This window comes from Bartonella sp. CM31XJBT (assembly GCF_028618555.1).
Taxonomy (GTDB): domain Bacteria; phylum Pseudomonadota; class Alphaproteobacteria; order Rhizobiales; family Rhizobiaceae; genus Bartonella.
This window is the reverse complement of the sequence record NZ_JAQITD010000010.1, coordinates 1-57,671: the sequence shown is the minus strand read 5'-3', so window position 1 is coordinate 57,671 and position 57,671 is coordinate 1. Positions and strand designations below refer to the sequence as shown.

Here is a 57,671-nt window from a genome sequence, read left to right as displayed (position 1 = left end):
TGAAATCGGTTATAATGGTTTGATTGTGACACTTTGTGTGTTTGACATCATTATAAGCCTTATAGCCGGATATATTATCTTTTGCGATGAATATAACGCCACAGATACCACAACACTTGCAACTGGTAAGAAGACAGCGCCTACACCGCAAGCGGATGAGCTCTCCCGTGAACTTAAACTTTTATGCGTCTGCATAGGACTTATTGGCTTTCATATTTGCGCTTATAATACGCTGGCAACTATTCTTTTTCAGAGTGTGAAAAATTTTGGTTCTGAATATTATGGGCTTTGCAGTGCGGTTGCGGGCGTGGGCGCTTTTTTAGCTGCTTTTATCAAAATCCCTCGTTTTGAATTTATTCTCCCAGCCCTTATGTTGAGCATGGCTGATCTTATTTTTAGCACCACACAATCACCCTATTTGGCTGTGGTCTTTTGCTTTTTTATTGGCTTTTCAATGAATACCATGCGAATTAATGCCCGCAAACATACGATTGAAGCAACCAAAACAGAGGCTCAAGCAGAGCTGGTGGGAAGCTATAGCGGTATGCTTTATACTCTCTCCCAATCGGCAGGTTATGTCATTCTTGGTCTTCTTACAAGCTCTGCCCTTATGGGTCCTCAAGCAGCTGTTTATCTTCTGCCCCTTATAGGGCTAATAATCTTTATTTATGTTCTTTTCCTTTTATCACAGCGGAACAAAGTATGAGAAAACCTATTCTTATTGTCGACCCTTTCTCCACGGGTGCCCTCTATGGCCCTGCTTTGCAAAAATTAGGCTATGCTTGTTATGGTGTTGTCTCTCAAGCAGCTCCTTTTTCACACTTTATGCTTTCTTATCAGGGAAAGGGCATGGCAGAAGCGAAGCTTCATAGTGTAGATGAGATAAAGAAACGCTTTCCTATCGGCACGATAGAGGCTGTAATAGCGGGTGCCGAAAGAGGTATCTATTGTGCAGAGCAATTGGCGGCTTATTATGGTTGTCTTGGGAATAACCCCTTGACTACCGATTGGCGACGGAAAAAAGCAGCGATGCAAAAACGCCTTTGTGAAAATGGTTTATCTTACATCCGATCAAAAATTCTTACAAAAAACGATTGTACTCTCGATGGTTTTGAAAGCCACAGCGGCTATGTGGTAAAGCCAAATGATTCTGCAGGGAGTGATGGTGTTTTGTTTTTCTCTAATCTTGAGGAAGTAGTAACGTGGACCTCTGAAATCGACTGGAAGAAAAAAAATATTTTTGGCGCACCTAACGAGGCCTATTTGCTCCAAGAAAGATTGGAGGGAGAGGAATACATCGTCGACGCCGTTGTAAATGGAGAGGCTATAAAGATATGTGCTTTATCGCGGTATAAAAAAGGTATTCATAATGGAAGTGCTTTTGTTTATGAATCGCTTGATGTGCTTGATGCTCAAGATCCCTCTTATGCCCCTCTTATCTCTTATGCAAAACAATGCATTCGCGCACTGGGGATTGAATATGGACCTGCGCATATGGAAATCATGCAAACAGCTCGTGGTCCAGTGATGATCGAAGTAGGAGCCCGCCTCCACGGAGGAATTGCACCCACCTTGTTCGCGCATTGCTATGAAGATGGTTTACTTGAAAGCTCCGTTAACCTTATTGCAGGCGTGTTTTCGCAAACCCCAAGTCGCTTTAAGAAAAAAGGGCGTATTATCTTCCTTATCAACGAGATCGACGGTCATATTATAAAAGATGTTAACGTATGGCGGCAAAAGCTTCATTCTTGGGAAAATGTGGTTCATTTTACGCTCTTTTTTAAAGAAAACGAGCTCCTCCCCCTAACCATCGATTTAAATACCTGCCCAGCTATTATAGCAATTTGGGGACACAGTGATGATGAATTATCAGCTTTGGAGAGGATCATTCGTAGCAATTTCTTATAAAATATAGCAATTGGGAAGAAAAAATGGATTCAGAAGCGCAAATAATTGAAAATATAGACAAATATTAAAAATGGAAGCAAGTCATTTTTAAAGAATTCAATGCAACCATGAATAACACAATTAGGCCTTTTCTGCCTATTCGGTGTAAATGGATACTCAAAAAATATGCTTAGATTTGGGTTCTACAACAAGCTGACCTCAAAAAATATAATGGAAGACCTGATAACTTATTGCGATAATTATAAAAGTTTTGGAAAGAACACATCTTTTGTTGCATTCGAGGAGCCTGCCCCCATACAAAGTATCGAAGTTTATAGAGAAAAATTCTGGTCTACACTTAAAAGTTTGCGAGCTTTTGACAACCGAGAGTGACCTAAGCATATACAAAAAAATATGTACAATCATCTATGAGAGTTCTGCTTTCATGGCGAACCTATGTTTATAGCTTGCAATGTCCCGTCTCATATAAACAGAATTAAGTAAGTTCTATATTTATGTTAACTTTCCAGCTTAAGTGTTTTTTCTAAGTCTTCTCTCTACAGAACAAAATGTATTCTCGTTGTAGGAAAAAGGCCTGAACCTTTTGATATTATCACAAAATCTCCTTTTTTAAGAAAATATAGCAAACTCCAAAATAGAGAATGGACGCAATATTTTCTGCAAGACAACACTATTGAATCCCTACCTTGCTCATATCATCTAATGAAACACGATAATGACTAAGTTTTCTAAAATTAAATAAAAATATTTATGATATATTCAAAATGTTGCTGCCAAAACAAGGCTCGATAGAGATTCAAAGGGATTTTCCAAAAAATACATAGAATGCAGTGTGTATGTATAAAACTTCTCAGGATGATCATGTTAATAGCAATGTTTAGGGGGGCCTTTTTGGGAAAGATTGTACAGAAATTATGAGTATCTCTAGGAGAAAAAACGCTGATTTTTAGAACAGAGAGAAACATTGATTATAACAGTTTATTAGGCTAAACGCAGAATATTCTCCTAATAATGGATGGTTAAATTATAACGGGATAGGTTTTTGATAATCATAAAGAAAAAGGTAGAGAGCGTGTTTCTTTTAGTTAAGAAAGAGTGTTGCTCATTTTTTTTCTAAAAATAAACAAATTCAAAGATAATTTTTTGTTCTTGTAGTGGTGAGAAAATAATTGTCGAAGTCAGTGAAGGGGAGATTCCAATAGATTGTTACAAAGTTTAATAAAAGTTGGAATACTTAAAAATTCTTAGTTCCTATGATGATTTAAGAATACCAGATTAGGATACGGAGAATTCAAGAGCTCAAAACTTTGTGATAATATTGGTTTAGAATTACATCTTGTTCATTCAGACGAGATGAGCCAATTATTATATGTCACAGAGACATATGGGTGGAAAATTTTAAAAAAGCTTATCCAGAATCTGACTTAAAGGTTATTGGAACTTTAGTAGTAAGATTGGCTTGGTCTCATGTCTCTCAAAAATTAGCAACCAATCTTGTTGTGACTAGACTAAATTTGGAAGATCTGCTCACTGAGCGTTTTTATAATATTATGAAATGATAAAAATATTAATATTTCTTCTTGTCCCGGACACGAAGCCGGTGCTATTTGTATTTATTATCCGTTGCACCATTGTCCGAAATATCTTTTAAGTGGTTGTCACTTGAAATATGCCTTGGAAAATTATTTGGCAAGAGAGCATACCTATATGTATTGGAAAGTAATTTCCTATTATTTATCTCAATCTATGGGTACAACGTTGCCAAGTATAGAATTCATGCTGACAGATGACTTTCAAAAAATAAGTGCCTATAACGCATTTGAACTAAACTTTTATGAAAAACTGGAATTTAGTACCGAACCATATTCGACAATGGAGAAAATCATAAAATGGCTTGAGTCTCTGTTTAAAAGGAAAGAGGCTATTGCGTAATTCTGTTTTTCTTATGATTGTGATTGGTTGTTTGACGAGTTTTTGTGCTAGTGGTGTATTATCTATTGGCCTTTCTTTGTTACAATTCCAAGATACAACAGGAGAAGCGTCTGCTACTTTAAATGTCGTTAATTTAATCGCAATTGGAATTGCTGGCTTATGTTTGGGAAACGTGTTGGCGCACTATCAAGGCTTTATAATTGGGTTTTATAGTCAAATTACTTGCGCTTGTTTATTGTCTTTCTTATTATTTATGAACAATCCAGTACTTATTTTATTTGTATTTTTTTTACTTGCTCTCTTGATGGGGGCTGATAACCCAAATAACAATAGTGCCTTGAATCAGCTGGTTCCAGCTCCCAAACAAAAAGCTGGAATTTTTGCATTTTACACTAGTTGCTGTCAGTTTTTTGTTATTATATCCCCATTGCTTATATATTTTATAATTGCGCATTTGGGGCACAAAATAGCTATAGCCTTTATTGTATTTATCTATCTTTTGAATGCCTGCTTATGGTTTCGTATAAAGTCTATACAACAACTAAACAGAGCAAAAGAGCTATTAAAAAAGCCATCTCAAAAAGCTTATGGAGTTGGGTTCAGGTGCCTTTGGCGGATTTCTGCGTTGCGTTTTTTAACGATTAATCGTATTTTGAATAATTCTCTCTATACGGGGCCTATTGTTTTATTGCCACTTGTGCTTGCTTCTATAACATCAGATAATATAAAATTTACAGCTATTCAAAATTCTATTTTTGCTTTGTCAGCACTGGGTTTTGTGATCAATGGTCTTATCTCATCTTATTATTTACAGAAATTTCCATCTTTAATTCGTTTTTTTGTATGGGGGGCACCGGCATTTGCCGTGATCGCAATCTCTTTTGTTTTATATTTAAATTTTACTCAATATTCCCTTTATATTATGGGGTTTTTATTAGGTATTGGGCAATTTTATTTTAGGATATCGGGAATAACAATTGGACAAGCTATCACACCTAATGAAAATTTAGCCGAGGTGATTTTGGCAGGCGATGCCAGTGTACGCATCATAACAGCTTTATTCTCTATTGTGCTTTTATATGCAGGAAAATTTTTTTCATTTTCTATATTATACGTCCTATGTGTATTTATAGGCTTTTGCGCCCCTTTATTTATTTTGCACGGACTATCTATTTACATACAAAGCTTAAAGATAAAAGAAAGCGCCGCATGAATGATATTCAATTATTATATTACGTCAGCCTTTTTTTGATTATCGTATAGATAAAAATTTTGTACAAATATTCATGACATTAATTTTAAATAAGCACATTGCGTGAGAAAAGCTGAGGTGTTTGTTACCTCTCATGTGGATAGCCCGTTAAGCAACGAAATTGCAAATAGCACTATGATCACCATTAATTCTAAAAGCTCTACCAGAAGTTAGTGATAATGGCAAAAATCCTTTAATGATATTTGAAGAGATCGTTTATGCTAGATCAGGTTATCTCAAGATCGAGAGGAGAGGAGCTTAAAAAGTGTAAAATTCATGGAAATTCAACAGCAATTTCTAGGTGTACATAATGACAGGCATAGATTGGCGCGAACTGGTCAATTGCAACAGCAAAAAATCCTGCAAATGCTGAGCTTTTTAAACTATGTCATATCAAGCATATGAAAGTTCGTTTTAAATTAATGGCGGAGAGAGAGGGATTCGAACCCTCGATATGGTTTCCCATATACACGCGTTCCAGGCGTGCGCCTTCAACCACTCGGCCACCTCTCCAGAAGTTTGCACTATACCCAGAAAGAAATAACGTGCAAGTCTAAACTATACATTCAAAACCCAAAAAATAAATTCATTTATTAAAGTAAGAGCTTATATCTGTTGAATAACAAGCACATCCCTTCTTTTTAGGAAAAAACTTTTTTCGTGGATAGGTTTGTAGAATACAATAATGGGAATAAAAAGATTGTCACCAGTTATAAATTTTCATACTCATTTACGCACTTTCTGCTTCACAAAAAAATACTTCTCTTAAAATTGGCATACAGTCCATGGTTTTGCATAACCAAATAATTAAATATCTCTCACTTAACACCATTGATTACCCTAATAATAAATAGAATAATAACGATATGAACTTCTTATATATATAATATTAAAATTGTTTATTCAGATAATAAATTTCATTTCAATAAAAATCGTTTTCAACCTTCTTCTTGCCTCCAAGGATGAAAATACTTAATCACTGTAACTTTGATTACAAACAACTCTCTCTTGAAATGAGATCTACCTGCTAATCACTTTTATGTTTCAGATAATATATAAATATTGATTTATAATAATAAATTATCGTTTATACGTCATAAGCGGGGATGGTATGTGGAGGAAGAACATTTTAAGAGAGGATAAGTGCCTCTTATGTATTTTTTCAAATAGCACGAATTCTTGCAACATTGAGGGCTGTAAAATAGTGTGATGGTGTCAGTTTCCTCTTTCATAGGATTACAGAATAAGCCCTACTCTAAATCCTCTATTCAATTTCACACTTCTATATTTAGTTGATACTAAAGAAAATAAAATTCAGACAAAAAAAACCTTTGCATTTTTAATTTAATATGTATGAATATATCTTATTTTCTGAAATGAAAAAATAGTCATTTTGGTCAAATACAAAATCATAAAAATGCAAACCTGTTTTCATTTTTACCATATGCTTTTAAATTCAGCTTTACAGTTTTCAAAATATCTAAAGTAATCTCTATTATTTAAAAGAGATTACGTATTACTTCATACTTTTGATTATCGCATTCTTTAAGTGGGATATGGTCTCATAACAAAACAGAATACTCTAAAAATACTATTTTCTTTCTCATCCACACGTTTGTTAAAAAACATCTCTTAAAGCTTGTCACATCTACCTCATACGGTGTCTATGAATGGTATAAAATCTATTGGATAGCATCATCTTTCCTTAAATAAAAAGTAAAAGCCAAGTACCATCACGCTATTTATCACCTAATATTACAACATCCATTGCGATTTGAGAGAATGCATAAAAGGCATTTATTCTTTCTTAGAGTGTTTTTATCCATACATTACTCCTCTTTGTAATGTATAAAAGAATAATTTTTATTAATTTAATATAGAGAAATTTAAAACGAGAAAACCCTACAATATTTAAGGCTCTCATTATGTAACACGATAAATTACCATTACAAATTAATATGCTGCTTATAATTGTCCTAAAGGATAATGTTTTACAACACTAAAGATCTGATTAGTCTGAAAAATGAGCTCGTTTTTTCCCCTTAATGTTCTCTATCACCTTATATCCTTGCTTAGAGCACGTACAGCTCGTGCAGTTTCACATTGTAATGCTTTTTGTGCTAAAATTTTCATATCTTCAAAACTATGAGTCTGTAAACACGCCTTTACTGGAGAAATATCGCAAGATATCATAGAAAGCTCATTAATTCCCAATCCAGTCAAAATCATTGCACCAAAAGGATCTCCAGCCATACCACCACATACACTAACCCAACACTTATGTTGTGCAGCTCCCTGAATAGTCTGATAAATCATACGCAAAACTGCTGGATCAAGGCTATCAGCTTCAGACACAAGGTACGGATTTTGCCGATCAACAGCCATTGTATACTGTGTTAGGTCATTGGTTCCAATTGAAAAAAAATCAACATGGGCGCTCAATACATCTGCCATAATGGCCGCTGCTGGAACTTCGATCATAATACCAAGTTTTAATTTTGGTGCATCAATATCGTTGCGGATTTCCTCTGCAATCTTTTTTATAGCGACAATCTCTGAAACAGACATGACCATCGGAAACACAATCCATAGATCTCCGCCCTCTTTTGCTGCTCGATATAAAGCACGTAATTGAGGCACCAAAAGATCACGTCGACGTAACAAAAGCCGCGTTCCTCGAACACCTAAAAAAGGATTGTCCTCTTTAGATAAATGTAAATGCGTAACCTGTTTATCCCCACCAATATCAAGTGCACGAATAATTAATGGCTTATCTCCTACAGCTGTAATCATCGTCCGATATATATTAAATTGTAGCTCTTCATCCGGAATATGTGGATTCTCTAAAAACAAAAATTCCGTGCGCATGAGTCCAACACCTTCAGCCCCCAAATCAAGCGCAACAGGAACCTGATTTGCGTAGTTGACATTGGCCATGATACGAATTCTTTGACCATCTATCGTTTGCGCTGGTAATCTACACGCACTTATTTCACTGACACGTTTTTGCGCAACAGTATCAATATGCCTTTGAGCATCTTCAACGTCTTCAAGCGTAGGATCAAGGTAAATAAACCCGTTATCGCCATCAATAATAGCCTGAATATCAGACTGAATCGCTAAAATATCATCACCTGTAGCAACAACCATTGGAATACCAAGAGTACGCGCCAAAATAGCTGTATGAGATAATGGACCTCCCCATGCTGTTGCTAATCCTTTTACCCTTGTACAATCAAGTTGTGCTACATCAGAAGGAGAAAGGTCATTTGTAACCAGAATTACACCATGTGGAATATCATTTAAAAAGAACGATCTATAGGATGGATTGATTTCACCTAAAACACGTCGACCAACATCAACTAAATTAACAGCACGTGCTGCTAACAAAGGATTATCTACCTTAAAAAACATATCTGAAAATTGACGAACCGCTCTATCCCAAGACCAAGCGACACCATGACCTTCCGCTATAAAACGACAAGCTTGAGCTATTAAATTTTCATCTTCAAGCAAAACCATTTGCGCAGAAAAAATTGCAGCAGAATCTGCTCCCATACGCACTGTAATATCAGAAATTACAGATGCCATTTTATGTTTTGTTTTTGTAAGAGCATTTTCAAGACATGCTGCACCAGCTGCAAAATCAATTGGCTGGTCTATTATGGAAATATCATTTTGCCTTAAAACAAAAATCTTACCAAATGCTAATCCTGAACTCGCTCCAACACCAGAAATGCCTTTTTGCATAGAGCGTGGATACCAACCATGAAAAGCCTTTGTTTGAGATTCCATTGCTTTCATCAAGCATTTTTCACTAATACTCACTTTTTTTGCAATAGCAATGGCATCATTGAGAAGTTGTGCTCCTTCTGAAGCATCTGTAGAAAAAATCAGAACATCACCGTTTTTTGCTCCTAATTGCAATAAACCAACCAAATTTTTCATTTCAACGGTATATTGACCATGGCGAACTCTGATGGAACTTTGAGCCTTTTTCGCAAAATCAACCCAAAGAGAAGCTGGTCGTGCATGGAGACCACTTGGATAATCTAAAGTCCATTCCTGACACACAGAAAGGTCACCAATAAAAGTTTTTTCTATCTTCATATTTTGGTCAAACAAAGTTGTAACAATTTGTTGTTTGTCCATAGTGGTTGCAAGTACTTCAAGCTGTTTTTTATCAAATAAAAGAGACGTCAATTTTTTACAAATTTCTCTATAGCGATCTGGACACGCTGCAATGGCAATAACCAAATATGCTTTCTTGCCATCCTGCCACTCAACACCAGCAGGAACCTGTATAACAGCAACAGCATCCTTGATAATTAAATCACGATTTTCAGCCATACCATGAGGAATGGCTATACCATTTCCAAGCCAAGTATTGGTTGTTTCTTCACGTGCAAGCATGCTTGCCAGATAACACTTATCAACTGCACCAACCTGCACAAGCAATTCAGCAGCAGCATAAATTGCATCATTTTTATGATCAAAAGCAGCTGCAAGTTGTACAGATCTTATAGACAAGATTTCACCATCAGCAAAATCTACATTCATTGCTTCTGCTTTCTCATATCTCATCATGAATTCAAATTGCCTCACATTTGAACACCAATATCTCTGACACATTCCTTTTCAAAGCTGCATTTCCCAAAATACAAGCTATAAATACCACCACAGCTTTATTTATATTTTACGGAATATAGCTAAGTGAGGTGCTTAAATACCTCAATATAACCGATAAAACAATTGGATATTATTATCTAGCGAAGTGCTTAAAACCATTATAAGCAAATCTGCCTCTTACTCTTTTACTTTACAAAGACAAAACCCCATTTTCTACAGAACCAATCACCTGAAAAACTATGTTTTCGAAACGCTCTCATTATCCTAAGTTATTCAACATAACTTTTCATTATTTTTCCTACAAGAAAGCATCCTTCCCAATCATCCGTAACTTCAGCTAATATTTTGATTGATTCCTCAAAGTTTATTTAACCTATTATCCCTCTTTATAAATTCATTACATAATTACAAATTGCTCCATGCAACTTATCATCTTTAAAATTCCGTGCTGCCCATCTTATGATATCAAACCCTCGATATATAATATTTATATATTTTAAGCTACACCTTTACTTCAATCAATATCGCAAATACACAATACCCTCTGTCGCACATTTGCAAAGTACGAACATCCCCCCAAGCACCATCATCAATTACTAAAATAAAGAAAAACTCTACAAATAAGATAAATAAAGTAAAAAATGAAACGCAATGATTGCCTTAACCCTAGCTCTTATGCTTATTTACTTTCAACAATACACAATAATAGTGAAATCAGAAAAAATATTCTTGAAGGGCGCTGATTGCACGTTGGTTATTTTTATATCTTTAAACACCGTCCTCCTTAAAAATATAATTTCACTCTTGATTTACCGAAAATTCCTTAATGCACGTCACTTTCAAAGTAGTTTTGGCTGCCTTCTTATGGATTTTTTATCCCTATGTCTTTTTAAATGAATAGCCACACCTATCCACACTACCAACTAAAAACAGTATGACAACTCATCAATACCACAATGCCGATAAAAAGACCCATCTTTATCAAAATGATTACATAAAGAATGCTCTCATTAAATTTCTCATAATTTTCTGAAAACAAACTGCTTCTCTTATAAGAAATCACTAGACACTTCTTCATGCATAAAAAGAAAGTCTCTCTCACTATTATTATACAGAAATTTATCAACAAACTCTATCATAATATCAATATGTTCAGTACTAAATACTAACATAACATCGCACAAACTTTTTCCCTCATTGAGAAAAGCCATTTCCTCAATTCTACCTTTTTCGCATATCTTCTACATTTATTATAGTACCAACGCAAAAAGGGAAAGATAAGACTCTATCTTTCCCTTTTAATACTTATAAAACCACAACTATAATTCAATGAAATCCTGTTGATTGCTAGAGAGTGTTACAGATTACTCTGCTGCCTCCAGCATAGGAATGACTGAAACATAGGAACGATTACCCGCTTTGCGTTGAAAAGAAACCTTTCCATTTGATAATGCAAAAAGCGTATGATCTTTTCCAATACCAACATTGTTACCAGGATGCCAACGTGTACCACGCTGGCGAATAATAATATTTCCGGCAATAACGGTTTCACCACCAAATTTTTTAACGCCTAGACGTTTCGATTCTGAATCACGACCATTACGCGAGGAACCACCAGCTTTTTTATGTGCCATAGACGCTCTCCTTTAATCTTTCTTACTCTTTGATGCTACAGACGCTTTCTTCTGCGGCGCAGTCTTTTTTTCAACCGTTTTTTTAGCCGTCTTCTCAACAGAAGCAGCAGCTTTTGTTTCTTGTGGTGTAGTTGCTTCTTCTTTTATCGGTTTTGCAGCAACTTTTTTAGGTTTTGAACCACCCATTAAAATTTCTAAAACACGAAGCCTCGTAAATTCTTGACGATGGCCACGCGTGCGTTTAGAATTTTGACGACGGCGCTTCTTAAATGCGATAACCTTGCGCCCACGTGCCTGTTCTAAAATCTCAGCTGTCACCAATGCATCAGCAACGACAGGGGTACCAATAACCGCATTACCTTCTTGCCCAACCATTAATATGTCATTGAATTCAACAACATCACCCGCATTTCCACTAACTTTTTCAACTTTTACCACTTGATTAGCAACAATGCGGTATTGCTTACCACCAGTTTTAATGACTGCGAACATTTTTTATCCTTCCGTTCACTCCAGCTCTTATTTAATTTCTGCCTTGAAATAAGGGAAAATAGGCTGCTTTTTATCAGTCGTAATAAATCTCAAAGAAGGATAAAACCTTCTTCAACACAAATATGCGCAGATTTCCCCACGCTTATATTTTGTATATATGAAGGAATTTCTATTCTCTGTCAATAAAGTCCCATAAAAAAGAAAAAAAGGTTGTACCAAAAACAATTGAAGGTTATCTACCCCTTATACACTCAAATAGTGCCGATTTTTGTTTCACTTTATTATGGAGAGATGGCTGAGTGGTTGAAAGCACCGCACTCGAAATGCGGCATAGGGGCAACTCTATCGGGGGTTCAAATCCCTCTCTCTCCGCCATTAATTTATAAAACGATATTATTAAAATGTCTTCAATCGTAGCTTGCCGGTTGTAGCTTGTCAGCAGATTTTGTACCATTTTATTTTTTTCGAAGGATTTTAAGGGGGGCTCAAAGGGTCTTCAAAGACCTCTCAAAGGTCTTTATCGTTTTTGCGAATAAATTCTCCTTTTTACAATTTTTGCACTTTTTTGATTTTCTGTTACATAAATCTAGTTCAGATAATAAGAGAACGCATAGTAAAATTAAAGAATTATCTCATATTTCTCTCTCATTCTACTTTTGCTTAGTTAGTGCAAAACCTACTGTCAAATTATATTTATTTTGCACGTCTTGCTTGAATATGTGCTAGCAACCCTAATGTTGAACTATCGCGATTATCCGCTTTACTTTCTCCACGAAGAATTGGTAGTAACTCGTTTGCTAATTCTTTACCAAGTTCAACCCCCCATTGATCAAATGAATTAATATTCATTAAAATCCCTTCAACAAAAGTACGATGTTCATAAAGTGCAATAAGACGACCGAGTGCAAAAGGTGTTAATAAATCTTGAACCAACGTAATGCTGGGACGGTTTCCTTTAAAACTTCTATGAAGTGCTAAATGATCTGCCTCACCCTCACCAACTCCATTTTTTATCAAGATATGCCGAGCATCTTCAATACTACGCCCCTTCATCAATGCTTTTGATTGTGCTAAACCGTTTGCTAGCAACATCTCATACATAGAATGTAAATTTTTCTCATGCCCTTTTATAAATAAAATAAATTCTACAGGAATAATATCTGTTCCTTGATGCAGAAGCTGAAAAAAAGCATGTTGACTATTTGTTCCTGAATCCCCCCAAACAATTGGACCACTTGAAAAACTTAATGGTTTTCCATCCAGCGAGACTTGCTTACCATTTGATTCCATATCAAGCTGTTGTAAATAAGCTGGAAAATGTATTAAACGCTGTGCATAAGGAATGATCGAACGTGATGAATAACCACAAATAACACGATGCCAAAATCCTAAAAGAGCAAAACGAATAGGAATATTTTTATGCAAAGGCATAGTTTTAAAATGTTGGTCCATTTGCAAAGCACCGTTGAGAAATTTGCGAAAATTTCCACCACCTATTGCAAACATAACAACAAGTCCAATGGCTGACCAAATTGAATAACGTCCTCCAACCCAATTCCAAAATTTAAAAACGCTTGTGGAATCTATGCCAAATTCTGCCACTTTATCAAGCGCACTTGAAACAGCAACAAAATGCGTACAAACGGCTTTTTCTCCTAAATGTGAACAAATCCACTGACGTGCAACTTGAGCATTTACCATTGTTTCAGCCGTTGTAAAAGTTTTAGAAGCAATGACAAACAGCGTTGTTGCTGGATTCAAAATAGAGAGAGTATCAGAAATATGGGCACTGTCAGCATTCGAAACAAAATGACACTGTGGACCATCATGATAAGGTTTTAAAGCGTATGTGACCATTGCAGGACCAAGATCAGAACCACCAATACCAATATTGACAATATCACTTATTCTCTCGCCACTGCTTCCCTTATAGCTTCCATCACGCACCTTTTCAGAAAATCTTTCCATATCTTCAAGGACGTCTTGAATATCGCGAATAAGATTATGACCATCCAACATGAAAATTTCATCAGCAGGTAAACGTAATGCAATATGAAGAACTGAGCGTTTTTCAGTTGTATTAATCGCCTTACCAGAAAACATTGCATCACGCCGGCCTAACACATCTGCTGCGACCGCTAAATCATCTAGAAGTTGCAATGTTTTAAATGTCACACCACATTTTGAAAAATCGAAAAGAAGATCATCAAGTCTGAGGGAAAAATGGGAAAAACGCTGTTCATCTTCTACAAAATGCCGACGAATATCATAGACCCCATCCTTTGCGGCATGGTTTCTTAAAGCTTTTAATGTGGCTTCAAAAGCCATTTCATTTCGAATCGAAAAGCTATCTCCCATAAGCTTATCCTATACGGTTATTGATAATGAAATCTATGCCCAAACAATAACAAAGCAGAAAGCATCTCTTTTATTGCTCGCTATTTTCACTGCTCACATAAAAATGAAGGAATATACAAAATATAAAGGATAAGATCCGAAAATGATATTTTTACAAGAATAAATTTTCAAATCTTTTCTATCATATACATCATTTAACTTGATTGAGTTCTTTTGTTAAACGTAAATCTTCTTCTGCTTTTGGTCTTATAAAACGCCCTAAAAAAAGATAAACAACCGGTGTAACATAAAGCGTAAAAATAGTTGCTAAACCTAAGCCACCAACGATAACCCAACCTAAAGCTATACGAGCTTCTGCGCCAGCACCTTTGGCTAAAACCAAAGGAATACCTCCTAAAATGGCACAAATCATTGTCATACAAACTGGACGAAGGCGAATGTTTGCTGCTTCTTCTACGGCTTCACGCACGCTTCTTCCCTGATCACGTAATTGATCTGCAAATTCAACAATGAGAATACCATTTTTTGCCATAACACCAATTAACAAAATTAATCCAATTTGGCTGTAAATATTAAGACTCACACCACTTAATAGCATAGCAATTACAGCACAACCAATCCCTAATGGGACAGTGGCCATGATAATGAATCCTGAAATAAAGCTTTCAAACTGAGCAGCCAAAATCAATAAAATAATCAAAAAGGCAATGCCAAAAACAATCATAAAATTGGAAGATGTTTCATTAAGCGTTTCGGCTTCCCCTAAGGGAACCAAATAGGTTCCTTTTGATAACAAAGGAGAAGCAATTTTCTGTACAGTTTGGTAAGCTTCCCCTAAAGCGATATCTGGAGCAAGATTTGCGCTTAAAACAACAGCATTCATGCGTTTTTCCCGTTTTAATTGAGGAGCAATAGCTTTTTCATGTAAACGCGCAATAACAGATAAAGGAACATATCGATTGTCTTTGGTTTTTAAAAAAATATTTTCTAAATCGCTAGGACTCTTCATAGAATTTGTACGCGATATCAATTTAACATCGTAAGAATGATCATCCACGTTAATGGAACCAATCTTTTTACCATCCAACATTGTTTGTAATGTATCGCCCAAATTGGCGATATCAATCCCTAAATCGGAGGCTTTTTTTCGATTGATTTCAATAAAAAATTGCGGTTGTGTTGCATCAACAGTAAGGCGTGGGCGAATAAAACGCGGATCATCTTGTAAAGCACTCACCAGCTTATCAGCAATGGGTTGTAATGTTGCATAATCATTGCCAAGAATTGCAAATTGCAACCCTTGCCCAGTTCCTCTCACACCCAAAGAATTTCCCTGCGCAGCAAATACAAAAACTGCGGGAAACTGTTTAACCTTTGCATTAATATCTTTCACGATTTCTTGCTGACTACGTAAACGTTTATCCCAAGATGAAAGCAATAAAATCAAAAAAGCAGTATTGGGTGAACCGCCAGCACCCGCGATAGAGTAACTGTTAGCAATCTCCCCTGCATCACGTAATGGCTGTAGACTTGCTTCAATTTGCTCTATTTGCTCGTTCAAATATTGTGTTGAAATACCTTGTGGTCCATTAATAACCAAAAAGATCACAGCTCTGTCTTCTGCTGGCGTTAATTCCTGTTGTAGCTTCGTATAGCCTCCAACACAAAGACCCCCAAAAATAAGTGAAGCAAAAACAACAGCCCAAGGCTTTTCTAAACACTTATGCAAACTGTAAGTATATGCCTTATGAAAAAAAGTACCTAATTTATATAAAAAAGCAAAATGATGGGACTCTTCCTCTTTATCCTCAATATGTTCTTTGAGAAAACGTGAAGCCAACATGGGACAAAGCGTTAAGGCAACAACTGAAGAAAGCAAAATAGAAATTGCCAAAACAAAACCGAATTCTCTAAAAAGCCCTCCAACTTGCCCAGGAAGAAAGGAAATAGGAACAAACACAGCCACTAATGTCAGTGTTGTTGCTAAAACAGCAAAAAATACTTCACGTGTTCCTATCACCGCTGCTGCTCTGGAACCTAATCCCATGTTGCGCCACCGAACAATATTCTCAAGAACAACAATGGCATCATCCACAACAAGCCCTGTTGCTAAAACAAGTCCTAAAAATGTGAGAATATTCAATGAAAACCCTACAAGATAAATAGCCGCAATGGTACCAATCAAAGCGACAGGAAGAGATACAGCAGGTATCAGCGTTACACGAATGTCTCTGAGAAAAAGAAAAATGACCAAGATAACGCTCAAAATAGCAATGACCAACGCAACTTCAACCTCATGAAGAGCGCTTTTAATAAAAATTGCATCGTCATTAATAACGTCTATATGTACAGAAGAAGGAACAATACTTTTGAGATTATCAACAACGGCTCTCACACCTTCAGAAATATTAAGAGTGTTGGATTGTGCTTTACGCACGATACCTAATCCAATACCTGTCTTTCCATTGATACGAAGAATAACTGTTTCTATATCCGGCGATAAAGTAACATGCGCAACATCACCAAGATGCACATGAGGCTTTAAAACAACTTGTTCAAAAGATTCTGGTGTTGTTAAACGTGCAGTAGCACGTACAACTAAAGTTTGCTTAGAATTGCGTAATGACCCTACTGGCACATCTGTTGTCATATCAGCAAGAACACGTGAAATATCTGCTACAGTTAATCCATAACTTGCAAGTTTTGCTTGATCTATATCAATCTGAAAAATCTTTGTGCGAGCACTATCGACCTGTACATCACCAACACCATCAACAGCAGAAATTGCATCAACAATCTGATCGTTTACAATCGTGGTTAAATCATCAACACTCATTGTTGGTGACGTCACAACCAAATACATCATGGCAGCTGCATTCGAATCTGCTTTAATAATCAAAGGCGAATCCGCATCTTTCGGTAAAGAATAGGTAATACGGGAGAGAGCATCACGAATATCAGATGCCGCAACATTCAAATCAACACCAACATTAAAATTAATCTGTACACGGGAGCGCCCAAAAGAAGACGTTGAAGAAATCGTCTTAACACCTGAAACACGAGAAACGGCATCTTCTATAACTTTTGTAACTTCACGATCAATTGTTTCTGCCGACGCACCAGAAAACACCGTCACAACCGTCGTTACGGGAGTATCAACATCGGGTAATTCTCTTACATCAACATTTAACCATGCTGCAAATCCTGCAATGATGATCATAGCATTTAAAACAAAAGTAAAAACCGGTCTGCGAATAAATAAGGTAATGAGACCACCTTGCTCCACCTTTGACGTAGGCTGTTTTGTGCTCAATTCTTGGCTCATTGTATATCCGTTCCGTAAACTGCTGGTAATTGCTGTTGATGAGACTTTGGATCATCAATCGTTACTTTACTTCCTGGATAAAGCATTTGCACTCCTTGAATGACAACTTGATCACCATTTTCTAGGGGTGCTTTTACGAAAACTTGATCTGCTTTATGCTGAATAATTGATACGGGTATAGCCTCTACTTTCCCTTTTCTCACACGCCAAACGAATGACCCTTTACTATTCCATTGAACTGCAAGAGGATTAACGACAGGAAAAGAACCACCATGAAATTGCAAGGCAACAGAAAAGGACATACCAGACATGAGCGTATCTTTTTCATTATTGATTTCAACCTGAACATGAAGTGTGCGACTTTCTGGATCAACGATATTATCAATCGCATAAATATGACCAACAAAAGACATATCTGGCTGCGCGACTAACGTTGCCGTTACCTCATCTCCTTTATGGATGCGCGACACATATCGTTCAGGGGCCCATATATCGACCAAAATACGTTCTCTATTCTCAATACGGCCTATTACAGTATTAAGGGTCACGTTATTCCCCGCATCAACGGGCAAAATACCAACAACTCCAGGAATCGGTGCTCGAATTGTTCGCCGATCGAGATCTAATTCAGCATTACGCAAAACTAAATTTGCGTTATCCAACTCTAAGCGTGCCATAATTTCTTGAACTTCCGTTGCTGTATTGCTGGCGCGTAATTTAAGAATGCGCGAAAGCGTTAACGCATTGTTATCACGTTGCACTTTTGCTTTTGCAGCCGCTATTTCTTCTTTTTTAGAATCAAGCTTTGCAATCACATCATCGGCTTGTACTTTTGTACCTGCTGACACAAAAAGCTTATCAATAACACCTGAGGATAAAGGGGTAAGCTCAACTTCTGCAAGAGCTTTTCCACTCCCTAAAACGTTAAGTTGTTCATAAAAATCTTGAATTTTTACAAGATCAACGACAACATTTACCGGTGGCCTTCCCATTTTTCCATTTGAAGTTTTATCTGATACTTTTGTTTTATCCACCATAGAAATGGGTTGTTCTGCACTCTTTTTTCCAGCCCAATAAGTAACCGTTAAAACAACGATTAAAAACACTAATGGAAAGCTCTTTTTTAATAACGCCATACATCCGCCCTTGCTGTGTCATGTTTATCTGAAATAGTTTTCAACAGTAATATCGGCGTTTTACACAAAAACCCAACAGCGGGTGTGTGTGTCTTACCCCCACCGCAAAAAACAGATCTCATCTCTGCTTGATTATCTTTCATCTATAAAAACGTCAAGTTAACTATCGTTCATATTGCTTTGTATGGTCACAACAAAAAAATGTTCATATCAAAACCAACTGAAGCCATAATATTTTTAAAATATCTCATAAAAAAGAGAGATTTTTTTATTACTATCCAAGTTTCACTTGCATTTCTTTAATGAAACGATTAGGAACCCTTTGTCTTAGACAATGTAAAAAATTGAAATATATGCACCCGTAGCTCAGCTGGATAGAGCACCAGACTACGAATCTGGGGGTCAGGAGTTCGAATCTCTTCGGGTGCGCCATCTATCAATATCTTACTTATAAAGTCAGACTTTTTAAATTCTTTATTTTGTGATTTGTTTTTATCTATCTTTGTATTTTGTTATTTCATTCTGTTGTGAGTCGTTTCTTTAGCCATTTTGCTAGAATAAGATGTTATGAGTCCTTCAATTCAGCCCTAAGGGCTTTTATTAGCTAATAATCGTAGCGATTGCATGAGTAGCGTGTATTGTTATTTTCTTTTTTCAATCTATGCGCTTGTTTTTGGTCTCTTCCGGATTATACTCTCTAATCAGTTAGGTAATTTTTTACGTGCTTATTTCTAACTGTTCCATAACTGGATGTTTCTGGATATTTTATTCCTAGCAGTCCCATCTTAAGAGGGACTTCAAATGTGCCGCCACAAATTCCGGGTTACCACCATGTAAAACTTTTTCAGTGTGTTATTGGAAAGAATAAATAAACTACTTCTCAAACGTACCACTATAAAACACTTATGGTATCCATTAATATCATCAGCATTTTGTTGCAAACCACAGCTTCTTTCTGCAATATTTTTAATTGAATTAAACGTATTTTTACTGCTTAAAAGCAAAGTGATTCTTTTTCCTAAAAAACAATAAAACTCTTCTTGTGCTTCTTTAGCATTATCTCTTGCATGGCATATCATCGACTTCTATGATATCTTAATATTTTCTGTTCTCTATGAATTTTTCTAATTAACCCATGGGGTACAGATCTCGAATATTAATAAAAGATAAGTTTAAAGAATTTTTCCATGCCTAAAACTGATATTGAAATTGCTCGCACTGCTAAAAAGCAACATATTGTTGAAATTGCACAAAAAATTGGTATCTCACATGAAAATCTCATTCCCTATGGCCATGATAAAGCTAAAATTTCTTCTGAATACATAAAATCGCTTAATAAAAATCCAGACGGTAAACTTATCCTTGTCACAGCTATCAATCCCACACCTGCCGGAGAAGGCAAAACAACAACAACAGTTGGACTAAGTGATGCTCTTAATCTTATTGGTAAAAAAACAATAGCTACCTTGAGAGAACCGTCTTTAGGTCCCTGTTTTGGTGTAAAAGGTGGTGCTGCTGGTGGTGGTTATGCGCAAGTCATTCCAATGGATGACCTTAATTTACATTTTACCGGTGATTTTCATGCTATTACAGCTGCTCATAATCTTCTTGCCGCAATGATAGATAATCATCTTTATTGGGGAAATACTCTAAACATTGATCCACGTCGCATTGTTTGGAAACGCGTTCTTGATATGAATGACCGTGCATTGCGCGATATTGTCATTTCATTGGGGGGCATAACAAATGGTTTTCCACGTCAAACAGGTTTTGATATTACTGTTGCATCAGAAATTATGGCGCTTCTTTGTCTCTCTGAAAATTTAGAAAACCTTACACAAAGACTCAAAAAAATTATTGTTGCTTATCGTTATGATAAAACGCCCATCACAGTTGCTGATCTCAATGCGGAAGGTGCAATGGCAGTTCTTCTCAAAGATGCTATACAACCCAATCTCGTACAGACAATTGAAAATAATCCTGTTCTCGTTCATGGAGGACCTTTTGCCAACATTGCTCATGGTTGCAATTCAGTTATAGCAACAAAAACTGCTTTAAAACTTGCGGATTATGTTGTCACAGAAGCAGGGTTTGGAGCAGATCTTGGAGCAGAAAAGTTCTTCAATATCAAATGTAGGCAAGCAGGTATTGTACCAAATGCTACAGTGATCGTCGCAACTATTCGTGCATTAAAAATGAACGGTGGTCTGGATAAAAATAACCTGACAGAAGAAAATATTACCGCTTTAGAAAAAGGAGCTGCCAATCTTTTACGACACATAAAAAATATGAAGCACTACGGTATTCCTTGTGTTGTGGCTATCAATCATTTTGACAGCGATAGCGATGCTGAAATAAAAACATTACAAAAAATAGTTGCAACAACTGGACACAAAGCTATTATCTGTAAGCATTGGGAACAAGGTGGAAAAGGCGCTATAGAACTTGCACAAGAGCTCGTTACCTTGATTGAAAAGCACGATTCTGATTTTAAAGTTCTCTATCAAGATGATATTCCACTCGTTCAAAAAATTAATTGTATTATAACAAAGCTATACGGTGGACGTGGCGCCATCATCTCAGCCCCTATTCTCAAACAACTTGAATCTTGGGAAAAAGAGGGGTTTGGCGTCTACCCTATTTGTATGGCAAAAACACCTTATTCTTTTTCTTCTGATCCCAAGCAATACGGCGCTCCTGTTGATTTTGAAATTCCCATACGAGAAGTTCGTCTCTGTGCGGGAGCCGGTTTTATTGTTGTCATTTGTGGAGATGTTATGACCATGCCGGGACTACCCCATTATCCCGCGGCTGAAAAAATTCATCTTGACGAAAATGATCAAATACAAGGACTTTCATAAATTTATAACCGTAAATTCTATCATTCATTATAAAAAGCGTTTTATTGTAAAAAAAAATAGAATTTTAAAAAGCGATATAGACAAATGTCTTATTTATATGATATAAGTGCTTGTCCTTTTGGATATGCCTTTAAAAGGACGTAGGTTTTTTCCTATCATTTATGACACTGAAAAAAGCAGGATAGATAGTGCAAGTACTCGTTCGTGATAATAATGTTGACCAAGCGCTCCGTGCGTTGAAAAAAAAGATGCAGCGTGAAGGTATCTTCCGTGAAATGAAAATGCGTAGTTATTATGAGAAGCCATCTGAGAAGCGTGCTCGTGAAAAAGCTGAAGCTATTCGTCGTACACGTAAGCTTGCTCGTAAGCGTGCACAAAGAGAAGGTTTTGTTAGTAACGGACGAACTGTTGCGGTAAAGTAATATACTTTATGATATTATATAACTGCATAACCAATAGGTAATAAGCTACTAGAAAATTTTTCTTCATAGGCGATTGCAATAAATTGCTTGTGTGTAGGTTTTTGTGTACAATGTTATCTAATATGTTAGTTATTTGAAAATAATAAGATTTCTATCATAAAGGTGGTTTTTATTTCACTCTTATATTTTAAAAATAGATAACAAACTACACTTTAGATATTTAAGCGACTTTTTCCTATGTGAATTGAGTGTGAGGTGTTTTATTATCACTTTTCACTATAATTTTCTCCTTCTGGATATCTCTTACATCACTGCTTCTTATGTACAAATTTCATGATGAACTTCTTTTTTGTCATTAAATATTCTACATCTTTCGATCATCCTAGATCTGATTACAAAACAAAAATAACTATCGCAATATGCGATTGTGTGTAAAATATAATATCAAATTCATAATCCTCTTTCCCTTCAGTTATGTAACGAAACGATATAATTCCATAACTTTTTATATCTCTTGATTCTGTCTCTCTAAAGGATGACGAATTTCAACCACTGAACTATAAATTCTTTTTTCTTGATAAATTTCTTCTATTCATCACTTATGTAATTACCCTCATAATTGTATCGAATAAGCCCTTCTATTTCTTTCAACTTTCGTCTATACTGAGTTAGAGAAAAAGAAATTTGACAATAAACAGAGAAAACACTGTATTTTAAGATGGATGAATGTGCCTTTTATTACCATTGTTGATGGAAATATTTTTACAATTTAAATAACGAGTTAAAGTTTTTAACGCAGTGGTTTGTTATTATAAGTAATTGTTTTTCATATTAATTAATAATTCTGAATAACGTACAGTTTCTCAATGCCTTCTCATATTGAATCAATCAAGATTATCTTCTTGTACATCATAAGCGGGATTCGTATGCAAATAGAATAAAAGCTATTTAAGAAAAAACAAAAATGCTTCTTATGAACACCATAAATAATAGGAACTGCATAACATTGAAAGCTGGTAAATAGAACGATGGAGCCAGCTTATCTACCATACGGATAAGCATTATCATGGCATAAGATTAGAGTGTAGCAAATTTTATAAATGAATTATCACGAAAAAGTGTCCTGTTTAAATTAGCCCTTCATATATCAATCTACTCTATAATGTCGCTCATATTTTTACGCTTAAATGTTTTATTTATCGTATTATTTTGTTCATTCAAAACTTCTTTTCAAGCCACACAATAATCCCTTTCTGAACAGCTCTTTGTTCATAGTATGCATACATGCACTTTTACTTCGAGAAACAAACTCAGAAAAGAGATGCAATACTTTAGCCCTAATTTCCTGTACAAAAACTGCTAAGGCTCCAGTAATACTTTACTGTTTTATCACGCGTACAGCTACATAAAAATCCAATGTTTATTTATATCTATCCCCTCATAAAAAAGATACGCACTAAGAAATATAAGCTTTTGTTTTCCTTATTTTGATATTTTTGTAGCAATTTTCTCATCGTTTAGATCTCTTTAACGAGCAGTGTGTCATACTTTTTATCAGTTTCCAGTCTTATCTTTCAGATTTTAAATTTCCAATATATGATGAAATAAAGGAGTTCGGTGTGCAAAATTCTCGTTGGTTTCGCGTTTCAATACTCGCATCATGTATCTTAATAGCAACAGTCATTGTATTAGGTTCACCTCATTTGTTGCATGCACAAACATTTAATCAAAATTTAGGGCCCAGTGGTTTACCACTTCCGCGATTTGCTTCGATTAAACCCACCAGCGTTAATGTACGCGTCGGACCAGGAAGCAACTATTCTATCATTTTTACCTACAAAAAGAAGGGATTACCTATTGAAATCATTCAAGAATATGATCAATGGCGCAAAATTCGTGATGCCGAAGGCGATGAGGGATGGGTGTATCAATCACTTTTATCGGGAAAGCGAACTGCTATAACTATTCCATGGCAAAAAGATAAAACTAAAAGACTGATGCTACGAAAAAACCCCACCGACAACGCAGAACTTGTGGCAGAAGTAGAACCTAATGTCATTGGTAATATCCGCCAATGTGATGGACAATGGTGCGAACTAAATATTAATAATACGCGCGGATGGCTTCAACAACCACAGTTATGGGGAATCTATCCTGATGAAAAAGTAAAAGGCTGGTGAATACTCAAACTCAATAAGTTTAATTTTATTCCTTATTGAATATCCTCACTGCCTATCACAAGATCGATTTTTTGGTTTCAATCGCACGATTAAATCAACATGTGAAATTTCCATACCTTCTGGTGGCTTAGGCAAATTTCTAATAATGGGAGATTCTTCCAAATTGTAAGGAATATCAAGAATACGATTTTCACCTTCTATATAAAAATGGTAGTGATCAGAGGTATTGGTATCAAACCAAGTTTTTGAGCCTTCTACGGCAATAATCCGTAATAATCCCGCTTCCGTAAATTGATGAAGCGTATTATAAACCGTTGCTAAAGATACAGGTACACCTGCCCTCACCGCTTCCTCATAGAGCTCTTCAGCAGTAATATGACGATTTCCTTGAGAAAAAATCATATGTGCAAGTTCCAACCGCTGACGTGTTGGACGCAGACCATTTTGACGCAAACGTTTTTCTAACATAGAAATGGAATAATATTGCACCATTTTTCCACACTCTTTTGTGCACTGTTGCTCTTCATTCATATCTAAATTGTCTGCACTCACTGACATATTACAAACCCAAATACATTCCTGCTAAATAAGATCAAAATACAAAAAAATGGGAATAGTATGGTGTAATCTTGTATTCCATTTTTAAATAATTACCTATGTAGAATACATAAAAAAAGGCTTTTGTCATTAAAAATGATATAAAATCATTTCCCTCTCTTTAAAATTTGCTCTAAAAGTAGGTTGGGAAAAGCGCAGAAATTAAAGATATATGCAAATAAATGGAGTAACAATGGCTGAACAAAAGTCTCGCTACACATATGAAGAGCTTCTAAGCTGCGCTCGCGGCGAAATGTTTGGTAGAGGTAATGCGCAATTGCCAGCACCGCCAATGTTGATGATTCATCGAATCACTCAAATTAGTGAAACTGATGGTAAATACGATAAAGGAATGGTTCGCGCCGAATTTGACATTACACCAGACATGTGGTTCTTTAATTGTCACTTTATAGGCGATCCCGTCATGCCAGGATGTCTCGGACTGGATGGTATGTGGCAATTAACAGGTTTTTTTCTTGGTTGGCTAGGCGAACCAGGAAAAGGAAGAGCAATATCAACAGGTGAAGTAAAGTTATCAGGGATGGTAACTCCACAAACCAAAATTCTTGAATATGAAATAGATTTTAAGCGTATTCGACGTGGAAATTTAGTCTTAGGAATAGCTGATGGGTGGCTAAAAGCAGATGGAGAGACTATTTATAAGGCGAATGATTTACGCGTTGCTTTATTCAAAGAAGATTGAACGTTATTTCCGTCAGAAAGAACTTTTCACTATTCTGTATGGAACGAGGAGGTATGAATGCGTCGAGTTGTTGTAACCGGAATGGGAATTGTCTCCGCGATTGGAAATAACCCTAGAGCTGTTTTAACCAGTTTACGTGAAGCAAAATCCGGAATTTCTTACGCACCTCAATATGCCGAATTAGGCTTTCGTAGTAGAGTTTATGGCAAACCCGATATTAATATAGAAGAACTCGTAGATCGACGTGCTCTACGTTTTCATGGGCGTGGAACAGCATGGAATCACATCGCCATGGATCAGGCGATTGCTGATGCGGGTCTAGAACCGCATGAAGTATCGAACGAACACACGGGTATTATTATGGGTTCTGGAGGTGCTTCAACACATTCAATCGTAGAAGCTGCTGACATTACACGCCAAAAAGGTCCAAAACGTGTTGGACCTTTTGTTGTCCCTAAAGCGATGAGTTCTACAGCATCTGCAACATTAGCAACTTTCTTTAAAATAAAGGGAATCAATTATTCAATCTCTTCAGCTTGTGCTACCTCCAATCATTGTATTGGTAATGCTTACGAAATGATTCAATATGGTAAACAAAAGCGCATCTTTGCCGGTGGCTGCGAAGATTTGGATTGGACACTATCTGTTTTATTCGATGCCATGGGCGCTATGTCCAGCAGATATAATGACATTCCTCACAAAGCTTCACGTGCTTATGATGTTAATCGTGATGGTTTTGTCATTGCTGGAGGGGCTGGCGTTTTAGTCCTTGAAGATTTAGAACTTGCTAAAGCACGTGGTGCAAAAATCTACGGAGAAATCGTTGGATACGGTGCGACATCCGATGGACATGATATGGTTGCCCCATCAGGAGAGGGAGCGGAGCGGTGCATGCGCATGGCTCTTGCAACAGTCAATAATAAAATTGATTATATCAATCCCCATGCGACAGCAACTCCTGTTGGTGATCCTCCTGAGATAGAAGCTATCCGTCGTGTCTTTGGAGCAGGTGATCAATGCCCCCCCATTTCTGCTACCAAGTCTCTAACAGGACATTCCTTGGGAGCAGCAGGTGTTCACGAAGCAATCTATACATTGTTAATGATGAATCATAATTTTATTTGTGAAAGTGCCCATATTGAAGAACTTGATCCAGCTTTTGCTGATATGCCAATCGTTCGTGAACGACGTGATCATCAACAACTGAATACCGTATTGTCGAATACTTTTGGCTTTGGCGGTACCAATGCAACGCTTGTTTTCCAACGTTATGTATAAACAAAAGCTCTTAGTAATTGAAAAAAGTACGGTCTTACGGAGAATAATATGAAAGGTTTGATGGAGGGCAAACGCGGCCTTATTATGGGAATTGCGAATGACCATTCAATTGCTTGGGGCATTGCCTGTCAGCTCGCACAAGCAGGAGCGGAATTAGCGTTGACTTATCAAGGAAATGCTTTTGGAAAACGTGTTCATCCCCTAGCAGATAAACTTGGGTGCAAATTAGTGCTAGAGTGTGACGTTGAAAAAAGTGAAAATATTGATTACGTCTTTGAGCAACTTGAAAAAGAATGGAAAACAATTGATTTTATTGTCCATGCCATTGGTTTTTCAGATAAAACTCAGCTAAAAGGGCGTTACGTTGATGTTACAACACGTGAAAACTTTCAACGCACGATGGTTATTTCAGCTTATTCCTTTACTGAAATTGCCCAGCGCGCGGGTAAGCTTATGCCCAATGGAGGAACACTTTTAACTCTTACCTACGGTGCTTCACAGCAAGTTGTGCCTAATTATAACATCATGGGTGTTGCTAAAGCAGCTTTAGAAGCTATGGTACGTTATTTAGCAGCGGACTTTGGTCCTCAAAATATCCGTGTCAATGCGATTTCCGCTGGTCCTGTTAGAACTTTAGCAGGTAATGGTATTGCAGCTGCGCGGGCAATATTTTCACATCAACGCCGTAATGCCCCATTACGGCGTACCGTAAATATTCATGAAATTGGAAAATCTGCTCTTTATCTACTCTCTGACTTATCATCAGGTGTTACAGGTGAAATCCATTATGTTGATTCAGGCTATAACATCATGTCTATGCCAATACTTGAAGAACTGAAAAAAAGTGACGATTCCCAAGAAGAATAAAATTTATTTCATTGCACTAAAAAAGAAAATAAATCATGTCCATAGTGCTTTAATCGGGTATTGAGTACTTTCTCAGCTATATAATAGTGTATTGACTTATAATAATATGACGTAAGGCATATGTGCAAATGTTTGTAAGAATAAGTCAATACAAAACCAGATGTACGATGCCTTGTTTCGCAAAATATTTTATAAAAAGCCGGAGTATTTCTTCAATCCATGGTTGATAAAGTGTGTATTTTATGACGTTATTTACCTTACTAAAGCATACGCTTTTGTCGTTGCTTATAAATCAATATCCAGCCCTCATGCTACCGTAGTTTGAAACAGAGATTAGAGAATTATTAAAATCCTTAGTTTCAGCTTTTGTATAGCAAATTGAAAAAAATATTCCTACCGTTTGATTTATTCTTGAAACGCAAATACAATCTAATTTAGGACGAATATGAAGGCGTAAAGAAATCAATCATTAATCTTACTATTATTCTTTAATGAGGCTTTACGATTTTAAAAGCATGTACATCAATGTTTTTTTAATAATGGAGGTTACGCTTTACCTCACACCTTTATTTTTCTTGTTCTTTAATGAAAGCATTTCTCTGATGTGTCAGGTAAAATAGAACACCCAAAAACACTATAGCTGTTTCTCCTTCATGCATTTTTTAAAGATATCTCTCAATGCACGCCATTCCATTTCACAATGGTACCTGTAGAACGTATAAAAAATCCCTGTGAAGTACATAAAATCCTTTTTTTACCACCATTTTAATGTTTATACAGATGACAAACCGACACCGTCATTTTACTTGTCATGTTCTAATATTGAAACAACCCTTGACACTTGAGATGATTCATTAGAAGTATCTTTAATAATTTTTATCCACATACTAACCCGCTTGTGACAAGCAAACACATATTTTTAATTAACTCAATACAAAAATAAAATGAATTATTTATATAAATCAATTTTTTATCTTTATAATCACATTATTTTTCAGTGTAAATGACAGCCACAAACAAGTACAATAATATTTTTTTCAACCTTAGACTTTCAAAGTTATAATTCCAAAAATCATTTCTTGCATATAAAAAACAGAATTGACATGTGAGAAAATAAAAGACTTAAATATTTCTACTGAACAGCTTCAAGTGCTTAGAGCTGTCTCAACATTGGGGGGTGTAATGATGCTCGGCTTCCTCCTTCATAAACGTAAAGATGGGGATGTGCACAATAGCTTTATCGTTACACTATTCACGGTTACCGTCGCGAAGTGGACTTGGAAGTTTTAAGAGAGGTCTCTTTAAAACAAGCGCGTGAATATACAACAGCTATCGTGTTTTTTTGGGCGTTCTATTTTACCTGACACATCAGAGAAATGCTTTCATTAAAAAATGAGAAAATAAAGGTGTGAGATAATCTCCATTATTTAAAAGATATTGCTTTAGATAGCGTAAAACTGAATTTAAAAATGATTGTAGAAATGGGAACTGGTTTTCATCTTTAAAATTTCATCTTCTTCCCAAAACAGATTGTCTTCTTGTTTTAAAGAATTACAAAAACAGAGATACATAATATCCCTGCCCCGATATTCTTAACTTATACGTTACATAAATAAGATGCTTCTACCTAATGAGTCTTGTATTATTCTGTTTGCAAATATCATTGTGAGATGAATTTAAGAGACAATAGAAATATCTTGTTCATTACATTACATAAACATGTGTAAGTGGAAACGATAATTTATCTTCAAAGAGATAGCCCTTAGATAAAAGCAAAAACTTTCATATTTCAGCCATGTTTCATAAAGAATCGAATGATATGAATCTATAATTTGCTGGAATATGACTACCTTATACAACCATCAATAAAATCTATTTTATATGTCTATCATAGCATGTTTCTATTTTTTACGATTTGAATTATTAAAAAACAGGATATCATTGTATTTCGTCCTTGAGGGCGCGGCTTAGTAATGTATTTGCCGCTTCAGTTATGTTTTTACCACAATAGAGAATTTGATAAATTTGTTCTACAATGGGCATTTCTACCCCAATACGCTGCGCCAACGTATGTACTTCCTTGGTATTTAAGTATCCTTCCACAACCTGACCAATTTGTTTTTCCGCTTCTTTTATATCTATTCCTTTACCAAGAAGTATTCCAAAACGACGATTACGTGACTGATTATCAGTACATGTCAAAACCAGATCACCTAAGCCTGTCATTCCCATAAATGTGGAAAGCTCAGCACCCATAGCCCCCCCTAAACGACTGATTTCAGCTAGTCCTCGTGTGATAAGAGCTATTCGTGCATTTGCCCCAAAACCTATGCCATCTGATATTCCTGCACCAATAGCAATAACATTTTTGACTGCTCCCCCTAATTGAACACCAATCATATCTGAACTTTTATAAACTCTAAAACTTTTGTCACAATAAAAAAGTTGCTGCAATTCTTTACCAAACTCAACATCAGAAGCTGCTATCGTCATTGCAGTAGGCCAACCAATAGCTAGTTCTTGAGCAAAAGTTGGTCCAGAAAAAACAGCTAAAGGAATTTTTTCACCTAAAATCTCACGAGCAACCTCTTGTAAAAAACGTCCAGTACCATGTTCTAAACCTTTTGTAGCCCAAATAACACGTGAATACTGATCTAAATAAGGCTGAATATTACACAAAACTTGATGAAATACATGGCTTGGAACTGCGATTAATATATTGTGACTCGCCGTTATTGCAGTTTCAAGCGAAGCTTCAAGTAATAAATTGTCAGGAAATCGAATATCGGGTAAATATACTTGATTACAACGTTGTTCCTGTAATTCTTTGATATGTTGAGGACTATATCCCCAAAGTAAAACATTATGACCATTACGGGCAAGAGCTATCGCTAATGCAGTACCAAAAGAACCAGCACCAATAACTGTCATTGCAACGGTTTTCATTAAGTTTTCTGATTATTCTCTAAATTTTTGATTTCAATTGCATATTATTATTACAAATAACTTTAATGCTATCTTTAATATAAATTCTGTAAATCTAAAAACATTACTGCTTCGTGTTTTTTTATCTCACACAACATAAAAACTTGTTTCTCACATTCTCTTTCTTTGTAGTAAATTTTACAAACATCACTTTTTGTATATTCTACAAATAGCTATTTGTCTCAAAAATTAAAGCTTGACTAAATACCCCACGGACTTTCTCTTTTAAATTAAAAGTATATTCAAAATAATGATACTCATATCCACTGATATCTTGTATTTTTTCCCTTCTTTATATCCTACGAATTTCTTCTACGAGCTGATACATGCCGCATCAGCTCCATAGATATTTCTAACAACTACTCCACAGGAAACTGTGTATTTGGATCTTGATCCATGGGTATTTCTGAACCAGGCGCTTGATCTACAGGAGTTTGCGTACTTAGACCCTGCCCCATGGGAATTTCTGAACAAGCTGCTTGATCTACAGGAGTTTGCGTACTTAGACCCTGCCCCATGGGCATTTCTGAACTAGCTTCTTGATCTACAGGAGTTTGCGTACTTAGATCTTGCCCAATGGGCATTTCTGAACCCTGTATCTTTTCTGGCTGTTTTCTTACGGATATATCTTTGCTTGATAACTGCTCAGACACTGAAGAATCATCTCTACTTGATATTTCCGGTTCAATAACACGTCCTGAACCACCCATCATATTATAATTTAAATGAGAAATAGCCCACCAAGTTCCCCCAATAATAACAAAAACGCAAATAGCAGCAAACCATAACGCGCTTAAATTCCACTTGGCGTCTGGACCAGAATTCAAGTGCAAAAAGAAAACAATTTGTACTATAATCTGAATGATCGCCATCCCAATAAGATACGCAACCTTTGTACTAACTGCCCAACTTTCCATCATTCCATACATCACAGGAACAAAAGAACCCAAAGTGAAAAATACAGCCAGAATAAAACCAACCAAATAGGAACCAGTACTGGGACCATGTGTTTCATTTTGCACGCTCATCACAACGCTCCTAATAGATAAACCATGGTGAAAACACCAATCCATACAATATCAAGTAAATGCCAAAAAATGGAAAGGCATGCTAAACGTGTTTTATTGTTCTGATCCAAACCATTACGACGAAGATGAAAAAACATCACAACCATCCAAAGAAGACCAACACTTACATGAAGTCCATGGGTGCCAACCAAAGCAAAAAATGCTGACCAATAAGCAGAGAGAATTTCCCGTCCAAAAAGCTGTAAACCTGTTGCAGGATCAATACCCGCATAAGCATTTGGATCGTAATAAAAAACCTCACTCAAAAGTTCATGAAATTCGTAAAGTTCCATACCAATGAAGCAACACCCCAATACAAAGGTAATAGCCATCCATAAACGCACACCACTGATGTTATTTTTATGTGCTTGTACCATTGCAAAGCCATAAGTGACGGATGAAAACAACAAGAAAGCAGTCTCAACCAAAACAAACTTTAAATCTATAAACTCATTACCCGCTTTACCACCGCCATAAGAAGCAGAAAATACAGCAAAACTTGAAAACAATGTCGAAAACAGGATTAAGTCTGAAAGAATATAGACCCAAAAACCAAACGTCATTACCGAGCTACTATCGTGGTGAAGTTCATCTATAGTACTCGCGTTATTCATTATTACAGCACTCATACTGTCACTCCTTGTTCTTTAAGAACAGCCGTAAAGGCATCTTCAGTTTTTTGCACTTCTTCAGCTGGAATATAGTAACCATGATGATCACCTGTTAATGAATGACACACAAGCGTTGCAATAAAACCAACCAGTCCAACCGCAACAAGCCACCAAATATGCCAAACAAGTGCAAAACCAACAACTAATGAGAAGAATCCCGCAATAATTCCAGCAGATGTATTTGATGGCATATGAATTTTTGTAAATCCACTTGTCGGCCGTTGATAACCACTTTTCTTCATATTCCAATAAGCGTCATCAGACTGTATCTTTGGAAGGAGGGCAAAATTATAGGAAGGAGGCGGTGAAGAGGTAAACCATTCAAGTGTACGTGCATCACCCCAAGAATCATTTAATGTTACCGGTAAGTGACCTTTATGCTTAATACCGTACCAAATCGCCAAAACAACCTGTAACACAAAACAAAGAATACCAAGTAAGATAATACAAGCACCTAATGCAGCAATAATAAACATCGGCTGCCAACTAGGTTCCATGTAATGCTGAAGACGACGCGTCGCCCCCATTAAACCAAGCGCATAAACGGGGAAAAAGGCAAGGTAAAAACCAATAAACCAACACCAAAAAGATGCAATACCTAGTATGCGATTTGGTTTATAACCAAAAACTTTTGGAAACCAAAATGCAATCCCCGCTAAGTACGCAAAAACCACACCTCCAATAATTGTATGATGGAAATGTGCTATCAAAAAGAGCGAATTATGAAACTGCCAATCAGCAGGGACAATAGATAATAAAACACCGGTTAATCCACCACCAACAAATGTAAAGATCATGCCCATGCACCAAAGCATTGGAGGCTCAAAGCGAATTCGACCTTTATACATCGTAAGCAGCCAATTAAAGACTTTTACACCTGTTGGAACTGCGATGATCATTGTCGCAATACCAAAGAAAGTATTTACAGCTTCACCGCCACCCATTGTGAAAAAATGATGTCCCCAAACAAGAAGCGAAAGAATCAAAATAACCAACATGGCCCATACCATCGAAGTATAACCAAAGAGGCGCTTTGAAGAAAAAGTTGACACAACCTCAGAAACAATTCCAAAAGCAGGAACAACCAAAACATAAACCTCAGGATGACCAAAAACCCAAACATAGTTAATCCATACCATCGGATTTCCGCCACCAACATTAGAAAAGAAATTCATGCCCAAATAACGATCGCATGCCAAGAGTGCAAATGCTACAGCCAAGACAGGGTAAATAACTAAAATAAGAACATTGCTGACAAAAGCACTCCAACAGAAAATAGGCATTCTCATCATTGTCATTCCAGGAGCACGCATTTTAATCATCGTTGCAATAAAATTTACTGATCCCATTGTTGTTGCAATACCAGAAAGCTGAAGTGACCATAAATAATAATCTACCCCTGTATCTGGACTCGTTTGCAATTCTGTAAAAGGTGGGTACATCAGCCAACCACCACGACCAAAATTACCAACACCTAGGGATATGTTAATTAATATTGCCCCCGCAGCCGTAATCCAAAAACCTAGATTATTTGCAAAGGGAAAAGCAACATCACGCGCACCAATTTGAAGCGGTATAAGATAATTAAAAAGACCAAATAAAATAGGCGTGGCCATGAAAAAAATCATGATCGTACCATGCGCCGAAAAAATTTGATCAAAATGCTCAGGGGGCAAATAACCCGCTGTTTCACTCCCAAGAGCTAAAGCTTGATGCGTTCGCATCATAAGTGCGTCCGCAAAACCGCGAACAAGCATAATAATTCCAAGAACGATGTACATAATACCTATGCGTTTATGGTCAACCGTTGTAATCCAATTTCGCCATAGAATCCCCCACCACCCAAGTGCTGTTAAAGCAATAACAGCAATTAAACCAACCAAAACAATCGCAATACATGTATACAAAACGATCGGTTCATGTGCAAGCGCATGAAAAGCACCTGCCGTAGGATCTGTAAGTCTTCCAAACATTTCTCAACCCATTTCAAATGAAATTCAAGTTTAAAAGAAACCTTTGTTAAAAGGGCTCTTTACTTTATTGACTCTGTTAAATAACATCAGGATCAAATACTGAACATAGTGCACCCCACAGCGTCTGAGCAGCAGCACGTTTCATTAAATCTTCATTACATACCGTCTTTTCATCGACACATCGATTAACAACACGATAGTAAAGCCGCTTCTCAACAGGTGCAAAATAACGAACTTCAGCATCTTTTTCCTTCGCAGCAATATCACCCATACGAGGCGCAATAGAAAGTTGACGATAAGATGCACGATCAAGTACTCGACCATTAGCCCGAGCTTTTACAATCCAATCCTCAAAATCCTGCAAAGACACAGAATGCCACTTAAACCGCATACTCGAAAAACCATCACCACTGTAATTTGCTGAGGCTCCTTTGAATACTCCTTGCTCTTCAGCGACCAAATGCAACTTAGCATTCATCTGCGGCATAGCGTAAAGAACTGTACCCAATTTGGGAACCCAAAAAGCATTGACAGAATTCTCTGACGTTAATTGCAATAAAACTTGACGTCCTTCAGGCGCATAAATCTCATTAATCGATGCAACACCATATTCAGGATAAATAAAAAGCCATTTCCAATCAAGAGCAACAGCATCAATCTGTAATGGCTTTCCTTCACCCACAACTTCCACTGGAAGAGGATTTGTAGGTTCAAGCTTATAGGTATAATAAGCTGTTAATGAACCTAAAACCATTACAATTACAACTGGAATACCCCACATCAATGCTTCAATTTTATTTGAATGCGCCCAATCAGGAGAATAGTCCGCTTTCATATTCGATGCACGATATTTTATAGCTAAAAATACCACACTCACCATAACTGGGATGACAATACAAAGCATCACCACCACACAAACAACGATCAAAATGAGCTGTTGACGTGCAACATAACCTGATGGCTGTATAACATCAATTTTACAACCAGACAAAAGCAGTGCTCCCCCTAAAATCACAAGCATTTCTAATTGTCTAACAAAGCTTTTCACCTTTATTTACCCCCGTCATACGCACTAAAAATTGTCATAAATATATACCTCACATTGTACAGATTTGAAAATAATTATCAAGAGAATTCAATGCCTATATTACTCTTATTAAACGCCTACTCTTTATCTATCACAATTTAATTGTTTTGCTTAATTGTTTTGCAATATACTCAAGTGCAAACCAATATCCATCACCTCCACACCCAGTTATGACAGCGTCTACACCTGCAGATGTATAAGAATGGTGACGAAAAGCTTCACGCTGATAAATATGAGATAAATGAACTTCTACTTTCGGCCCTGAAAACATTTTTAGGGCATCAAGAAGTGCAACAGATGTATGACTGTAAGCCGCTGGATTAATGATCAATCCAGAACTTGCCTCTATTGCTTCTTGTATCCATGCTACTAATTGCCCTTCACAGTTACTTTGATAAAAATTTATTATAATATCATTTTTTTTTGCCCATTCTCTGCATCTTTTTTCAATATCTTCTAGAGTTTCAATTCCATAAATTTCTGGCTCACGTTGACCTAGAAAATTTAAATTAGGACCATTTAAAATTGTTATTATCTCTGACATAGCAAGCCTTTTCTTTCAGACCTATCACTTATTAAAAAAATATTTAGCATGTTTTTATGGCAATAAAGCTCCATCCTTAATCTCAAAGAATTCTGCGCGTCCTTTTAAGTCATCGAATAAAAGACGATCTGTTCCTGTCATAAATGTTTGTACAGCTAAATCATCAAGAATATCAAATAGAGCAGCACGTCGATGCGAATCAAGATGGGCAGCCATTTCATCAAGAAGAAGAATGGGAGATCTTTCCGATATCATACCTGTTAGACGTGCATGACACAAAACTAAACCTGTCAGCAGCGCTTTTTGTTCACCTGTTGAACAAGATGTTGCTGCTCTATTTTTATCAGCATAAAAAACCTGCAAATCTGCACGATGTGGTCCTTCTAACGTCCGACCAGCAGCACGATCCATTGCGCGATTATGCCGTAATCGATCACAAAATTGTTCTTCAACTTCAGTTGCTGATATTTCACTAAGAGCTGTTTCCAAAAAACCATCAATTTGCAAAAAAGCTCGTGGAAAAGGTATCTGTGATGGCATTTGTGTAAACATGTCATTTAAAAGACGAATAACATCAACACGCGCCGCAGAAATAGCTGTCGCCAGTTCTGCCATCTGCTTTTCTAAAGCATCAAACCAAGCACAATCTTCATTTCCATCTAAAAACAAACGATTACGTGCGCGCATAGCTCTATCATAATCGGCTATGCGGCGCCTATGCAAGGGATCAATCGCCAAAACCATACGATCCAAAAAACTACGGCGCTCAAGTGAAGGACCTGTAAAAAGACCATCCATAGACGGTGTTAGGACACTAATATGACAATAATCTGTTAGGCAATCACTCGACTCATTCACACCATTAATATGGACCTTTCGACTGTTATCGCTAACCTCGAAAGCTGTACCAATCTTTACTTCACCATAAAGAGCGCATTCAAGACGCGCAAATACAACAAATCCTCCACCACCATCTACAAAGCTAACGTCAGAATAAACAGCGCGCCGCAAACCACGGCCAGGAGAAAGAAAAGATAATGCCTCTAAAAGATTCGTCTTACCAGCACCATTATGGCCAGTAAAAACCACATGCTGACCAGAAAAATGAATATTGAAAAAAGAATAATTGCGATAACGTAAAAGCTTCAGCTGCCTCACTGCCACTTTGTGCACATGACTGGCCATACATTGCAAAACAACCGCCCCTAAACGCGAATAGGCATCAGTACATAGAGCACATCCACATCATCATTATCACGAATCAGAGCGGGTGCTCCAGCCTCAGCCAACATAAAAACCATCTCATCGCTTGAAAGCTGCCCAGCAATATCCAAAAGATAACGTGAATTAAACCCTATCTCAAGCGGTTCAGATGCATAAGTTACTGATAATTGATCTTCTGCACTGCCCGAATCTGGGCTATTAACAACAAGCCTTAACTGTCCATGCTCAATCGTTAATTTAACTGCACGCCCCCGATCACTTGAAATCGTTGAAACACGATCAACGGCAGAAGAAAAGTCCTGCCTATTAACAATTAATTCTTTATCATTTCCAAGAGGGATAACACGTTGATAATCTGGAAATGTTCCATCAATTAATTTTGATGTAAAAATCACAGAGCCTATAGAAAAACGAATTTTTGTCTCTGAAAGCTCTATACACACATCACTATCATTTTCTTCTGAAAGAAGTTTTTGCAATTCTCCTACAGCTTTACGGGGAACAATAACACCAGGCATTCCCTCAACTCCCGAAGGAGCTTCCATCTCAACTTGTGCCAAACGATGACCATCAGTTGCAACCAAACGCAATTTCAAAACATCATCATTAATAATATGGAAATAAATACCATTAAGATAATAACGGGTTTCTTCAGTAGAAATAGCAAATTGTGTACAATCAAGTAAATGTTTTAAGCCTGATGCCGATAAAGAAAAACGATAACCAAACTGCCCAGGAAGCGACTCTGGAAAGTCTGACTTCGGAAGACATTGAAGCTGAAAATGTGCACAACCCGAAACCACGGACATTGTACCTGCTTGATTCTCATCGACGGATAATACAACTTCATTGCTATCAGGAAGTTTTCGAATGATATCATAAAGCAAATGTGCTGGAACAGTTGTTGCTCCAGCTTGTTTAACATTAACTGCAAAAGATTCCATAACCTCTAAATCAAGGTCTGTTGCTTTTAACTGTACACGGCCATTTTCTGCATCAATCAACACATTCGATAAAATAGGAACAGTATTACGGCGCTCTACCACACGGTGAACCCGACCAAGAGACTTGAGAAATTGACTGCGATCAACTGTAATACGCATAAAAGCCCCGTATGATTTACTAAAAACTATAAGAATTCTTTAGACTTAAAGAATAGACCCTCTTTAAGAATCGCCTGCTAGAGTTTATTAAACCTCTCTTAAAATGGCAAGTCACTCCTGCATAAGAAAAAATAAATCTTTTCATTCAATTCTTTAAAGTCTCTCCAAGGAAAGAAACGATAAACACTATACAGCCTGTTCTCCAATCAACCGCTTAAGCAATTCAAGTTCCTTAGCCAAGGTCTGATCACCACAAACCAAATCTTCAATTTTACGCACAGCGTGTAAAACTGTTGTATGATCACGCCCACCAAAACGGCGCCCAATTTCTGGCAACGAGCGAGGAGTCAATACTTTTGCTAAATACATTGCAACTTGCCGTGGCTTCACAACCGTACGTGTTCGACGATTAGATAACAAGTCCTGTTTAGAAACATTATAATGGCGTGCTACCGTACGCTGAATTTCTTCAATCCGAATACGCTTAGGTTCACCAGGACGTGTCAAGTGACCTAATAACTCATCAATCCGCTCTAAAGATAAATCAGACTCAAAAGATTGACGAAACAAGAGCTGATTAAATGCACCTTCAATATCACGCCCCGACCCTAAAACCGTTTTCGCAATATATTCCAAGATATCATCAGAAATTGATACCATGCCATCATCTTGTTGTGCCACCTTCAACCGCTGGCGCAACATTTGCAAACGCATTTCATAATCTGGTGCTTCAATTTCAAGGGCCACCCCTCCCTGAAGACGAGAGCGAACGCGAAGATCAAGCGATTCTAATTCTGCTGGTGGACGATCTGCAGCGACAACAACCTGTTTTGCACTATCAAGCAACATATTAAGCAAATGGCAAAACTCGTGTTGTATCGACTTACCCTGTAAAAACTGCATATCATCAATAATTAAAAGGTCGATATCACGAAGCTGTTCTTTAAAAGAAAGAGCATCATTATCACGAATAGCTGTTGCAAAACGCCACATAAAATATTCAGCAGTTAAATAAATAACGCGCGCAGACGTTAAACGCTTCAATGCAGAAGCAGCAATCGCTTGAAGCAAATGTGTTTTTCCTAAGCCAACAGATGCGTGAATAAAAAGAGGATTAAAACGTAAAGCACTTTTATGCCCCTCCGCAATAGAACGCGCAGCGGCTAAAGCAACACGATTAGAAGCCCCCTCAACAAAACTTTCAAAAGTATAACGAGAATCAAGTGGAGATCCAAAAACTCCCGTTTGAGAACTCTTAACTGAATGCTCTGCGCAACTTTCAACAAAAGATGAAGTCGCCTGCTCCTCTAGTACAACAGAAGGAACACTTCTTTTACAAACGACATCTCTTGAAACGCGTTCCATACCACGAACAATAACTTCAACACGAAGAATTGCTGAATTCTCTTGTTTCCATAAATGAGTCAAAAGAGAACCATAGTGATTATTAATCCATGAACGTAAAAAAGCAGTAGGAACAGAAAGCTTTACAAGAGTATGACTATATTCAGCAAGCTTCACGCGCCCAAACCAACTGGTATAAGCCTCAACACCAACCTGTACCTTTAATTGCGCCATAACACGTATAAAAGCCGCTGCACTTTCCTCCTCTGAAACAATAGAATGCCCTATAGGAGCACTTCTACAAACATTCTCATCACTCTCCGTCATCCTATTCTTTATTATGTTCTCTGCCGACAGGATATTTACCGAAACCCTTTTAAAGGAACTAGCTTTAGAGTTCAATTTATCCACCATCTTCCATCCTGATAAAAATAAAATTTTGTCCTGCCAAACAGCTAAAATAAATCTAGCGAAGGCAAAACGCCCTACCCCAAATAAGATTACTCACCCTCCCCTAGGATAGCCTCATCACAACCCCACTAACAAAGATGACCAATAAGATTTACTTGCACTCATGATATGACCCACCCTTCTAAAATGGTAAACATATCCATTAAGAAAACTAGAAAACCGTCAGAAAACCTCTCCAACACAAAAGTTTAGAAAAGCCTAAATCAAAACATCTTGTATTCAACAAAGTACAGAATAATACGCTGATGTGACCCCTTCATGCTTTTTAGTCTTCATAAGAACCATACAAAACAGCAGAGGTAAAATGCAAGAGGTCAAAATAAAATCAAAAAACCCAAAAAAAATGCTTATATTAATGAGGACTGAAAAAAATATTGATTCAATTCATTTTTTTTCTCTAAATTTACCAATAATTAAAGAATCTCTTCAGATTTAAAAAAAAAAATAAAATGCTTGACAAAAAAGACTCTGTAAAAATCCACAAAGCTTGTGGATAACCATACCCCCCTCTATAAACTTTCTCTCCTTTTTCAAGTGGAGAATCATTATCGATTCTTATTTCAATAGAAACTTTTTGAAATAATAAACAAAAAGCCAGCATCCTCATGGATACTGGCTTTTTTCTCAATTAAAGGAGAAAAAGTTTAAACGCTGAGAGCCTTCAACCGTTTAGCTAAACGCGATACTTTCCTCGCAGCAGCATTTTTATGAAAAACCCCTTTAGAAACTGCACGCATAATTTCAGGCTCAAAATTCTTAAATGCAATCTCCGCAGATGCCTTATCGCCACCCGCCAAAGCATCATCAAACTTACGTATAAAAGTACGAACGCGTGAACGGCGGGCCTTATTAACCTGTGTGCGCGCCGCAACCTTGCGCACCGCTTTTCGAGCAGAAGGTGTATTCGCCATAAATATAATCTCTCTTTCAACACCTTGGTAAAATGAGTCTCAATAACAACTCTACCAATATAAATAAATCCAACCCAAGCAAAACTATAAAGCTGCCTATAACTCGTGTGGTTTATAACGCAATCCCAAAGCTAACGTCAATTAGATTTTCAAAGATAGTCATAAAAAAACGAAGCCAAACTCTTTGATCCGCAACTTTATAGCCTAATAATAGATATTCCTTAACAAACAAAAGAATCTAAACAGCTAACTTACGCAAGACATATTGCAAAATTCCACCATGATGCAAATAATCTAGCTCATCTTCAGTATCAACACGGCATAATAATGGAACGGTTTTTACCGTACCATCAGAAAAAGTAATTTTCGCTACAGTCTTTTGACGAGGTTTCAAGTTATGAATCCCTTCAATTGTCACCTTTTCATCTCCCTTTAAGCCTAAAGATTTCCAACTTAGCCCCTCCTCAAAGACAAAAGGGACAATGCCCATACCAACAAGATTAGAACGATGTATCCTTTCAAAAGATTGCACAATCACCGCTTTGACACCAAGAAGATTGGTCCCCTTGGCAGCCCAATCGCGTGATGATCCATTACCATATTCAACACCTGCAAAAACAACGAGCGGAATACCTTCTTGTTTATACGCCATTGCTGCATCGTAAATGGTTTGTTCTACCGCTGACGGATAATGAACCGTATAACCTCCTTCTCGACCATTTTCCCCTAACATAAAATTACGAATGCGAATATTGGCAAAGGTCCCACGCACCATAACTTCATGATTCCCACGACGCGTTCCATACTGGTTAAAATCAGCTACTTTAACACCATGATCCATTAAATATTTTCCGGCAGGAGAAGCTGCTTTAATAGAACCAGCAGGAGAAATATGATCCGTCGTGATTTTATCACCAAATAAACCTAAAATCCGTGCATCTCTAATATCTGGTAAGATATCAGGCGTTTTCTGCATATCATCGAAATAAGGTGGATTGCGTACATAGGTGGATCGCTCATCCCAAGAATAGGTAGAACCCGTAGGAATCTGAACTTTTTGCCAATTTTCATCTCCCTTAAAAACATCTGCATACTTTTCGGCAAAAACCTTACGCGTGACATTTTTTTCGATAAACTCCTGTATTTCTTGAGAAGTTGGCCAAATATCTCTCAAATAAATGGGTTGGCCATTTGAATCTTCACCAAGAGGCTCCTTGGTTAAATCCTTACACACCGTCCCGATGAGCGCATGTGCAACAACTAACGGTGGTGAAGCTAAATAATTCGCTTGCACATCAGGGGAAACACGCCCTTCAAAATTACGATTTCCTGAAAGAACCGCAGATGCAATTATACCATTGTCATTAATCGTTTTGGAAATAGCTGGATGCAAAGGACCAGAATTCCCAATACATGTTGTGCACCCAAATCCTACTAAGTTAAATCCCAGTGCATCTAAATCTTTTTGCAGACCCGAATTTTGAAGGTAAGCTTCAACGACTTGTGAACCAGGTGCAAGAGAAGTTTTTACCCATGGTTTACTCTTGAGCCCCTTTGCCACAGCATTTCGTGCCAAAAGACCCGCTGCAATAAGAACACTTGGATTCGATGTATTCGTACACGACGTAATCGCAGCGATCACCACATCACCGTGACCAAGCGTATATTCTTCACCCTCGACCTGATAACGCTTATCTTGTCCAGAAGTCTTCTTATAGTCTTCGACCAATGCCTTCTCAAAACCCTGCCCAACGTTTTCCAATGCAATACGTCCTTCAGGACGTTTAGGACCAGCCATAGAAGAGACAACAGTTCCCATATCTAATTCAATTGTATCACTAAAAATGGGATGAGCTACCATTTCATCATGCCACATCCCTTGTGCTTTGGTGTAAGCCTCCACTAAGGCAATCCGATTTTCATCACGCCCTGTCATATTGAGATAACGCACTGTCTCCTTATCAATTGGGAAAAAACCACACGTTGCTCCATATTCAGGTGCCATATTTCCAATCGTTGCCCGATCAGCAAGTGTCATATGCTCCAAACCAGGACCAAAAAACTCAACAAATTTACCGACAACACCCTTCCGACGTAGCATTTGAGTCACCGTCAATACGAGATCGGTGGCTGTTACACCTTCCTTAAGTTTACCTGTTAGACGAAAACCAATCACTTCAGGTAACAACATAGAAACAGGTTGGCCTAACATTGCTGCTTCTGCTTCAATACCACCAACACCCCAACCTAAAACCCCTAAACCATTTACCATAGTCGTATGCGAATCAGTTCCCACACAGGTGTCAGGATAAATCGTCTCACACCCCTCTTCATTCTTCATCCATACACATTGTGCTAAATATTCTAGGTTAACCTGATGACAAATCCCTGTTCCTGGAGGAACAACACGAAAATTTTGAAAGGCTTGCTGCCCCCATTTAAGGAAACGATAGCGTTCACCATTGCGTTCATATTCATGCTCGACGTTTTCCTTAAAAGCCATGGAAGTGCCAAAAGCATCAACAATAACTGAGTGATCAATGATGAGATCAACGGGAATGAGAGGATTGATTTTTTCAGCGCTACCACCAAGTTTAACCATAGCATCACGCATTGCAGAAAGATCAACAACTGCTGGAACACCTGTAAAATCCTGCATAAGAACACGCGCAGGACGGTAAGCAATTTCTGCCCCGGCACTCCCTTTGTCGTTTAACCACTTAGCAACATTGAGGATATCCTCTTTTTTAACTGTGCGACCATCTTCAAATCGCAATAAATTTTCGAGAATAACTTTCATCGAAAACGGTAAACGAGAAACACCCTCAAGTCCGTTCTTCTCCGCTTCGATCAAACTATAATAAATATATTCTTTGCCACCAACATTTAATACTCTGCGACAATTAAAGCTATCAATTTGAGTCATGACTGTCCACCCTCAATACTATAACCACCCAATTTCCAGGAATGAACAACACAAACTACGAGTCAAGGTCGCAGCTTGAGCGCAGACGCAATTACCTCCGCTATCCATTTCCCCTCCACCTCTCATAGGCAAATGCGGAAATCAGCGCCAGAAACCATTTTACACCAGATATTGATGTAAGGTATCCTTTATAGAACTATTTCTAGAACTATTCTAGGTACAATTGCATAAAAAATGTGTTTTTTATTCTATAATACAATAAAGAATATGAAAATAAAAACAAAATAGGCAATCACATGGTGTTATCAGGCAAAGATTTAGCCGCTTACAGAAACGAAGAAATTCTGTTTAAAGGTCTTTCTTTTTGTTTATTTTCACAGCAACTTATGACAATCACCGGTCCTAATGGTATCGGAAAGTCTACATTACTCCGAATCATTGTCGGTCTTCTTGAAGCTGCTGAAGGTCATATAATACTTAAAGACCATGATCAAATATACCCTGTTGCAACTGCCTGTCATTATCTTGGTCCTCAAAATGCTATGAAACCTCTTTTATCTGTCATTGATAATTTGCAATTTTGGGCAGATTTTTACGGTCAACATTTACGTTTTGCGCATGAAGCTCTTGCCGATATTGGTCTTTCTAACCTTGAACATTTACCCTTTAACGCTCTGTCAACTGGACAACAAAGACGCGTAGCTATTGCTCGCCTTTTGCTCTCCTATCGTCCTCTTTGGATTTTAGATGAACCAATATCTGGGCTTGATAACCATGCTCAAAAACTCCTTGCTCGTATTTTCCAGCGTCATCTCAATCAAGGTGGTATGATTATCGCTGCAACTCATAATTCCATAGGCATTCCAGAAAACCATAAAATCGCTCTGGAAAAATTTTTACCTCTCTAGGAGAGAATAAAATGAAAGCACTGTTCTGGCGTGATCTTAAACTATTATTAGCGCTACAAGCCTCTTCACTAACAGGATTATTGTTTTTTATCGCTGTTGTTGTCATAACCCCCTTTGCCATTGGGCCAGACCCAAAAATCCTTGCACAAATAGGACCAGGTATATTGTGGTTTGGAGCCCTTCTTGCAGGGCTTCTCAATCTGAACAAACTTTTCCAAATCGATCGCGATGATGGTAATCTCGACCAATTTATCCTTTCAGGACAAAGACAAAGTTTTACTCTAATTGTCTTTACCAAATGTTTTGCCCATTGGGTAGGAACGATGCTTCCTCTTATTTTTGCCACACCTATTTTAGCCCTCATGCTCCATTTAGATGTAACAATAACTTTTACAACAATACTCACCCTTTTATGCGGAACACCAGCTATTATTTTTATTGGTGCTATAGGCGCTGCACTCGCAACCTCATTGTTGCACAGTACTTTGCTTATTTTTATCATTATCTTGCCGTGGATCATTCCAATTATGATTTTTGGTGTTTCGGCTGCTACAGCCCCAATAAACCCAAATACCTCTTTTCTTACTTCCCTAGCTCTTCTCAGTGCTTTTTCACTTCTTTTGAGTCTCTTTAGCTCTTTTGTTGCTGCAATAACGCTTAAACTTTTATCAGAATAATAAAAGATGATTGCCGCATAGCAAAACTCTGCCTATTATGAATTTTATGAATGAACTATCTCGTACATATAAAATCAAGTCACTCCCTGCAAGTTTCACCCTTTTCATGAAAATAAGCAGTATCGTCTTACCTTGGTTGGCCGGCATAACATTGTGTTTCCTTATCTTAGGGCTTATGCTGGTGATGCATTCTCCTGATGACTATCAACAAGGCATTACTGTTAAGATTATGTACCTTCATGTTCCCTTTGCGTGGTTGTCTACATTCTGTTATGTAACGATGAGTGCAGCGGCATTAGGAAATCTGATTTGGAAATATCATCTTGCTGACGTGGCACTTAAATGTGGAGCGCCTATTGGGGCAATTTTTACCGCCTTGGCTCTCATGACAGGAGCGCTTTGGGGGCGACCTACATGGGGAACATGGTGGGTCTGGGATGCACGGTTAACATCAGTTTTAATTCTGCTTTTTATCTATCTCTCCATTATCCTGCTTGGGCGTGCTTTTGACAACCAAGTAAAAGCCGCTCGTGCGACTGCAATTCTTACACTTGTTGGATTTGTTAATATCCCTGTTATTAAATTTTCCGTTAATTGGTGGAATACATTGCATCAACCAGCATCATTGTTACGTGCTGGAGGATCAACAATCGACAATGCTATGTTATGGCCCCTTATAACAATGCTCTTTTGTTTTATCTTTATGTTTATTGTGCTTTATTTGATGGCTATGCGAAATGAAATCAATAGTCATTATATCCGAATACTTCAGATTAAAAAATCCCGTCGTGCACAACAACAGGACGCTTCATCATGCTCGACCTAAATGGCATCCACAGCGGACTTTTAGGAAATCTATCTCAGAAAATTGATTTTTTCCTTAGCACCCTTAAACACGAGCAAATTGTTGTTTTAAGCTATGTGCTTTCTGCAATATCTCTCTTATGTCTTATTGGATATATTCTTTGCAAAGCTCTATACCAAAAAAAAATTCTCCAACAACTAAACAAAAAAGAGCTGTCACAAAAAGAAAAGTATAATGAAAAACATCCCTCCAAACTTAAAAAAAATATATCTTTGCCTGTTCTACTTGTTTTTTTTGGACCATTTGTTCTTTTTCTTCTTCTCATGGTGTTTTTTTTCAACTTTATGGATAAAAAACACCTTCAAGATTCTTCTCTTCTCGCAAACGCATTGGCTGAAAAACCTGCTCCCAATATTCATCTTCCTCTTCTTGATAAAGAAAATTATCTCAATTCAAAACAGTTTAAAGGACGTGTCACATTGGTCAATTTTTGGGGCTCTTGGTGTCTGCCCTGTCGCGAAGAACATCCTATTCTTATGCAAATTGCACAAGATAAACGTTTTGATCTGATTGGTATTAATTATAAAGATAATAAAACAAACGCTCTGCGTTTTTTAAACAGTTTTGGTAATCCTTTTAAATTTATTGGCTTTGATGTTTCAGGATATACAGCCATTGATTGGGGAATATATGGCCCCCCAGAAACCTTTCTCTTAAATAAAGAGAGCATCATTATTGCCAAACATGTTGGTCCCTTAACGTGGCAAATTTATCAAAAAAAAATTCTACCAAAAATTGAACAAGCGATTATGACAGAAGAAAAATAAAATAATGCAGGTTTGTAAAAACATAACGTTTTATCATGCTATGTATGCTATTTTATTTATACGGACCATCATTCTTCTTAGAAAAATTTTACAAGAGCATTACCATTGTTGATTCAAAAACATGTGTAAAGAAATATCTGTTTGGGAGCTTTATTTTTGATTACTTGGACAAAAACAATATTGCTGTAGAACCATCGTTAGATTAGTGACAGCAACCAACTATTATTTTCAAAGTCATATAGTATTTTGTCTTCGCATTTTTATCTAAAATGCACATTGTTATGAGGGGACTTCACCACTATTCTCATCTTTTTTATAAAATAACAAACCCGTTCCTTCGCAGCGTCATTGTTATATTTATTCCCATTACACTATCTGTTCGTAATAGACTCTATAAAGTCCATATTGAGTCTATACATTCTTATTCTATCGATAATTTCTCTTATGATTATAACTAATGAGCTTTTTTGACTCTTAATAAGATAAATTCGAGTAAGAAAATATGACTACAATCAAAAAGTCTCATTTAACAGAGAAGATAAGTTATGAATACATAATCAATCTATCAATGAACATTATAAAAGAATTCATTGTAAGAAATAAACTTTTGAGATGTAAAAAGTATAAAAGAAGCTTTTTCGAGAGGAGAAAATATATTTTACAGAGAACTCTTTTTTAAGCACTCTATAACGTAATTACTGATCTCAACAGAAAAATCACTCGTATACATTAAAAAATTCTAAGACAAAAAATATTCTAGAAGTTCATATGAGCTTATGCGCAAACTTTTATGACGCAAATAAAATAGGCTTTTGTTGCAATCATCATTTTTTATGAAAAATATTTGATTATGTTTTTTCTTCTAAAAATTCTTGCGGTGTAAAACAATATGTTTTTGAGCAAAATTCACATGTGACTGAAATATATTTATTTTTAACCATTTTATTGCGTTCATCAATAGAAAAGCCTTCTAGGATTCCTTTAATTTTTTCGTGTGAACAAGAACATTGATCGACAAGAGAAAAAGGATTAAAAACTCTAACACCTTGTTCATGAAAAAGACGGAACAAGAGCTGTTTACTACCGACTTGGGGATCTGTTAATTCTGAACTTTCAATCGTTTCCGTGAGTATTTTAGATTCCTGCCATTGGTTATCCAATTGGGTATGAGTTTTCGTTTCTTCTCGCTTTTGATGAGGGGCATCTATTTTATGATGAGACGATTCTTGGGGTAAAAGTTGGATCAAAATACCTCCAGCTCGCCAGCTTTTCTGCGGTTTTCCTTGTTGGTCACGATTAATTAATATAGCAACAGCCAGACGGATATCGGTAGGAATTTGTTCTGATTGATCAAAATAAATACGAGAAGCTTCTTGTAAATTTGATCCATCTAATGCAACTATCCCTTGATAGGGTTGCATATGGGGACCTTGATCAATTGTGAAGGCTAAAGTGCCTTTTCCTAAAAGTGTTTCTGAAGAGGTTTGACCATTGTCTATGGCTTGTTTCAGCTGTTCTTTATCAAAACGAGCGTATCCACGTAAACTGGAAGGAGGCGAAAAATCGCACACCAACATATTAACCGGTCCATCGGAATGGGTTTGTAGAATAAATTTTCCCGTAAGTTTTAGAGAAGTTCCAAGCAGAACCGTTAAAAGTAAAGCTTCTGCCAGAAGATAAGAAACCGGTTCAGGGTATTGATGTCTGTTAAGAATAGAATTTAAAGTTTCCCCAAGTTTTACGGCACGTCCACGGATATCAAGTTCTTCAACTTGAAAGGGAATAACACTATCATCTTCATGCAAGAAGTTGTTGTTGGGAGAGGCTTCATCTTTAGCTTGTTCACTCATAGCTTTGCCTTTTTTATATAATTTGTTGTAGGGAGGCTATTGTGGAGAGAAAAACGCATCTTGTAAACACCAAGAAAGAATTGCTTTTTGAGCATGAAGACGATTTTCAGCCTCATCGAAAACAACGGAGTGCGGTCCATCAATCACAGTATCGACAACTTCTTCACCACGATGAGCAGGAAGACAATGCATAAAAAGAGCATCAGATTTTGCTAATTTCATGAGAGATTCATTGACTTGATAAGGCTGAAAAGTAGAACGACTGCGAGCACGAAATTCTTGTCCCATGGAGACCCATGTGTCGGTCATAATACAATCAGCATCTTGAGCTGCTTTTTGGGGATTATGGGTTAGTGTAAGATGTGCTCCTCGTTCACGTGCCCAATGGATAAATTTTTCCTGTGGCTCACTGCCCTTTGGAGTAGCAATACGCAAATGAAAATCAAAAAGAGCTGCAGCTTCAATTAAGGAATGGAGTACATTATTACCATCCCCCATCCACGCAAATATTTTACCAGAAATAGGCCCCCGATGCTCCTCATAGGTTAATATATCTGCTAGAATTTGGCAAGGATGTGTATCATCTGTAAGGGCATTAATGACAGGAATTTGTGCATATTGTGCCAATTCGAGCATACGTTGATGTTTTGTTGTTCGTAATATCACGATATCCACAAAACGAGATAAAACACGAGCCGTATCAGCTATAGTTTCACTGTGACCAAGCTGCATTTCTGAACCCGTGAGCATGATTGTATCTCCGCCAAGCTGGCGCATACTGATATCGAATGAAATACGGGTTCGTGTGGATGGTTTTTCAAAAATCATCGCAAGTGTTTTACCTATAAAAGGTTTTGAACCTTTTCCTGCTTTAAAAGATGCTTTAAGGATCTTCGCATAATCGATCAGTGCGCGTGCTATTGCTGGCGTTAAAATGGATAAGTCCGTGAAATGACGAAGAGCATTTGTCATGTGTGTGATATTTGTCTTTCTTTGTTTACTTGCGAAAGATAAGCTATTGCTTTTTCAATACGATGCAAACTTTCATCTATTTCTTCTTCCCTAATGATAAGAGGAGGCAATAAGCGCACAACATTGTTGTTGGCAGCAACACTTAAGAGATGTTCATTTTCTAAAGCATTAACGACAAGATTTGAAGACACAACACATTGAATACCCAACATTAGCCCCATCCCCGGAACTGCGCGGATAATATCAGGATAGATATTGAGAATATGCAAAAGTCCACTTTTTAGTTTATCCCCCATGCGCTGAACATGGTTGAGAAAACTTGGCTCTAACAAAATATCAAGAACACTATTTCCTACAGCCATTCCAAGAAGATTTCCTCCAAAGGTTGAACCATGTGTCCCAAGTGTCATGCTTTTTGCAACTTTATCCGTTGCAAGGCAAGCGCCTAATGGAAATCCCCCTCCTAATCCTTTTGCGAGGGTAAGAATATCAGGTGTGACATCACTCCATTCATAAGCAAAAAGCTTTCCTGTTCGTCCTATACCCGTTTGGACTTCATCTAAAATCAATAATAGACCATTATCATCGCATATTTTGCGCAAAAATCTTAAATATTCATGAGGGACCGTTCGTATTCCTCCTTCTCCTTGAATAGGTTCAATAAGAATAGCGGCGGTATTTTTATTAATAGCATTACACAAAGCGATTTCATCACAAAAAGGTACTTGAATAAATCCACCAGCTTTAGGTCCAAAGCCTTCAAGATATTTTTCATGCCCAGTCGCAGCAAGTGCTGCAAGTGTACGTCCATGAAATGCCCCTTCAAAAGTAATTATTTCAATGCGTTCTGAATGACCAGCAGCATAGTAATAATGACGTGCCGTTTTGAATGCGCACTCCAATGCTTCAGTACCTGAATTGCAGAAAAAAACCTTATCCGCAAAACTATTTGCACAAAGCCGCGTGGCAAGAGATGCTTGTTCAGGAGATTGAAAAATATTAGAAACATGCCAAAGTTTTTCAGCTTGTATTTTGAGCGTATCAACCAATTTTGGATGTGAATACCCTAATGCATTAACAGCAATGCCAGATGTGAAATCAAGATAATGTTCTCCTTTATCGGAAATAAGCCATACACCATGCCCCTGTTCAAAATGCAAATTTCGTCGTGCGAAGCATTCATAAAGTGGTTGTATAGAGACAGCATCCATCATAATTCCCTTTATATTTTAACCTTTTCAATATATATACAAAGCAACACTACAAATAAAATAGCATGGTACATTTCGTTACGGTGCTTTCAACATTTCATTACGATTAGTGATTACACCTATAGAATAGATCATTACACCAATTGAAAAAAAGTCAATGAAGGTTCTACAAATAAGCATTTTGGGGAAAAGCCTTAAACAAAAGTGAAAGTTTAACCTATGATTGATTTGCAAGTTGGGGAAAACATTCTAAATAAACTCTTCAAGAGGTAAAGACTCTTGTCATAGAGTGAGTGCATATTGTAATTTACAATGTAATAAGCAAGATGATGTGTTTTGATTTGTAAGTCCACAGGTTGGATGATTTTCTTATGCTCGTTTAGAGTGTAAAGTTCTTTCATTCAGCGTAATGAAAACATTATTTAAACATTTGAAGATGCAACGGGGGAGAGCATCTTAGTGACGTAATCGGAATGGAGTGCTGGTATGGGTTGGACATGTGAACGCGTTGAGCTTCTTAAAAAGCTTTGGAGTGAAGGGTTAAGTGCAAGTCAAATTGCTGCTCAATTAGGTGGGGTCAGCAGAAATGCAGTCATCGGCAAAGTACATCGATTAAAGTTACCAGGACGTGGTAAGACAGCTCAAGGAAGCACGCGTGCGCAAAAAACTCCCGTGGGAAGCAGCAGCCCATCATCTCCACGTGTGCGTCGCAACACATCCACGGTATCGCCAATAAACACATCATCTGTAAGTATTGAAGAAACAGCTTTAAAGACAGAATTTGTAGTGGAAGATGTAAAAGAAGTTGATATGTCCACAAAATCCAATGTAGTGGTGCCTATATCACGTCAACTTAATCTTCTACAATTGAGTGAAAATACATGTAGATGGCCGGTTGGCGATCCATTATCAGCAGATTTTCATTTTTGTGGTGCAGATTCTGATGAAAGTAGCCCCTATTGTGCCTTTCATGCTAAGCTAGCATTTCAACCAATATCTGAAAGACGTCGGATAAGAGTGTAATATCCTCAATTGAATCTCGTATTTTACGTCTTCTGCGCTTCGTTATTAAATTTTAATTATCGAATTATTATGAGAACGAAATTTGATGGAGCTTTTAATGAATGAAAAAATTTCTTCATGAAATTATTCAACGAAACTGTATCTTTTGATGCTACTGCGCAGCTATGTGTTGTAAAGTTATATTCTTGTTTATTTTCACGATTCTCTTTAATTTAGTTGTACTGCTGTTAACACTATCCATAGCAATGTCTTTTGAATAATACAGTTCTCAATTTCTCATGTTTTTATTCTTCGTGTATTTAATAGAGTAATGCTGTGGTTTATAAAAATAATTTATCGCTTTGCAACCTGAATGAGATCCATCTATATCTCTCTCATTTTAAGTCCTCTTATATTGAATCGATCAAAATCTTTCGTTTGGGCGTCACGCGCGAGATGAGAACTGCGGAGAGTAAAAACACTTACAGAAAAGCATGCCTCTGTATAAACGCTTTAAAATACCAATGACTTAAAGGGTTGTTGCAACATTGGGAGATGGTAAAGTGTATGATGATGCCAGCTTACTCTTTTACTAAGCATAAAGATAGGGGGGGTGCTTCATGGATTTATCATTATACTCTTCACGGATACTGTCGCAAAATAAGCTTGAGAGCGTTGAAAGATGTTTCTTTAAAACAAGCCTGTGGATATATTCAATTCAATGTCGTTCTGTTTTGTGTGAGGGATGTGCCCCGTTAACGAATGCTATAAACAAAAGCGTGAAGCAATACGTAGAATGTAAAATAATATCTTTATAATTCTTTATAAAAAATTATAACGAAGGGAATATTGTATTCAAGGCTCTTACGAAATATACGAAAACAATAAATTATAAGTATAAATAAATATTAAACCTGAAACGACCATAATGACATCACATTCCTTCTCCCGACATAAAACGGCGCAACCAAACATAAAGCGCACCTTCTCCGCCATGCTGACGTGCTGCTTGCTCAAACGCGTGGACATAATATCGAAAAGCTGGTGTTGATAACCAATACGGAACAAATCTATACAAAGCTCCATCACTCCCAACGGATCGTCCTTTTCCTGTAATCACAAGGACATAACGCAATCCTCTCTGCTGAGAGGATTGTAGAAATTTTTTTAAGAAAAAATAAGCTTCTTCCTGCATATAACCATGAAGATCAAGACGCGCCTCAAGAGGATAACGACCTTGGGAAATTTTACGATATGCAACATGATCAAAGAAATGAATCTTTTGTGCTTGTATAACTGCCCTCTTTTCTCTTTTAATAATTGTCGAGGGTTGTTGATTTTCCTGAGACAATGAGGAGATTTGAGTTACAGGTTGATTTTTATCATTAATATTTGCAATAATTTCTGAAGTAGAAGAGAGCATCTTACCGTGAAGCGGTGTTATCGTACGACAAACCATCTCCCATAAAAGGCGATCTTGTGAAGCCAATAAATCTCTTTTTTGTCTCCATTTACTTGAGGACATTTTAATTTCTCATAAATCATTGAATGCTTATGGAAGAAAAACAAAAAGTATTTTAATTTTCATTTTCTGTAGCAAAAAGCTTCCAGTTGGGATCTGACGATAAACTATTGCGAACAAAAGTCCAAATATCTCTGATTTCTACAATAGCGTCAGGATCACCGTCTATACGCTCGCCCTGTTCATTATAAGTAACAGAAATCATCTCACTGACAATACGTATCGTTAAAAGTTCATCCTTTTCTTGTATTGCCGCCGCAATAAATTCGATCTTATTAATTCCAACAAAAGTGAATTCTATTCTTTCTTTATTTTTTTCTCGTTGCTCAATAGCCGTACAAAAACTCTCAAAAACATCCTGACAAAGCAAGCTTTTAAGCTGATTGCGATCACCTTTGGCAAAAGCTGTTACAATCATTTCATAAGCAATTTGCGCACCTTTTATAAAAAGTTGAGGAGAAAAATGAGAATCAATTCTATGCAATTCCCGCAAATTTTTATTCAAAAGACTCCCCTCCGGTGAAATTTTATCAATTTCACTAAAGTCGTCTTTTTGTGAATTTTTCTGATGAGGGAACGAAACAATATTATCAGCCGTTTCTGCTTCAACCTGTTTTTTAGAACGACGTGAATAAGGATCAAAGGGTGGCTTTTCAAACCCAATTCGTTTCCCTAATACATTACGGAGTTGCACAAAAATAACAACCATAACAACAAGAGCTATGACAAGTATAACGTCAAATTCCATAGGCGCTGTCAATCTCCAAAGCTTAAGTCTCTAATAAACATTGCAGTCAATACCATTTATCAATAAATATGTAAAATAAGGAATCTTATCATTCAAATATTTTTATAGATTTTGTATTTAAACGGAGTGCTCTTAAGAATTTCTCCCCCTACTCATCCAGAAGGAAATTTTCATGTGATAAAACTTTATTCTATAAATCCTCGTTTTTTTGTTGTTATCTTTCTTTGCATTCTTTTAATCGAGATTGCTGGTTTTATCTTTGTTGGTCAAGAAATTGGTATTTTGGCAACTTTGAGTTTGGTTATTCTCACAACCATAGTTGGGGTTGTTTTATTGCGAATTCAAGGGATTAGCCTTTTAAAAAATATACAAACTGAACTTGTCCAAGGACGCACATTAGAGAATAATATTATTAATGATGCTTTCATCATCTTTAGTGCAATTTTACTTATTCTTCCCGGCTTTGTAAGTGATCTCTTGGGAATATTACTTCTTATTAAACCAATTCGCTCTGTTGCTTGGCATTTCTTTATATCATTAAAAAACAAAATGAATCCCAATACTAAAAGAAAAAATGACTCTGAAAAAATAATTGATCTTAAAGCAGAAGATTACACAATTCATGATACGACAGAATCTCCATGGCGCAAAAATGATGATAACCATTGAAATGCCTAAAAAATCTGCAACAAACTAAAAAAATATTCAAGATAAAGAGCGCATTTCTTGCAACCTTTTGCAAGGCGTGATAACCAATCTGGTCTTTAGATCTAAAATAAATTATACATATTATAATAAGAGAGGTTCGTCGTATGGCCGAAGGTGAAATGAATAACAGTGGTGGAGAGCCGGTTTTTGCTGTATTAACTCAATATTTAAAAGATTTATCATTCGAAAATCCAGGTGCTCCTCGTTCATTGCGTGCACGTGAAAAATCACCACAAATTGATATCAATATTAACGTCAATGCTAACCCAATTGGTGATGACAATTATGATGTCGTTTTGTCTCTCTCCGTCAAAGCCAATGATGAAGCTGAAACCTTATTTCATGTAGAATTGATTTACGGTGGTGTTTTTCACCTTAAAAACATTCCACAAGAACATGTTATGCCTCTGGTCTTTATTGAATGTCCCCGTCTTTTATTTCCATTTGCTCGCCAAATTATATCTGATGCTACTCAAAACGGTGGCTTTCCACCTTTGTGGATTGATCCTATTGATTTTGCAGCACTCTTCCAAAAGCGTCTTTCTGAAGAACAAAAAGACAGTCAAATACAGCCTTCTTAAAAAGTTTATTCTTTTGTTATTAAAAAGCCCCTTGATATATTCTTGGTATAGTAGGGGCTTTTTTCCTTTAGACGACTTTTGCGGCATGATAAGCCGCAAGCATTGCAATATTGACAACATCTGTATCGCTTCCACTAAATGGTACAATTTGGACAGATTTTTCCAATCCAATTAAAATAGGACCAATGATGGTTGCTTCACCAAGTTCTTGTAACATTTTGCTTGCAATGGAAGACGCGTGATATCCAGGCATAACCAAAATGTTAGCGGGCTCCGTTAATCCCATAAATGGATATTGCTGCATCAATTTGGAATTGAGTGCCACATCAGCACTCATTTCTCCATCAAACTCAAAGTCAACTTTGCGTTCATGCAAAATATTAATCGCATCCTGAATTTGCTGCGTCGTCTGCCCTTTCATATAAGCAAATGTAGAAAATGCTAAAAATGCTACCCGTGGTTGATATCCAAATCCTCGCACAAATGAAGCTGCTTGTTCCGCTATATCCGCAAGTTCTTCAGCATTAGGATTTTCATAAACGGCTGTATCCGTAATAAACACAATTCGTCCACGGCAAATAGCCATTGAAATACCAATCAATCGTTCTTTTGGTTTTTCATCAATTGCACGACGTATATCGATTAACGCTGTTTCATAATTGCGTGTCACCCCTGTAACCATTGCATCAGCATCTCCTAGTGCCACCATACACGCAGCAAAATAATTGCGATCATTATTGATACGATGATGACAATCACGCAACAGCCAGCCTTGACGCTGCATCTTTTTATAAAGATAATTCGCATAAGCATCTGTACGGCAAGAAAGCTTAGCATTCATAATGGAAATACCTTCATGCTCCAGATCAATTCCAGCGATAACAGCCGCTTCTCTTACTTGCTCTTCACGACCAACCAAAATCGCTTGTCCTAATTTTTGATGGACATAGGAAACGGCTGCCCGCATAACTTGCTCTTCTTCACCTTCTGCAAAGACAATTTGTTTTGGCGCTTGACGAACATGGTTATAAACCCCACGCATCATCGAGGAAGTAGGATCACGTCTCGCATTCAAATCGCGCTCATAGGCCTCTAAATCATCTATGTTCTTTTGCGCAACACCGCTTTCCATTGCTGCTTTTGCTACCGCTATTGAAACAACCGTAAATAAACGCGGATCAAAAGGAACAGGGATGATATAATTAGGACCAAATTTTAATCGCTTTCCATGATAAGCTTCCGCAACGCTGTCAGGCACTTCTTCATGCGCTAAATTAGCAAGAGCCTTTGCCGCAGCAATCTTCATGTCTTCATTAATAACTCTTGCACGCACATCAAGCGCACCACGAAATATATAAGGAAAACAGAGAACATTATTAATCTGATTTGGATAATCGGAACGTCCTGTTGCGACAATGGCATCATGACGCACTTGCATAACCTCTTCCGGCGTAATTTCTGGATCGGGATTAGCCATAGCAAAAATGATCGGCTGGGGTGCCATGGATCTTACCATTTCAGGAGTAAGAGCACCTTTAGCAGAAACCCCAAAAAATATATCTGCACCTTCCATTGCTTCCATAAGCGTACGTTTATCTGTTTGAATAGCATGCGCAGATTTCCACTGATTCATTCCCTCTTTGCGGCCTTCATAGACCACACCCTTTGTATCACATAATATGATATTTTCGGAACGAAAGCCCATCGCTTTAATCAGTTCAATACAAGCAATCCCTGCAGAACCAGCACCATTACAGACTAACCGCGTATTTTGCATATCGCGCCCTGTTAAAGTCAAAGCGTTGAGAACACCAGCAGCAACAATAATTGCTGTACCATGTTGATCGTCGTGAAAAACAGGTATATTCATTACCTCGCGTAGGCGGCTTTCAATCATAAAGCACTCTGGCGCCTTAATGTCTTCAAGATTAATTCCACCAAAAGAAGGTTCTAAATGGCGCACCAAATTGATAAAACTTT

General features: G+C 37.1%; 41 protein-coding genes and 3 tRNA genes (1 of these 44 running past the window's edge). 19 read left to right on the top strand and 25 right to left on the bottom strand.

Annotated features, from left to right (window positions below; genetic code table 11):
- The 4 genes from PVV63_RS05920 to PVV63_RS05910 form a co-directional block, all read left to right on the top strand.
- Nucleotides 1-706, top strand: partial view of a hypothetical protein gene (locus tag PVV63_RS05920; RefSeq protein ID WP_275065197.1) — the 3' portion only. Its footprint begins 485 nt before the window's first position; the window shows 706 of its 1,191 coding nt (coding positions 486-1,191); its start codon lies off the left edge, out of view; it ends in the stop codon at nt 704-706.
- Nucleotides 703-1,908: an ATP-grasp domain-containing protein gene (locus tag PVV63_RS05915; RefSeq protein ID WP_273790292.1), complete on the top strand. Its 1,206-nt coding sequence runs from the start codon at nt 703-705 to the stop codon at nt 1,906-1,908. Before PVV63_RS05920 ends, PVV63_RS05915 begins: the two co-directional genes overlap by 4 nt.
- 165 nt (nt 1,909-2,073) lie before the next feature.
- Nucleotides 2,074-2,280 carry a YqcI/YcgG family protein gene (locus PVV63_RS10495; protein ID WP_375663304.1) on the top strand — a complete coding sequence of 69 codons (207 nt, stop codon included), beginning with the start codon at nt 2,074-2,076 and terminating at the stop codon, nt 2,278-2,280.
- Between the two features lie 1,552 nt (nt 2,281-3,832).
- Complete coding sequence (locus PVV63_RS05910) at nt 3,833-5,053, top strand: MFS transporter (protein WP_273790291.1); 1,221 nt, start codon at nt 3,833-3,835, stop codon at nt 5,051-5,053.
- A gap of 462 nt (nt 5,054-5,515) precedes the next feature.
- Here PVV63_RS05910 and PVV63_RS05905 read toward each other — a convergent pair.
- From PVV63_RS05905 to rplU, 4 genes are all read right to left on the bottom strand, one after another.
- Nucleotides 5,516-5,605, bottom strand: a tRNA-Ser gene (locus tag PVV63_RS05905).
- Nucleotides 5,606-7,147: 1,542 nt separating this feature from the next.
- Nucleotides 7,148-9,679, bottom strand: a complete 2,532-nt coding sequence (gene ptsP / locus PVV63_RS05900) for a phosphoenolpyruvate--protein phosphotransferase (protein WP_273790290.1) — start codon at nt 9,677-9,679, stop codon at nt 7,148-7,150.
- 1,406 nt (nt 9,680-11,085) lie between these two features.
- Nucleotides 11,086-11,355, bottom strand: coding sequence for a 50S ribosomal protein L27 (rpmA, locus tag PVV63_RS05895; RefSeq protein WP_100130483.1), 270 nt, complete (start codon nt 11,353-11,355; stop codon nt 11,086-11,088).
- 12 nt (nt 11,356-11,367) lie between these two features.
- Nucleotides 11,368-11,847 carry a 50S ribosomal protein L21 gene (gene rplU / locus PVV63_RS05890; RefSeq protein ID WP_273790289.1) on the bottom strand — a complete coding sequence of 160 codons (480 nt, stop codon included), beginning with the start codon at nt 11,845-11,847 and terminating at the stop codon, nt 11,368-11,370.
- A 285-nt stretch (nt 11,848-12,132) separates the two neighbouring features.
- Between rplU and PVV63_RS05885 the strand changes: the two genes are divergently transcribed.
- A tRNA-Ser gene (locus tag PVV63_RS05885) sits at nt 12,133-12,222 on the top strand.
- Between the two features lie 318 nt (nt 12,223-12,540).
- Here PVV63_RS05885 and pgi read toward each other — a convergent pair.
- The 3 genes from pgi to PVV63_RS05870 form a co-directional block, all read right to left on the bottom strand.
- Nucleotides 12,541-14,205, bottom strand: coding sequence for a glucose-6-phosphate isomerase (gene pgi / locus PVV63_RS05880; RefSeq protein ID WP_273790288.1), 1,665 nt, complete (start codon nt 14,203-14,205; stop codon nt 12,541-12,543).
- Between the two features lie 190 nt (nt 14,206-14,395).
- The gene (locus PVV63_RS05875) at nt 14,396-17,530 is read right to left on the bottom strand and encodes an efflux RND transporter permease subunit (RefSeq protein WP_273790287.1); all 3,135 of its coding nucleotides are present in this window, start codon (nt 17,528-17,530) and stop codon (nt 14,396-14,398) included.
- On the bottom strand, nt 17,527-18,666 hold the full coding sequence (locus PVV63_RS05870; RefSeq protein WP_273790286.1) for an efflux RND transporter periplasmic adaptor subunit: 1,140 nt from the start codon (nt 18,664-18,666) through the stop codon (nt 17,527-17,529). The genes PVV63_RS05875 and PVV63_RS05870 overlap by 4 nt, the downstream gene beginning before the upstream one ends.
- Nucleotides 18,667-19,021: 355 nt before the next feature.
- Between PVV63_RS05870 and PVV63_RS05865 the strand changes: the two genes are divergently transcribed.
- The 4 genes from PVV63_RS05865 to PVV63_RS05850 all read left to right on the top strand — a co-directional run bounded on the left by PVV63_RS05865 (nt 19,022) and on the right by PVV63_RS05850 (nt 24,129).
- Nucleotides 19,022-19,098, top strand: a tRNA-Arg gene (locus tag PVV63_RS05865).
- 755 nt (nt 19,099-19,853) lie between these two features.
- Complete coding sequence (locus PVV63_RS05860; protein WP_273790285.1) at nt 19,854-21,527, top strand: formate--tetrahydrofolate ligase; 1,674 nt, start codon at nt 19,854-19,856, stop codon at nt 21,525-21,527.
- Between the two features lie 188 nt (nt 21,528-21,715).
- Nucleotides 21,716-21,949, top strand: a complete 234-nt coding sequence (rpsU, locus tag PVV63_RS05855; RefSeq protein WP_012754552.1) for a 30S ribosomal protein S21 — start codon at nt 21,716-21,718, stop codon at nt 21,947-21,949.
- Nucleotides 21,950-23,568: 1,619 nt separating this feature from the next.
- Nucleotides 23,569-24,129: an SH3 domain-containing protein gene (locus PVV63_RS05850; protein WP_026500127.1), complete on the top strand. Its 561-nt coding sequence runs from the start codon at nt 23,569-23,571 to the stop codon at nt 24,127-24,129.
- Between the two features lie 45 nt (nt 24,130-24,174).
- Here PVV63_RS05850 and irrA read toward each other — a convergent pair whose 3' ends face one another.
- Nucleotides 24,175-24,687, bottom strand: coding sequence for an iron response transcriptional regulator IrrA (irrA, locus tag PVV63_RS05845; RefSeq protein ID WP_273790284.1), 513 nt, complete (start codon nt 24,685-24,687; stop codon nt 24,175-24,177).
- Nucleotides 24,688-24,919: 232 nt separating this feature from the next.
- Between irrA and fabA the strand changes: the two genes are divergently transcribed.
- From fabA to fabI, 3 genes are read left to right on the top strand one after another with little or no spacing between them, the layout of a single operon-like run.
- The gene (gene fabA / locus PVV63_RS05840) at nt 24,920-25,429 is read left to right on the top strand and encodes a 3-hydroxyacyl-[acyl-carrier-protein] dehydratase FabA (RefSeq protein ID WP_273722474.1); all 510 of its coding nucleotides are present in this window, start codon (nt 24,920-24,922) and stop codon (nt 25,427-25,429) included.
- A gap of 57 nt (nt 25,430-25,486) precedes the next feature.
- A complete protein-coding gene (gene fabB, locus PVV63_RS05835) occupies nt 25,487-26,707 on the top strand; it encodes a beta-ketoacyl-ACP synthase I (RefSeq protein ID WP_273790283.1) in 1,221 nt (406 codons plus the stop codon).
- 48 nt (nt 26,708-26,755) lie between these two features.
- Complete coding sequence (gene fabI, locus PVV63_RS05830) at nt 26,756-27,574, top strand: enoyl-ACP reductase FabI (protein WP_273790282.1); 819 nt, start codon at nt 26,756-26,758, stop codon at nt 27,572-27,574.
- A gap of 1,938 nt (nt 27,575-29,512) precedes the next feature.
- Here fabI and gpsA read toward each other — a convergent pair.
- From gpsA to acnA, 11 genes are all read right to left on the bottom strand, one after another.
- Nucleotides 29,513-30,520: an NAD(P)H-dependent glycerol-3-phosphate dehydrogenase gene (gpsA, locus tag PVV63_RS05825; RefSeq protein ID WP_273790281.1), complete on the bottom strand. Its 1,008-nt coding sequence runs from the start codon at nt 30,518-30,520 to the stop codon at nt 29,513-29,515.
- 398 nt (nt 30,521-30,918) lie between these two features.
- On the bottom strand, nt 30,919-31,587 hold the full coding sequence (cyoD, locus tag PVV63_RS05820) for a cytochrome o ubiquinol oxidase subunit IV (RefSeq protein WP_273791060.1): 669 nt from the start codon (nt 31,585-31,587) through the stop codon (nt 30,919-30,921).
- Nucleotides 31,587-32,255, bottom strand: a complete 669-nt coding sequence (locus PVV63_RS05815) for a cytochrome (ubi)quinol oxidase subunit III (RefSeq protein WP_273790279.1) — start codon at nt 32,253-32,255, stop codon at nt 31,587-31,589. Before PVV63_RS05815 ends, cyoD begins: the two co-directional genes overlap by 1 nt.
- Nucleotides 32,252-34,270, bottom strand: a complete 2,019-nt coding sequence (gene cyoB / locus PVV63_RS05810; RefSeq protein ID WP_273790278.1) for a cytochrome o ubiquinol oxidase subunit I — start codon at nt 34,268-34,270, stop codon at nt 32,252-32,254. The genes PVV63_RS05815 and cyoB overlap by 4 nt, the downstream gene beginning before the upstream one ends.
- A gap of 76 nt (nt 34,271-34,346) precedes the next feature.
- Nucleotides 34,347-35,318, bottom strand: a complete 972-nt coding sequence (gene cyoA / locus PVV63_RS05805; RefSeq protein WP_273790277.1) for a ubiquinol oxidase subunit II — start codon at nt 35,316-35,318, stop codon at nt 34,347-34,349.
- Between the two features lie 130 nt (nt 35,319-35,448).
- On the bottom strand, nt 35,449-35,901 hold the full coding sequence (gene aroQ / locus PVV63_RS05800; RefSeq protein ID WP_273790276.1) for a type II 3-dehydroquinate dehydratase: 453 nt from the start codon (nt 35,899-35,901) through the stop codon (nt 35,449-35,451).
- Between the two features lie 54 nt (nt 35,902-35,955).
- A complete protein-coding gene (recF, locus tag PVV63_RS05795; RefSeq protein ID WP_273790275.1) occupies nt 35,956-37,086 on the bottom strand; it encodes a DNA replication/repair protein RecF in 1,131 nt (376 codons plus the stop codon).
- A gap of 20 nt (nt 37,087-37,106) precedes the next feature.
- Entirely contained in the window at nt 37,107-38,228 is a 1,122-nt protein-coding gene (gene dnaN, locus PVV63_RS05790; RefSeq protein ID WP_273790274.1) for a DNA polymerase III subunit beta, read from the bottom strand.
- A gap of 186 nt (nt 38,229-38,414) precedes the next feature.
- On the bottom strand, nt 38,415-39,986 hold the full coding sequence (gene dnaA, locus PVV63_RS05785) for a chromosomal replication initiator protein DnaA (RefSeq protein WP_273790273.1): 1,572 nt from the start codon (nt 39,984-39,986) through the stop codon (nt 38,415-38,417).
- A 701-nt stretch (nt 39,987-40,687) separates the two neighbouring features.
- Nucleotides 40,688-40,954 (bottom strand): 30S ribosomal protein S20, encoded by a 267-nt coding sequence (rpsT, locus tag PVV63_RS05780; protein ID WP_273790272.1) that lies wholly within the window; start codon nt 40,952-40,954, stop codon nt 40,688-40,690.
- A gap of 238 nt (nt 40,955-41,192) precedes the next feature.
- Nucleotides 41,193-43,880 (bottom strand): aconitate hydratase AcnA, encoded by a 2,688-nt coding sequence (gene acnA, locus PVV63_RS05775; RefSeq protein WP_273790271.1) that lies wholly within the window; start codon nt 43,878-43,880, stop codon nt 41,193-41,195.
- Between the two features lie 296 nt (nt 43,881-44,176).
- Between acnA and ccmA the strand changes: the two genes are divergently transcribed.
- The 4 genes from ccmA (at nt 44,177) to PVV63_RS05755 (ending at nt 47,097) form a co-directional block, all read left to right on the top strand.
- Entirely contained in the window at nt 44,177-44,788 is a 612-nt protein-coding gene (gene ccmA / locus PVV63_RS05770; RefSeq protein ID WP_273790270.1) for a heme ABC exporter ATP-binding protein CcmA, read from the top strand.
- A gap of 11 nt (nt 44,789-44,799) precedes the next feature.
- Nucleotides 44,800-45,465, top strand: coding sequence for a heme exporter protein CcmB (gene ccmB, locus PVV63_RS05765; RefSeq protein ID WP_273790269.1), 666 nt, complete (start codon nt 44,800-44,802; stop codon nt 45,463-45,465).
- 46 nt (nt 45,466-45,511) lie between these two features.
- Complete coding sequence (locus tag PVV63_RS05760; RefSeq protein ID WP_273790268.1) at nt 45,512-46,291, top strand: heme ABC transporter permease; 780 nt, start codon at nt 45,512-45,514, stop codon at nt 46,289-46,291.
- 191 nt (nt 46,292-46,482) lie between these two features.
- Nucleotides 46,483-47,097, top strand: a complete 615-nt coding sequence (locus tag PVV63_RS05755; protein ID WP_273790311.1) for a DsbE family thiol:disulfide interchange protein — start codon at nt 46,483-46,485, stop codon at nt 47,095-47,097.
- A gap of 848 nt (nt 47,098-47,945) precedes the next feature.
- Here the strand turns inward: PVV63_RS05755 and PVV63_RS05750 are convergent.
- Genes PVV63_RS05750 through PVV63_RS05740 form a run of 3 tightly spaced genes read right to left on the bottom strand, consistent with a single transcriptional unit; the run spans nt 47,946 to nt 51,130 of the window.
- On the bottom strand, nt 47,946-48,947 hold the full coding sequence (locus PVV63_RS05750) for an Hsp33 family molecular chaperone (RefSeq protein WP_273790267.1): 1,002 nt from the start codon (nt 48,945-48,947) through the stop codon (nt 47,946-47,948).
- A gap of 36 nt (nt 48,948-48,983) precedes the next feature.
- Nucleotides 48,984-49,919, bottom strand: a complete 936-nt coding sequence (gene argF, locus PVV63_RS05745) for an ornithine carbamoyltransferase (RefSeq protein ID WP_273790266.1) — start codon at nt 49,917-49,919, stop codon at nt 48,984-48,986.
- Nucleotides 49,916-51,130 carry an aspartate aminotransferase family protein gene (locus PVV63_RS05740; protein WP_273790265.1) on the bottom strand — a complete coding sequence of 405 codons (1,215 nt, stop codon included), beginning with the start codon at nt 51,128-51,130 and terminating at the stop codon, nt 49,916-49,918. The genes argF and PVV63_RS05740 overlap by 4 nt, the downstream gene beginning before the upstream one ends.
- Nucleotides 51,131-51,616: 486 nt before the next feature.
- Between PVV63_RS05740 and PVV63_RS05735 the strand changes: the two genes are divergently transcribed.
- Nucleotides 51,617-52,153 (top strand): GcrA family cell cycle regulator, encoded by a 537-nt coding sequence (locus tag PVV63_RS05735; protein ID WP_273790264.1) that lies wholly within the window; start codon nt 51,617-51,619, stop codon nt 52,151-52,153.
- Between the two features lie 913 nt (nt 52,154-53,066).
- Here PVV63_RS05735 and PVV63_RS05730 read toward each other — a convergent pair.
- Together PVV63_RS05730 and PVV63_RS05725 are read right to left on the bottom strand one after the other, a co-directional pair.
- The gene (locus PVV63_RS05730) at nt 53,067-53,657 is read right to left on the bottom strand and encodes a Smr/MutS family protein (protein ID WP_273790263.1); all 591 of its coding nucleotides are present in this window, start codon (nt 53,655-53,657) and stop codon (nt 53,067-53,069) included.
- Nucleotides 53,658-53,709: 52 nt separating this feature from the next.
- The gene (locus PVV63_RS05725) at nt 53,710-54,402 is read right to left on the bottom strand and encodes a Tim44/TimA family putative adaptor protein (protein ID WP_273790262.1); all 693 of its coding nucleotides are present in this window, start codon (nt 54,400-54,402) and stop codon (nt 53,710-53,712) included.
- A 174-nt stretch (nt 54,403-54,576) separates the two neighbouring features.
- Here PVV63_RS05725 and PVV63_RS05720 point away from each other — a divergent pair, with 174 nt between their 5' ends.
- Both PVV63_RS05720 and secB read left to right on the top strand, forming a co-directional pair.
- Nucleotides 54,577-55,071: an FxsA family protein gene (locus tag PVV63_RS05720; RefSeq protein ID WP_273790261.1), complete on the top strand. Its 495-nt coding sequence runs from the start codon at nt 54,577-54,579 to the stop codon at nt 55,069-55,071.
- A 143-nt stretch (nt 55,072-55,214) separates the two neighbouring features.
- Complete coding sequence (gene secB / locus PVV63_RS05715; protein ID WP_273790260.1) at nt 55,215-55,691, top strand: protein-export chaperone SecB; 477 nt, start codon at nt 55,215-55,217, stop codon at nt 55,689-55,691.
- 67 nt (nt 55,692-55,758) lie between these two features.
- Here the strand turns inward: secB and PVV63_RS05710 are convergent.
- Nucleotides 55,759-57,671: NADP-dependent malic enzyme (locus PVV63_RS05710; protein ID WP_273791059.1), on the bottom strand; the 1,913-nt coding region annotated here is incomplete at its 5' end.

Excerpts from the sequence above, each read along its gene's own strand:
- PVV63_RS05915 (WP_273790292.1), top strand. The coding sequence starts at position 703 with ATGAGAAAACCTATTCTTATTGTCGACCCTTTCTCCACGGGTGCCCTC.
- PVV63_RS10495 (WP_375663304.1), top strand. The coding sequence starts at position 2,074 with ATGCTTAGATTTGGGTTCTACAACAAGCTGACCTCAAAAAATATAATG.
- ptsP (WP_273790290.1), bottom strand. The coding sequence starts at position 9,679 with ATGATGAGATATGAGAAAGCAGAAGCAATGAATGTAGATTTTGCTGAT.
- rpmA (WP_100130483.1), bottom strand. The coding sequence starts at position 11,355 with ATGGCACATAAAAAAGCTGGTGGTTCCTCGCGTAATGGTCGTGATTCA.
- rplU (WP_273790289.1), bottom strand. The coding sequence starts at position 11,847 with ATGTTCGCAGTCATTAAAACTGGTGGTAAGCAATACCGCATTGTTGCT.
- pgi (WP_273790288.1), bottom strand. The coding sequence starts at position 14,205 with ATGGGAGATAGCTTTTCGATTCGAAATGAAATGGCTTTTGAAGCCACA.
- PVV63_RS05875 (WP_273790287.1), bottom strand. The coding sequence starts at position 17,530 with ATGAGCCAAGAATTGAGCACAAAACAGCCTACGTCAAAGGTGGAGCAA.
- PVV63_RS05870 (WP_273790286.1), bottom strand. The coding sequence starts at position 18,666 with ATGGCGTTATTAAAAAAGAGCTTTCCATTAGTGTTTTTAATCGTTGTT.
- PVV63_RS05860 (WP_273790285.1), top strand. The coding sequence starts at position 19,854 with ATGCCTAAAACTGATATTGAAATTGCTCGCACTGCTAAAAAGCAACAT.
- irrA (WP_273790284.1), bottom strand. The coding sequence starts at position 24,687 with ATGTCAGTGAGTGCAGACAATTTAGATATGAATGAAGAGCAACAGTGC.
- fabA (WP_273722474.1), top strand. The coding sequence starts at position 24,920 with ATGGCTGAACAAAAGTCTCGCTACACATATGAAGAGCTTCTAAGCTGC.
- fabB (WP_273790283.1), top strand. The coding sequence starts at position 25,487 with ATGCGTCGAGTTGTTGTAACCGGAATGGGAATTGTCTCCGCGATTGGA.
- fabI (WP_273790282.1), top strand. The coding sequence starts at position 26,756 with ATGAAAGGTTTGATGGAGGGCAAACGCGGCCTTATTATGGGAATTGCG.
- gpsA (WP_273790281.1), bottom strand. The coding sequence starts at position 30,520 with ATGAAAACCGTTGCAATGACAGTTATTGGTGCTGGTTCTTTTGGTACT.
- cyoD (WP_273791060.1), bottom strand. The coding sequence starts at position 31,587 with ATGAGCGTGCAAAATGAAACACATGGTCCCAGTACTGGTTCCTATTTG.
- PVV63_RS05815 (WP_273790279.1), bottom strand. The coding sequence starts at position 32,255 with ATGAGTGCTGTAATAATGAATAACGCGAGTACTATAGATGAACTTCAC.
- cyoB (WP_273790278.1), bottom strand. The coding sequence starts at position 34,270 with ATGTTTGGAAGACTTACAGATCCTACGGCAGGTGCTTTTCATGCGCTT.
- aroQ (WP_273790276.1), bottom strand. The coding sequence starts at position 35,901 with ATGTCAGAGATAATAACAATTTTAAATGGTCCTAATTTAAATTTTCTA.
- recF (WP_273790275.1), bottom strand. The coding sequence starts at position 37,086 with ATGGCCAGTCATGTGCACAAAGTGGCAGTGAGGCAGCTGAAGCTTTTA.
- dnaN (WP_273790274.1), bottom strand. The coding sequence starts at position 38,228 with ATGCGTATTACAGTTGATCGCAGTCAATTTCTCAAGTCTCTTGGTCGG.
- dnaA (WP_273790273.1), bottom strand. The coding sequence starts at position 39,986 with ATGGTGGATAAATTGAACTCTAAAGCTAGTTCCTTTAAAAGGGTTTCG.
- rpsT (WP_273790272.1), bottom strand. The coding sequence starts at position 40,954 with ATGGCGAATACACCTTCTGCTCGAAAAGCGGTGCGCAAGGTTGCGGCG.
- acnA (WP_273790271.1), bottom strand. The coding sequence starts at position 43,880 with ATGACTCAAATTGATAGCTTTAATTGTCGCAGAGTATTAAATGTTGGT.
- ccmA (WP_273790270.1), top strand. The coding sequence starts at position 44,177 with ATGGTGTTATCAGGCAAAGATTTAGCCGCTTACAGAAACGAAGAAATT.
- ccmB (WP_273790269.1), top strand. The coding sequence starts at position 44,800 with ATGAAAGCACTGTTCTGGCGTGATCTTAAACTATTATTAGCGCTACAA.
- PVV63_RS05760 (WP_273790268.1), top strand. The coding sequence starts at position 45,512 with ATGAATGAACTATCTCGTACATATAAAATCAAGTCACTCCCTGCAAGT.
- PVV63_RS05750 (WP_273790267.1), bottom strand. The coding sequence starts at position 48,947 with ATGAGTGAACAAGCTAAAGATGAAGCCTCTCCCAACAACAACTTCTTG.
- argF (WP_273790266.1), bottom strand. The coding sequence starts at position 49,919 with ATGACAAATGCTCTTCGTCATTTCACGGACTTATCCATTTTAACGCCA.
- PVV63_RS05740 (WP_273790265.1), bottom strand. The coding sequence starts at position 51,130 with ATGGATGCTGTCTCTATACAACCACTTTATGAATGCTTCGCACGACGA.
- PVV63_RS05735 (WP_273790264.1), top strand. The coding sequence starts at position 51,617 with ATGGGTTGGACATGTGAACGCGTTGAGCTTCTTAAAAAGCTTTGGAGT.
- PVV63_RS05730 (WP_273790263.1), bottom strand. The coding sequence starts at position 53,657 with ATGTCCTCAAGTAAATGGAGACAAAAAAGAGATTTATTGGCTTCACAA.
- PVV63_RS05725 (WP_273790262.1), bottom strand. The coding sequence starts at position 54,402 with ATGGAATTTGACGTTATACTTGTCATAGCTCTTGTTGTTATGGTTGTT.
- secB (WP_273790260.1), top strand. The coding sequence starts at position 55,215 with ATGGCCGAAGGTGAAATGAATAACAGTGGTGGAGAGCCGGTTTTTGCT.